At 45.0% G+C, this 57,671-nt stretch carries 43 protein-coding genes (2 of these 43 only partly in view); 9 read left to right on the top strand and 34 right to left on the bottom strand.

Annotated elements, in window-relative coordinates; all coding sequences use genetic code 11:
- The 3 genes from HF312_01425 to cas6 form a co-directional block, all read left to right on the top strand.
- Positions 1-2,327 carry the 3' portion of a PAS domain S-box protein gene (locus HF312_01425; protein MCU7518843.1) on the top strand. It extends 427 nt beyond the left edge of the window, so the window shows 2,327 of its 2,754 coding nt (coding positions 428-2,754); the start codon falls outside the window, past its left edge; the stop codon is at positions 2,325-2,327.
- Between the two features lie 418 nt (positions 2,328-2,745).
- The gene (locus tag HF312_01430) at positions 2,746-3,021 is read left to right on the top strand and encodes a hypothetical protein (GenBank protein MCU7518844.1); all 276 of its coding nucleotides are present in this window, start codon (positions 2,746-2,748) and stop codon (positions 3,019-3,021) included.
- Between the two features lie 211 nt (positions 3,022-3,232).
- The gene (gene cas6 / locus HF312_01435; protein ID MCU7518845.1) at positions 3,233-4,033 is read left to right on the top strand and encodes a CRISPR-associated endoribonuclease Cas6; all 801 of its coding nucleotides are present in this window, start codon (positions 3,233-3,235) and stop codon (positions 4,031-4,033) included.
- 27 nt (positions 4,034-4,060) lie between these two features.
- On the opposite strand, the gene HF312_01440 is transcribed toward cas6, so the two are convergent.
- The 11 genes from HF312_01440 to HF312_01490 form a co-directional block, all read right to left on the bottom strand.
- The gene (locus HF312_01440) at positions 4,061-4,702 is read right to left on the bottom strand and encodes a hypothetical protein (GenBank protein ID MCU7518846.1); all 642 of its coding nucleotides are present in this window, start codon (positions 4,700-4,702) and stop codon (positions 4,061-4,063) included.
- 69 nt (positions 4,703-4,771) lie between these two features.
- Complete coding sequence (locus HF312_01445) at positions 4,772-4,924, bottom strand: lmo0937 family membrane protein (protein MCU7518847.1); 153 nt, start codon at positions 4,922-4,924, stop codon at positions 4,772-4,774.
- A 139-nt stretch (positions 4,925-5,063) separates the two neighbouring features.
- Positions 5,064-6,728 (bottom strand): DNA polymerase III subunit alpha, encoded by a 1,665-nt coding sequence (locus HF312_01450; protein MCU7518848.1) that lies wholly within the window; start codon positions 6,726-6,728, stop codon positions 5,064-5,066.
- Positions 6,729-6,769: 41 nt separating this feature from the next.
- Positions 6,770-7,912 (bottom strand): DNA polymerase IV, encoded by a 1,143-nt coding sequence (dinB, locus tag HF312_01455; GenBank protein MCU7518849.1) that lies wholly within the window; start codon positions 7,910-7,912, stop codon positions 6,770-6,772.
- Between the two features lie 4 nt (positions 7,913-7,916).
- The gene (locus HF312_01460; protein MCU7518850.1) at positions 7,917-8,804 is read right to left on the bottom strand and encodes a DUF72 domain-containing protein; all 888 of its coding nucleotides are present in this window, start codon (positions 8,802-8,804) and stop codon (positions 7,917-7,919) included.
- Positions 8,805-8,823: 19 nt separating this feature from the next.
- Positions 8,824-9,450 carry a repressor LexA gene (lexA, locus tag HF312_01465; GenBank protein MCU7518851.1) on the bottom strand — a complete coding sequence of 209 codons (627 nt, stop codon included), beginning with the start codon at positions 9,448-9,450 and terminating at the stop codon, positions 8,824-8,826.
- Positions 9,451-9,732: 282 nt separating this feature from the next.
- On the bottom strand, positions 9,733-13,056 hold the full coding sequence (locus HF312_01470; protein MCU7518852.1) for a PAS domain S-box protein: 3,324 nt from the start codon (positions 13,054-13,056) through the stop codon (positions 9,733-9,735).
- Between the two features lie 75 nt (positions 13,057-13,131).
- Complete coding sequence (locus HF312_01475; GenBank protein ID MCU7518853.1) at positions 13,132-14,100, bottom strand: fibronectin type III domain-containing protein; 969 nt, start codon at positions 14,098-14,100, stop codon at positions 13,132-13,134.
- A 60-nt stretch (positions 14,101-14,160) separates the two neighbouring features.
- Positions 14,161-16,017 (bottom strand): hypothetical protein, encoded by a 1,857-nt coding sequence (locus tag HF312_01480; GenBank protein MCU7518854.1) that lies wholly within the window; start codon positions 16,015-16,017, stop codon positions 14,161-14,163.
- 32 nt (positions 16,018-16,049) lie between these two features.
- The gene (locus tag HF312_01485; protein MCU7518855.1) at positions 16,050-16,502 is read right to left on the bottom strand and encodes a hypothetical protein; all 453 of its coding nucleotides are present in this window, start codon (positions 16,500-16,502) and stop codon (positions 16,050-16,052) included.
- A gap of 24 nt (positions 16,503-16,526) precedes the next feature.
- Positions 16,527-17,921, bottom strand: coding sequence for a glycosyltransferase (locus tag HF312_01490; GenBank protein MCU7518856.1), 1,395 nt, complete (start codon positions 17,919-17,921; stop codon positions 16,527-16,529).
- 341 nt (positions 17,922-18,262) lie between these two features.
- Here HF312_01490 and HF312_01495 point away from each other — a divergent pair, with 341 nt between their 5' ends.
- From HF312_01495 to HF312_01515, 5 genes are read left to right on the top strand one after another with little or no spacing between them, the layout of a single operon-like run.
- The gene (locus HF312_01495; GenBank protein ID MCU7518857.1) at positions 18,263-18,607 is read left to right on the top strand and encodes a carboxymuconolactone decarboxylase family protein; all 345 of its coding nucleotides are present in this window, start codon (positions 18,263-18,265) and stop codon (positions 18,605-18,607) included.
- 5 nt (positions 18,608-18,612) lie between these two features.
- Positions 18,613-19,137 carry a chromate transporter gene (locus HF312_01500; GenBank protein ID MCU7518858.1) on the top strand — a complete coding sequence of 175 codons (525 nt, stop codon included), beginning with the start codon at positions 18,613-18,615 and terminating at the stop codon, positions 19,135-19,137.
- 40 nt (positions 19,138-19,177) lie between these two features.
- On the top strand, positions 19,178-20,179 hold the full coding sequence (moaA, locus tag HF312_01505) for a GTP 3',8-cyclase MoaA (GenBank protein MCU7518859.1): 1,002 nt from the start codon (positions 19,178-19,180) through the stop codon (positions 20,177-20,179).
- Between the two features lie 8 nt (positions 20,180-20,187).
- Positions 20,188-20,667: a cyclic pyranopterin monophosphate synthase MoaC gene (gene moaC / locus HF312_01510; protein MCU7518860.1), complete on the top strand. Its 480-nt coding sequence runs from the start codon at positions 20,188-20,190 to the stop codon at positions 20,665-20,667.
- Positions 20,657-21,130, top strand: a complete 474-nt coding sequence (locus tag HF312_01515) for an MOSC domain-containing protein (GenBank protein MCU7518861.1) — start codon at positions 20,657-20,659, stop codon at positions 21,128-21,130. Before moaC ends, HF312_01515 begins: the two co-directional genes overlap by 11 nt.
- A gap of 61 nt (positions 21,131-21,191) precedes the next feature.
- On the opposite strand, the gene HF312_01520 is transcribed toward HF312_01515, so the two are convergent.
- From HF312_01520 to HF312_01630, 23 genes are all read right to left on the bottom strand, one after another.
- The gene (locus tag HF312_01520) at positions 21,192-21,833 is read right to left on the bottom strand and encodes a molybdenum cofactor guanylyltransferase (protein MCU7518862.1); all 642 of its coding nucleotides are present in this window, start codon (positions 21,831-21,833) and stop codon (positions 21,192-21,194) included.
- Positions 21,818-23,023 (bottom strand): molybdopterin molybdotransferase MoeA, encoded by a 1,206-nt coding sequence (locus tag HF312_01525; protein ID MCU7518863.1) that lies wholly within the window; start codon positions 23,021-23,023, stop codon positions 21,818-21,820. Before HF312_01525 ends, HF312_01520 begins: the two co-directional genes overlap by 16 nt.
- Before the next feature lie 336 nt (positions 23,024-23,359).
- Positions 23,360-25,315, bottom strand: coding sequence for a 4Fe-4S binding protein (locus HF312_01530; protein MCU7518864.1), 1,956 nt, complete (start codon positions 25,313-25,315; stop codon positions 23,360-23,362).
- Positions 25,316-25,432: 117 nt separating this feature from the next.
- Positions 25,433-28,255 (bottom strand): insulinase family protein, encoded by a 2,823-nt coding sequence (locus HF312_01535; GenBank protein ID MCU7518865.1) that lies wholly within the window; start codon positions 28,253-28,255, stop codon positions 25,433-25,435.
- Positions 28,256-28,299: 44 nt separating this feature from the next.
- A complete protein-coding gene (locus tag HF312_01540) occupies positions 28,300-30,051 on the bottom strand; it encodes a M20/M25/M40 family metallo-hydrolase (GenBank protein ID MCU7518866.1) in 1,752 nt (583 codons plus the stop codon).
- Positions 30,052-30,112: 61 nt separating this feature from the next.
- On the bottom strand, positions 30,113-32,341 hold the full coding sequence (locus HF312_01545) for a T9SS type A sorting domain-containing protein (protein ID MCU7518867.1): 2,229 nt from the start codon (positions 32,339-32,341) through the stop codon (positions 30,113-30,115).
- 21 nt (positions 32,342-32,362) lie between these two features.
- A complete protein-coding gene (locus HF312_01550) occupies positions 32,363-33,829 on the bottom strand; it encodes a hypothetical protein (protein ID MCU7518868.1) in 1,467 nt (488 codons plus the stop codon).
- Positions 33,830-34,022: 193 nt separating this feature from the next.
- Complete coding sequence (locus HF312_01555; protein ID MCU7518869.1) at positions 34,023-35,153, bottom strand: DUF4876 domain-containing protein; 1,131 nt, start codon at positions 35,151-35,153, stop codon at positions 34,023-34,025.
- A complete protein-coding gene (locus tag HF312_01560; protein MCU7518870.1) occupies positions 35,150-38,152 on the bottom strand; it encodes a TonB-dependent receptor in 3,003 nt (1,000 codons plus the stop codon). Before HF312_01560 ends, HF312_01555 begins: the two co-directional genes overlap by 4 nt.
- Before the next feature lie 39 nt (positions 38,153-38,191).
- Positions 38,192-39,328, bottom strand: a complete 1,137-nt coding sequence (locus tag HF312_01565; GenBank protein ID MCU7518871.1) for a DUF4974 domain-containing protein — start codon at positions 39,326-39,328, stop codon at positions 38,192-38,194.
- A 90-nt stretch (positions 39,329-39,418) separates the two neighbouring features.
- A complete protein-coding gene (locus tag HF312_01570) occupies positions 39,419-39,973 on the bottom strand; it encodes an RNA polymerase sigma-70 factor (protein MCU7518872.1) in 555 nt (184 codons plus the stop codon).
- A 319-nt stretch (positions 39,974-40,292) separates the two neighbouring features.
- The gene (locus HF312_01575) at positions 40,293-42,170 is read right to left on the bottom strand and encodes a 2Fe-2S iron-sulfur cluster binding domain-containing protein (protein ID MCU7518873.1); all 1,878 of its coding nucleotides are present in this window, start codon (positions 42,168-42,170) and stop codon (positions 40,293-40,295) included.
- Entirely contained in the window at positions 42,160-43,383 is a 1,224-nt protein-coding gene (locus HF312_01580) for an iron hydrogenase (protein MCU7518874.1), read from the bottom strand. The genes HF312_01575 and HF312_01580 overlap by 11 nt, the downstream gene beginning before the upstream one ends.
- An 8-nt stretch (positions 43,384-43,391) precedes the next feature.
- Positions 43,392-43,865 carry an NADH-quinone oxidoreductase subunit NuoE gene (gene nuoE / locus HF312_01585; protein ID MCU7518875.1) on the bottom strand — a complete coding sequence of 158 codons (474 nt, stop codon included), beginning with the start codon at positions 43,863-43,865 and terminating at the stop codon, positions 43,392-43,394.
- Between the two features lie 4 nt (positions 43,866-43,869).
- Positions 43,870-44,250 (bottom strand): response regulator, encoded by a 381-nt coding sequence (locus tag HF312_01590; protein MCU7518876.1) that lies wholly within the window; start codon positions 44,248-44,250, stop codon positions 43,870-43,872.
- Between the two features lie 184 nt (positions 44,251-44,434).
- On the bottom strand, positions 44,435-45,937 hold the full coding sequence (locus HF312_01595) for a response regulator (GenBank protein ID MCU7518877.1): 1,503 nt from the start codon (positions 45,935-45,937) through the stop codon (positions 44,435-44,437).
- 114 nt (positions 45,938-46,051) lie between these two features.
- A complete protein-coding gene (locus HF312_01600) occupies positions 46,052-46,465 on the bottom strand; it encodes a response regulator (GenBank protein MCU7518878.1) in 414 nt (137 codons plus the stop codon).
- A 12-nt stretch (positions 46,466-46,477) separates the two neighbouring features.
- Positions 46,478-48,469, bottom strand: a complete 1,992-nt coding sequence (locus HF312_01605) for a GHKL domain-containing protein (GenBank protein MCU7518879.1) — start codon at positions 48,467-48,469, stop codon at positions 46,478-46,480.
- A 68-nt stretch (positions 48,470-48,537) separates the two neighbouring features.
- On the bottom strand, positions 48,538-50,280 hold the full coding sequence (locus tag HF312_01610) for a 2Fe-2S iron-sulfur cluster binding domain-containing protein (GenBank protein MCU7518880.1): 1,743 nt from the start codon (positions 50,278-50,280) through the stop codon (positions 48,538-48,540).
- 30 nt (positions 50,281-50,310) lie between these two features.
- Complete coding sequence (locus HF312_01615) at positions 50,311-52,296, bottom strand: NADH-quinone oxidoreductase subunit NuoF (protein ID MCU7518881.1); 1,986 nt, start codon at positions 52,294-52,296, stop codon at positions 50,311-50,313.
- Positions 52,293-52,787, bottom strand: a complete 495-nt coding sequence (gene nuoE, locus HF312_01620) for an NADH-quinone oxidoreductase subunit NuoE (protein MCU7518882.1) — start codon at positions 52,785-52,787, stop codon at positions 52,293-52,295. Before nuoE (HF312_01620) ends, HF312_01615 begins: the two co-directional genes overlap by 4 nt.
- A 306-nt stretch (positions 52,788-53,093) precedes the next feature.
- The gene (gene purE, locus HF312_01625; GenBank protein MCU7518883.1) at positions 53,094-53,585 is read right to left on the bottom strand and encodes a 5-(carboxyamino)imidazole ribonucleotide mutase; all 492 of its coding nucleotides are present in this window, start codon (positions 53,583-53,585) and stop codon (positions 53,094-53,096) included.
- A gap of 155 nt (positions 53,586-53,740) precedes the next feature.
- Positions 53,741-54,409 carry a DUF2807 domain-containing protein gene (locus HF312_01630; GenBank protein MCU7518884.1) on the bottom strand — a complete coding sequence of 223 codons (669 nt, stop codon included), beginning with the start codon at positions 54,407-54,409 and terminating at the stop codon, positions 53,741-53,743.
- Between the two features lie 278 nt (positions 54,410-54,687).
- On the opposite strand from HF312_01630, the gene HF312_01635 reads away from it, so the two are divergent.
- Positions 54,688-57,671: the 5' portion of an AAA family ATPase gene (locus tag HF312_01635; protein ID MCU7518885.1), read on the top strand. Its footprint extends 1,024 nt past the window's final position; 2,984 of the gene's 4,008 nt are visible here — the first part of the coding sequence; its start codon is at positions 54,688-54,690; its stop codon lies off the right edge, out of view.

Raw genomic sequence — 57,671 nt, forward strand, 5'->3', positions numbered from 1 at the left:
TTTTCTCCTGTGAGGCCGCGGCATTCACGGGAAAAAATTATTTTGATTTTGTAAGGTGCGAAGAGGACCGTAAGCTTTTCAATGAGGTAATTAAGGCTAAAAAGCCACTCTATATACATGAACGCCCGTTGTATGCCCCGGGGCTGAACAGAAAAGATTCCAATTTCTGGAACTGGGATCTTATTCCCCTTTTCGGCCACAGAGGGAAAGTAAGCGGAATAATTGTCTGCCTGCTCGACGTTTCCGAACAGATCCGCTCGCAGTCAGAACTCAGACAGTCCAACAGGATACTTAAAAGCGTTTTTTCAAGCCTTAATGAAGCCGTGCTTCTTATCGATCCTGCGACACAGAAAATAATCGACTGCAATAAGGCGGCTGAAAAGATTTTAGGCTATGAAAAGCACGAACTTGACGGACAGGACATGAGAATACTTCATGTAAACGAGGAGATGCATAACCGCTTCACCGATGAATCCAACGAGGCTCTTAAGACAAAAGGCTTTTATGAAACTGTATTTCATCTGAGGAGGAAAAACAGGGAGATCTTTATTTCCGAACATTACGTGAACCCTATTTATGATGAAGCCGGGAAGCTGACTCTCATAATCAGTGTCGTACGCGATATCACGGAAAGGAAAAAGGCCGAGAATCAGATCTACAACCAGAAATACCGCGCAGAGGCACTTGCCGGTATTTCGCAGAGGCTGAACGAAGTCACGCTGGATTATCAGGCGGTGCTTGACGTTGCAGTCAGATATACTGCAGAACTAATAGGCGATGCGGCAATCATACGTCTTACATCGGATGATAACAACTGGATTACACCCGCTGCATTTTATCATTCCGACTATGAGAAGGTCAGGCTCCTGCGGAACATATTTGAGTCGGAAACGCAGGCTATAGACGAAGGCTTTGCCGGTTACGTAATTAATACAGGAAAGCCCGTGCTCATTCCGAACGTTACAAAGGAAAAACTCATTGCAGCGCGCGAGAAAGAATATTTTCCATATTCAGAAGATTACAGAACGTTCAGTTTCTTAATGGTTCCTTTGAGGGTGGAAAGCAAGCTCATTGGAACAATGGATATTTCAAGAGATGAACCGGGGCACCCATATACTCTCGAAGACCAGTTTTTCCTGCAGAACATAGCCGACAGAATTGCGCTCGCCATTTTCAATGCTCAGCTCTACAGCAATAACATGCACGAGATCTCTGTTCGCAAGCAGACTGAAATAACGCTCAGGCAGAAAGAGGAACTGCTGGCCGAAGCACAGAGGCTGACCCACCTGGGAAGCTATCAGTATAATATACCGGAGAACAAGCTTAACTTCTCGGATGAACTCTTCAGGATTTTCGGACTGGAGCCTTCAAATGAAAGCCCCGCGCTTGAAGAAATCGCCGGCAAAGTACAAAGAGAAGACCTGGCGCTTTTCAAAAAGACCCTTGGCTTCCCTATGGACGGCGGCAAATCCTATGAAACAGAATACCGCCTGCAGCTTCCGGACGGGACACAGAAGTATGTCCTCTGCAAGAGCAAGCCTGTAATAAATGAAGCCGGGGGCCTGGAGGAGGTCCTTGGCGCAGTGCTGGATATTACTGAGAGGAAAAAAGCAGAAGAGGAATTAAAGCAGACCTTAACCGAGCTCGAGCGTTCGAACAAGGACCTGGAGCAGTTTGCATATGTTGCAAGCCACGACCTGCAGGAACCGCTCAGGATGGTCTCTAACTTCACGCAGCTATTTGCAAGGCGCTACCGCAACAGGCTCGATTCAAGTGCAGATGAATTTATTGAATTTATTGTCGAAGGCGCCATGCGTATGCAGCACCTGATAAGAGACCTGCTGCTTTATTCAAGGCTTTCGGCCAGGACAAAAAGTTTTGAGCCGGTTGATTTTAAGACGGTTATGGAAAAGGTCCTCTCAAACCTGAGGCTCTTTATTGAAGAAAGCCAGGCAACTGTAAGCTTCGGAAAGATGCCTGTAATTGCTGCTGACCCGGTGCAGATTGAGCAGCTGTTTTCCAACCTCATCATTAATGCAATTAAATTCCACAACCATGAAAATCCTGTTGTAAAAGTCAGCTGTTCGTTCCAGAATAAGGACTGGGTATTTTCTGTCCAGGATAACGGCATCGGCATTGAGCCCGATTATCATGAAAGAATATTTGTCATCTTCCAGCGCCTGCACGAGCGCAGTGAATATCCGGGCACAGGCATAGGCCTTGCAATCTGCAAGAAGGTAGTAGAGCATCACGGGGGCCGGATATGGGTGGATTCCGAACAGGGCAAGGGCTCTACATTCTACTTTTCAATTCCCGAAAGCAACTGAGATTATACATACAGTTCTCCTAAATAAAAGCAATGCCCAGCCTCACAATTATTTGCAAAACTCATGTACCGCACCCACAAAAAAAAGAGCTATTCCGGTGACCATTTTTTTTGCTATTTGATTTGCGTATATGAAATTTAGTTTTATATTATAATTAGATACCGATGTGAACGACCAGACACAGAATAACTTCTTTATCAAGCCCAGGATTGAATGATCACACGCTGAAGAAAATTATTAAAAGGGACATACTCCTTTAACAAGGTTATAATTTTCTTACACCTTTTTTATTTTATACGCCAACAGATTTTTTGTTAAATAATTTTACGTTGTTTTTCAGAGGGCATATTTTTTTTGCTAATATTTTCCAATCAATTAGCCAGAGATAAAGAAATATCATTTGGGAGGGAGGTTACCTATGGAACTGTTTTGGCTGTTTCTCATATGGGTATTCTTACTGTACTTTATCCGGATACACATGGAGTTGTATTCCTATAGAAAGTATTTTAGTCAGCACAACGATATTTATGTTCCTTCATACAATGAGCTGGCTAAGACGGATCACTGGAGCATTCGTACTGCGCAGTACATATTCACCCAGTTCAGAAGAACTAACAAGAACGTAAAAGAGCACCTTTCCACAACGGAAAGCCTTGCTCCGGTATATAAAAAGAAGTTGCTTCCAATGTCCTAAAGCCAGAGGCAAAGAAGATATTAAACAGTTTTACTATACCCGTTTTACTGTTTAGTTTTCTTCTTTGCCTTTATTCTTACCTGGCACGCGTGCGCGTGGGCTTAATTGCCCGGGGACAAATATTTTATATGGGTTGATAATAATTGTAAAATATTTTAGCTTGATATTTTAGTTATTACAATTCTGTTTATTCTGCTAAAATGAGAGGGTTATGCGTTTAGTATTAAAATTGAAGGCCATTAAGGAAAAAGAATTCCCGTATAATTATAATGCGCTTGTTTCAAGGGAAATTTCTAATCTTCTCGGTTTTGAAACTCCGGAATTTAAGAGCTATCTGCAGTCTAAAGGCTACCGGGCAACGGATAAACCGTTCGGGCTTTTTACCTTCAATTTGCATTTTGAGAATGTATTCCATAAAAGAGAGACTCTTTTCCTGCGCAGCAACAATGCGCACCTGAGTATTTCTTTCCCTCTGTTAAACGACTATATAAACAATTACATTATTGACAAGCTGCCGGAGAAGGAAATTATAATTCAGAAGGGGCAGCTGCAGACAACTTTCCTGATAAGCAGAGTTGAAACAGTACAGGAACCTGTGTTCAGGGATGACATAATCTTTGTACCCAAGTCCCCTCTTATGCTGCCCGGTAAAAAGATGATTAAAAACGTCCTGAGGAATGTTTACTATACTTACAGGGACGACATACGCGTGGTAAGCAAACTCATAAAAGAGGACCTCTGCAGAAAGTACGAATCCATTTACAACTCTCTGCCAGCAAACGATTACATATTCTTCCAGTGGGACAGGAACTACATTTACGCCAATGAGAAGACTACAAAGAAGCTAAAACCGAAATTCATGCTCGAATCCAACCAGAAGAATTTTTCTGTCCTTGGCAACATGGTGCCCTTTAGAATAAAGGGTAATCCCGATTTAATTAAAGTAGGCTATCAGTGCGGATTCGGAAAGCTGAATTATCTTGGTTTCGGTTTTAGTGAGTTTCAGGATTAAGAGGAAAGTGCCTGTTTGTTACTGATTTTAATTGTTACTTGTATAGCGGATATTTAAGTAATCCCTGCTGAACTCCGAATAGCTGGTGCTTAAGACCTCAACAAAGCCGTCTATATTTTCCAGAACTTCATCAGCCTGCATAAACAGCTCATCCAGCTTTATGACGGAATAGTTCAGGAAGCAGTGTTTTGCCCAGTTTTCATTTAAGGCATACCTAAATTCCCCCGTCCTGCTTTTCAGGAACTGAAGGCTGTTCCTGCTGATATTGTATTCTTTTAGCTCCCTGCAGTATCTTTCTGCAAGATTGTATATAGACAAAGCCTTTGCAATCAGCAGATCGTCATTCATGCTGAAAAGCTCCTTCCGGCTTATTTTCGAGGCATTCATAAGTTCCGTGTTTTCCGTTTCTTTACCTAATGCCGATAAGGCCATAGCTACAGCCGAGAGGATCATTGTAAGTTCATCTTTCAGCTTTAGTACCCTCTGGTGCCCTGACTGGAGCTGAAGACTGAATTCTTTCTGCTTTCTTCTGATGTCTTCTATAATTTTACATAATTTTGAAGTGGAAAAGGAGAGTTCCCTGCTGTGAGCAACAACAGCCCTGTTCTCAGTCAGAACCCGGGCTATGGAGTCGTATCTGTTTAATCTGTAGCTTTCAAGAGTTTTCATCCCTTTCTCTTTGTGTCTTTCATCTTACATATCTCAACGGTTTCTTAAATACGGCTATTCTGAGGATTTTCAGAAGAGTTTTTCCTTTCTGCCCCTGATAAATTCCCTGCTGGCAGTTATTACGCCAAGTATAAGGAGTAAATGGATTGCACCGCCCAGAGTAAAAGAACTGGTCATCCCGATCAGCCAAAGAAAAAATAGTATAAAGAAATTCCACAACATATTTTGCTCCTTTTTCATAATATCAAAAACTTAAATGCATCAATAACAGATGTAACAAAATAGCCTATTTAGGTCCCCGTGGGTATAGGTATGTTTCTGAAAGTTTTGTAGGAATTTAGCCTACAGGTTAAAAAACGCCTTATTTCTGCGGATTTATGCTGAAAACCCGCGGTGCATTCTGGGGGGTATCTATGCGGCTGCCGTTTATCCTTAAAAGTGTGTCTTTGAGCACGCCAAGTGAGCGCTGGCTTAAGAGGTCAATTTTTACAAGCCCCATCTCATCTATTGAGTACATGTCCGGCTGCGTAATTATGAGTCCCAGCCCCTTGTTCTTTGCATATTCAAGCGCCACATAGTTCGTAATAGGCCGGGCTGTTATAACGATACCGCTCGGGTGGACGCTTAGATGCCGGGGGAAATCCGCCAGGCGCACGGCAATACGGATTATGGAGCGCCATGGTTCAGAGTTGAAATCAAGGGACTTTGTTTCAGGGAACTTCTCTGCAATATTCATGAGGTTCCCGGCGCTTGTCCATGGTATAAACTTGCTATAGCGTGAGATCTCCTCGCCGGAGATGCCGAAGGCCTTGGCTACTTCCCTGAAGGCAGAGCGGGCGCGGAAGGTTACGGTAGTGGAAATCATTGCCACATTGCCGTAGCCGTACTTATCGTATATATATTTTACGATCTGGTCCCTTTCCTGCCAGGAGAAGTCAAGATCCACGTCAGGCGGGCTTTTGCGCCCGCGGTTTAAGAACCTTTCGAAATAAAAGTTGTGATATAATGGGTCCACCTGTGTAAAATCCAGGCAATAGGATACAAGGCTGTTGGCAGCAGAGCCGCGCCCGATGGAAACCATGCCTCTTTTGCGCGCCTCCCTTATTACGTCCCAGATAATGAGGAAGTAATCGGCATAGTTTAACTCCTCAATTACCTCCAGTTCATGCTGAAGTCTCTTTATGGCTTTTTCCGTAATAGGCTTATATTTTTCCTCAAGGCCGCGGAAGGCAACTTTCCAGAGGTATGAGAATGCGGTTTCTCCCGGGGGGAGGGAAAACACCGGAAATTTCTGGGTTCCCAGCTCAAGCTCCACGTTGCAGCCTCTTACAATCTGCTCAACGTTCCACAGGGCCTCGGGCAGAGCCTTCCACAGTTGTTTCATTTCCTCCGGGGACTTTATGCAGTATTCCTCATCGGCCAGGCTTTCAGCGGGGAGATTATGGAGAGTGGAATTTAATCTTATAGCCGTAACCACCCTGTGCAGAAGGTAATCCTCCGGCTTCAGGAAATAAGACGGGTGTGAGGCCACAACCTGAAGGGCGTTAGCCCGTGCAAAATCGTACAACGCCCTTGTCTTTTTCTTATGCCTTTCGGTTACTATGAGTTCAGCAAAGATGTTTTCTTTCCAGCAGCCGCAGCCTTTGATCCTGCTAAGGAGCTTCAGGGAAGACGAGACGACGTATAGATTCCTGAGGTCGGTACTGAATACCTCCTCAAGAGAGAAGTCCTCCTTCAGGTTTCTTGCCGTAATGAGCCTGCAGAGCTGCGAATACCCGTCATTATTCCTTGCAATAAAGAGCGCACTGATGTCCTGATCCTTCGGATCATCAATGAGTGCCCCCAGTATCGGCTTAAGGTTTTCAGCAAGGGCCTTCTTTGCAAACTGTATGAGCCCGTACATATTATTCCTGTCTGCAAGGGCAGCATAGGTGCTTCCTGAAGCCTTTGCGTGCGCAATAAGCTCGTCTAAGGGTATTGTACCCTGAAGAATAGAATAATATGAATGATTATGAAGCGACAACATCAGTTTTTCCGTATCAGTTTTTCCGTATCAGTTTTTCCGTATCAGTTTTTTCCGATGGCAAGGGCCGTATAGCCATATTTATCCCTGAGCTCATTAACAGCACAGAGCATTCTTTTTCTTCTTGATATATCGGCATCAAAAAGGCTTTCCTGTTCGGCAGATTCGCAGAAGTTGCTTAAGTGAATGCCTATCAGGCGCACTGCAACTCTTCTCTGGCAGGCTTTTATAAAAAGGTCCAGCGCCGTCTTAAAGATCACCTGGTCGTCATCGGTCGGAATGATTGTTTTGGATCTTACGACTGTATTAAAGTCTGAGTAGCGGAGCTTAATGCTCACGGTAGACGTCTGCCACTGCTTATTGCGGAGCGACTGGCAGATCTGCCCGTTGAGGTCAAAGAGAACCTTCTCCACCCTTTTCTTATCCGAGACGTCCTCACTGAATGTATTTTCCTTTGATATGCTTTTTCTTTCAGATGCAACCGTAAGGCAGTCGTTCCCCCCTCCGTTGGCCTTATTCCACAGGTCAAGCCCGTGCTTGCCGAAGGCTGTCGTCAGGTAGTCCGCCGAAAGATTTGCAATATCCCCCACTTTATAAAATCCCTTGCTGTTAAGCTCTCTGAGCGTGACCTTTCCGACCCCGGGCAGAGCCTCGACGGGCATTCGTCTTAAGAATTCCTTCTCCATTCCGGGTACGACGAAGGTAATTCCGCGGGGCTTCATAAAGTCCGAGGCAACCTTGGCAATTGTTTTATTGGTTCCTATTCCAATTGAGCACGGGAGCGAAAGCTCACTTAAGACCTTCTCCTGAAGCATACGGGCAAGCACGAGGGGAGGCCCGAAAGTCCCGCTGCATCCGGTAAAATCCATATAGAACTCGTCTACTGAAGCCTGCTCGATAAGGGGCGCATAACCTTCCAGAAGCCGTTTTACGGCCCTGGAATAATTTGTATACTCCTGGTGATGCCCGTGGAGGTAAATTCCCTGGGGGCAGAGCCTGAATGCATCGCGTATAGGCATGGCCGAATGCAGGCCGTAGCGCCTTGCCTCATAGGAGCAGGCGGCAACGACTCCCCTTCCGTGCGGATCGCCGCCAACGATAACGGGCTTTGCCTCCAAAGAGGGGTCGAGTATGCGCTCAACCGATATGAAGAATGCATCTAAGTCCAGGTGAAATATTGTACGCATTTTCTCAGCCTGCCAGAGCTATTGGAGTAAGCCTCGGAAACGCCTTTAAGGCATTCAGAGGCACCGTAATCTTATTCCTTCCTCTAAGCATATGCATCATTTCAAAAGCATTCACAATCCCATAGGTACTGGGATGGTTATTCATTACAACGTAAACATCCTTCACACTGTCGTAGATTTCTTTTATCTTATTTTCAATTTCCACCAGCTCGCCCGGCGAATAAAGATACTTGTACCTTTCACTTGCCTGCTCATAGGTCTGACTTTTCCCGTAGTTATTCACAGACTGTTTCCATGCTTCCGTATTGCGCCCGTGGAAACGGAAGTAAGCACGGCTGTTTGTAATAACCGGTTCAAAAGCAACTGAGCGCCCGAGCTGCGGCTGGTCAATCGTGCAAAGCGAGATATCCAGCTCATGCAGAAAGTGATATGCCTCCTCGTTATTCCATGAGGAATGCCTTACTTCCAGAAAGCGGTTACAGCCTCCGAAGATGTCGTTTAAGAGCCTTACGTGCTCAAGTGCCGCAGAGTTAAAGGCAAATGAATAAGGAAACTGTATGAGAAGTCCTCCCAGGCGCCCGGCAGCGGCAAGAATGTCCAGATTCGCCTGAACGGCTTTTATGTTTGCCCCTTCAAACTTCCTTGCGTGTGTAAAATCCTGGTGCAGCTTTACGGTAAAAAGAAAGTTATCGGCCTTCTCAACCTTCTCCACCCAGCCTGCAGCCGCTTTGGGGCTCAGGTAAGCGTAGTAGGTTGCATTGACCTCAACCATGTTGAAGTACCGGCTGTAGAATTCAAGCCAGTCGAAGCCTGCCGACTGTCCTTTCGGATAGAAGTTCGGGACCCAATCTTTGTATGACCATCCGGCTGTTCCGATATAGGTATTTGGCATCAGAGGTTCTCCTTCTTCTTCATGCTGTCTTCTTTTCCATGCTTCTGTAAACCCCCACTACAACGCCCGAGATCTTAAAGACGTGGCTTTTCTTTTGGACGATTATAGGAGCATATTCAGGGTTTTCCGAATGCAGCTCAATCCGGTCACTTTTCCTGTAAAACCTTTTTACCACGGCGGCGCCGTCCAGAATGGCAACCACGAAGTGCCCGTCGGCAGGAGTTATATTGGGGTTAACTATAACATAGTCTCCGCTGAAGATATAGGCATCCTTAAGGCTGTCCCCTTTTACGCGCAGAAGGAATGAGTCCCTGGGCATCCTTGCAATTGTAGGAAGCTCCACCGTATCTATGGCATCGGGATATATTGTAAGCGGGTTGCCCGCTGCAACTTCTCCCAGCACGGGCCTGGGTACAAAGTACTTATCCTCAAGTGTTATTTCTATTGAACGCGAGAGCCTGGGGTTTCTTTTTATATACCCTTTTTTTTCAAGGGCTCCGAGATGCTGCTGAACTGTAGCCCGGTTTTTATAGCCGAACTTTCCTGCAATTTCCGCCAGCGTAGGCACTATCCCCCTGGTGGTTCTTTCCTCTATAAGGAAATCGAGTATCCTCTTCTGAATTTCTGTCAGACTATTATGCGGCATGACGCTCCTCCTGCAAACTGTATTTCTTGAATATAGAAGGATAATGTATGTCTATTTCTATTTATACAACATTACCATACATCTGTATGGTAATTTTAAAAAAGAAAATGTTATTTGTCAATATTGACACGTTTATTTCTAAAAGAAAAATGAAATGATTGGTGTCAATAGAAAGGCAAAAGCCGGGAAATACTGCATGGGGCAACCCCGCCATAAAGATCTAAAAGGCGGGGTTTATGAAATATCAGGATTTATGAAGTCTCTTTCCGATGAAGTTTTATTTCAGATGATCTTCTCCAGCGTCTCCATAACCTTGTCGCGCATGACCGGTTTGGAGATAAAGCCGTTAAACCCGGCCGCAATAAACTTCTCCTTGTCGCCGGCAAGAATATATGCCGTAACGGCAATAACCGGGACGTTACGGTATCCGGGCAGGCGGCGGATTATCCTCAAGGCATCCAGGCCGTTATATTCCCCCTGAAGGTTGATATCCATAACAATAAAATCGTATTTATTCTCTTCAAGCAATGGCAGGGCAGCCTCAAAGCTGGCCACTGCATCCACGTGTTTAAGGTCTTTCATCTGCACCCTGAAGAGTATCTGTGAATCGACCTGATCCTCGACATAGAGGCACTGCAGGCCTGCAAGGTCAATCTTTGTATGCGGCTTTTCTTCTGCTTTTGCCCTGGGCAAAGTAACAGAGCCTGCAAAGCCATCCTTTATATCGGGGTCAAATACCTTAACCGGTTCATCCTGGTTAAGAGCCTCTTCAAGGCCGCCTGTAATCTCACCCTCTTCAATTATATCCATATCCTCTTCGTTAACCGAAGAAGCCTGTGGGGCATAATCTCTTCTTTGAGCCTCATCCTGCCTGGAACTCTCCTCTGTATGTGCACTTTGAAAGGCCTGCGGCTCATCCCCCTTCTCATCCGGCTTTTTATAAACAAGCGGGAACAGGAACCCGAATTCCGAAGGCTCGCCGGACCTTTTTACTACTTCAACTTTTCCCAAAAGCAGTTCAAGCAGGCGGCGCGCCAGGCGTATGGTAAGTTTGGAGACTCCGAAATCCTTCTTTATATTTTGTTCCTCAGCCGTAAAGAGCTCAGCTATGTTTTCAAGAAGATACGGAGAAATGGATCCTCTTCTGTCTTTTAAGCTTATGAGGCAACAGCGGTCGTCGTACTGGTAGGCCGAAATAAAAACACTCCCTTCCTTTGTAATACGCATGGCCATTTTCATAAACATTGCCAGGAAAGATTCCATGCGGTGCCTGTCGGTCTCAAAGTTCAGGGAAGTAGAGATTTTCCCGTAGTTGAACATGATTTTGTTTTCTGACATAACCCGGCTCAAGTCTTTCTGTAGCTCGTCCACGATCTCGGTAAAGAATACCCTCTGCGGAATGATATCTACCCTGTTCTGTTCAATATGCGAATACTCCAGAACGGAATCCATGGTCTGCATAAGAAGCGTTCTGTTCTGGTTAATAATATCTATCGACTCCTTCTGTTCCTGTGTCGGCGACTCAATGTTTTCAGTAAGCTCCTGAATAAAGCCAAGTATCACGTTCATCGGCGTCAGGATCTCATGGAACATGCTCGACAAAAATCCTGGATCGATGCTGCTATGGGGCTTTTTAGCTAAAGCATCCTCCGTCTGCTTTTTATTTCCCGTATAGGAGACTTCGGCTTCCCTGCTGTTTCCGGCAGATTTTTTTGCTCTTACAACAACGCTAAATGAGCTCACCTGCTCATTGTAGTCAAATACAGGAATTGCAGAAAGGCTTACATCCAGAAGCGAGCCGTCGGACTTTTTTAGTTCAGCATCCAGGTTAACCGGCTTTTGTGACTTTGAATAGAAAATTGAAGTATTTATCTCAGCCCTGTATCTGTCAGAGGCCAGCGTAAGGAATGGGCGCATATCCAGTTCGGCCCTGGAGTATCCCAGAACGCTGGTAACAGAATCATTAACTTTGGTTATAAAGCCTTCCGGGTCGGTAATAAATATAAGGTCGCTTATGGTATTAAATGCAGCATTAAAGAACTGGGAATTTTTCTCAAGCTCTGCTTTCTGCGTTACATCCCTTACGATATTGAAGTGTGCTTTTTTCCCCTGGTAATCGAATGTGGTTCTGCTGATTTCAACCAGGAGAGAAGATCCGTCTTTTTTTCTGTGCCTCCAGGGGCCGGTAAAAACACCCTCTTTATTGCGGGAACTGGAAGTATCCAAAAGTGTCTGAATGTCTTCCGGGGCATACAAATCCGTCAGATCCATCTGCAGGAATTCATGTCTGGAATAACCGTATACCTGCAGTGCAGCCTGATTCACATCTAAAAAACGCAGGTTTTCGATGTCATAAACGAACATTGGTTCAGGACTTGTTTGCATTAAGATTTCGTACATCTTTTCCTTATTCCCTATTGTATTACTGTTAGCTGATAGACTCTTGTCCTCTTCAATAAAAAGCAAAAACCCTTCCGGTTTACCCCTGTAATTATAAATTTTTCTAAAGTTAAAAACAAAAGGAATTACTTTTGTGCCGGTTGTAATTTCCTTCTTCAGTTCCAGCTTATCCGGGCCCCCGCCTTTAAGAAACCTCTCAGCCTCAGGACCCAGGCCTGCCGGCATATACTGTACGAGGGGCATTCCGGGATCGAGCCCCGGGGTTTTTAAGTCTAAGAGCTCTCCGCTTTTACTTTTAACTATTCCGTCTTTGTCCGCAATTATTACCATTTTCGGCAGGCACCTGAGCGCATTTTCAAGAAGCTCAGAATTATTATCTTTCAGCACGCCTGCGGAAAAATTTTTCTGTGAAACGCACAAGGTAGCAATAACCTTGTTATCCAGGTCGCACAATGGAAGCTCAATTATTCGTGCGGCCTCGCCATTTAACTGGTAAAGAGGAAATCCGTTTCTTATTACAGTATTGGCAGTTTCCTTTATATACTTATCTACCGAAAGAAGCATTTCGCTGAAGTGCCTGGGCACAAAATCTTTTTCGTACTTTCCTTCTAGCTGCCCGGGCTTAAGGCCCAGGAACTGCGCAAAGAGAAGGTTGACAAGTATATATCTGCCTTCCGGGTCCTTCAGCCAGAAAAACTCATCCAGCCTGTTAATTTCATTTTGAATTCTGCTTTTGCCCAGAAAAGTAAAAGGAAAAGAAGATTTAATTTCATCAAAAACTTTTCTAAGGGCTTCATCTTTAATTATCTCCTTAAATTCCTTTGAGGAGAAATTAAATTCAAATTTTTCAGAATTTCTTTCAGCTTCCAGTACTTGGAAAGTGCATACGGCATAAGCGCTGCGGGTTTCATCCTCAAATGAAGAAATGGAGACTCCGGCTTCATTTCTTCCTCTTATGCCAAGAGAAAGAACCAGCCCCCCTGTTGTAATAGTCTTTAAGGATTCTATGCTCTCCGAGATCTTTTGCTTAATTATCGCGGAGCTCTCAGCGTTAAAAAGTTCTGAAATATTCTGCAGGCTCTGGTATTCCTGCCTGATGAATTCGCCTTCAGAATTCGAGTGAAGAATTCTTCCGTCTTTATCCACGATAAAAGAAGGAACCTTCAGTCCGTTTAAAATTCTTAATATGTCTGTTTTTAATGTCATAAATTAGTCTGCCGGGGCAACTCACACCTGGAGTGAACAAGTACTGAATTAAACCGGCACTTTCCCAAAAATCCGTTATTCCTTTGGTATTGTAACAGATATCTCATCTGACCAGTCAGATTTTCCCTCTCCTGTAAAAGCCCTGATCCTGTAGGTATAAATCTGATATGCATTCATCTGTTTTGTGTCCTCGTAATGACTGATGCTGGGAAGCAGGATGGCAAGCTGGGAATAATCGCCCCAGCCCTTGCGTTCAATTTCAAATCCCAGAATGCTTTCAGCAGCAGCAGGAAAGACCCAGTCGATTTTTACTCCGGTTTTCGAAGCCGAAGCAGTAAGGTTTACCGGGTGCGGGATCAGGCTGTTTGAGCCTGTTGTACCGATAATATTGCTGAACTCGGATTTGATCGTGTCTCTGTAAGCCCTGACTTTGTAATAATAAGTCACGCTTTCAGAAGGCACCTGGTCGTTGGCTGTAGTATTATTGCGCGGAATAGCCGTATATACTATATGGAACTGCCCGTCCTGTCCGTCTTTCCGCCATAATTCAAAACCGTCCTCATTATTCGAATTATCAGTCCATGCAAGATTAAAAACAGTATTACTGTTTTCAAACTTTCTTAATGAAAGGTTCGACGGTGCACTTGGAGGCTCATGGCTCTCGGAGATGAACACGCCTGTTATCTCCTTGCTTTTTGTCGAGTTTCCGCCGTCATCGTAGGCTACTATATAGTAGCTTACTTTTGTGTTTGTAAGTGTCGAATCCACATTCCAGTAGATTACAGGATTTGTCCCGTCGGAGTTAGGATCGACGTGGCTGACAAATTTCCCGTTTACGTAAAGCTCAAAGTAAGCTATCCTCTGGTCATCTGAAGCGGCATAGCTTATGGCCTGTTTACCGACTGTCACTGTGTCGTTAACGCCCGGCTTGTAGACTTCCAGAATCGGAGCCAGTTTATCGGGTGAATTCGTCGAATCGGCGCAGCCTCCAAGCATAAAAGCCAGGAAGATTATACCTGTAATATGTAAATAAATATTTTTCATTTGAGCCTCACTTACGCCTGGCGTGCTTTTCATTTATTTTTTGTTTTGGCAGCCCAGGAATTAAATTGAAGGACTGTCAAAATCAACAAAATATGAAAAAGCCTCACCGGCATCGATTTTTTCAATTTTTAATCTCAGCACCTGGTTTTTTCTGTCAAAACTGTATCTGGGTATTTTTGTTCCAAATATATCAGATGAGAGCTGAATGTTAGCCATATCCCGGTTCAGGTTAACCTGAACGATCACGTTTTTCACCTGAATATTGCCGGGGTTTGAGATTTCAACGGCAATCCTTCTTGCACTCCTCATTTCTGCATTTACTTCAAGATTGCTCTTTGAAAGCCACCAGTCCCTGACCTGTGGAGCGGTTGTTATCCATATATTCTTTTGCCTCATATACCTTATGAGCTCTCTTACAACATCCACGTACTGGGGCTGGCACTGAAAATCAGTATGCATCTTGAAGATGTAAAGCCCCCCTTCAAAAAGGAGCCTGTCTACGTCCTCTTCATACGTATAGACCTGAAATTCCTTTTCAGTAAGCCCGTAGTTCCTTATGACCTCGTAGTCGTCCCTTGCAGTCTTGGTAAAGGCAACAATTCTTTTGTCCCCTTTAATAATTGTTTTGGGCACCGACCTGTCAGTCAGTGAATCTGTCATTATATAGCTGTAACCCGCGTCAATCAGGGCTCTTACGGAATTATCGTCATAAAGGCCGTAGAGCGGAACGGCACCCTTTCCGGCGTGACCCGGCAGCCTTGATAAGCTGAGTTTGGACTGGTTAAAATGGTTCAGCTGCGTATTGTAATCGTAGAGCTTATTAACCGTGTCGTTTACAGAAGCCAGGTATCCCAGGTCGATAATAGAACCCAGCTCGCCGTAATTGTGCAAATTACTCAGAATATCCCTGTGTTCGTCTACAGCCGAGGGATCGGCAAAAAACGTCATGGGCACTTTTTCGGAATTTATAATGCCATAAAGGTTCTGCACATTGTATGCATTTGCACCGATAAAAGGCATAATAACGGCTGCCGATTCATGGTTGTCGGGCCAGTCGCGTACAAAAGCCGTCGGCTCATAGGTCAGCCAGTTAATTGAATTCTGGAACAGTCTGCCGAAGTTGATGTAATCTTCCTTCTGGCCGATTACGGAGTTCAGTTCAAAACCCATCCACACGAATCTGCCGCGCCCGTAGGTGCCATAGGCAATTCCGGCACTTTTACTTACTTCCTCTCTTACAAGTCCCAGTTCAGTTCTGAAGTTATACCAGAAACTTACCTGTACGGTCCTCGGGTCCAGGATCTCGCACTCCATGGGACGGTCCCAGGTTGCAATCTTGAGCGTATAGCCTGTAGGTATGCCGGCCGTAAGCGGAAGGCCGCCTCTCAAGGTATGGATCTTTGTATATTCCTCAGGCGTAATCTCCTTGGTGAATTTAAGGCCGAAAACCTCGCTGAAGAAATCCCAGCCTCTCCACTTGCCGTTATCTGAAAACGAGGAGGTTCCGCTGGTGGCAAAGACGCTGCCCCCTTTTTCTATAAATCTTTTGATCTGTGAAACTTCCCTGTCGCTCAAGGATTTTGCCCCCGGCAGTATGAGGAGCTTGTACTTAAAGTGTTCTCCAAGTTCAATAGCCTGGTCGCTTATTACTTCGCCTTTAATCTTCGAGGCCTTGAGGAAATTTTTCCATGTATTGATGTTGTCGTTGAGCCAGGTACTTCCCTGGGGCAAAAGGTTTTCGGTATACCTGGAATACAAGATGGCGGCCGTAGGCTCACCCTCTGAGCTTAAGAAGCTGAGATTAGCCCTCGTAGGCAGGATCTCTGAGATGTTATAGTTACCGTAAACACCTTTTATAATAAATAGGAATATGAGCACTGCCGCGGTCAGTATAACAAGGCCTGTCAGCAGTATCATAAGCTGATTTACTTTAATCCTATTTACAGTTTTTATCGCCACTTTAGGTTTTCCCCTGTTTTGTTCTTATTAACAGGCACGTAGCCTTCGGAGGTATATTTCATGAATTTCTTATTTGTCGGATTTTCTTCGTACTCAGCCTCAGGCTGCGCCTGATAGTTCTGACCTGAGCGCGCCTGCTGTGCAGATGTACGGCTCTGGGGCGTCTGCTGGGCTGCAGCCGGCCTGAATTCAGGAGTTGGCCTCTGGTACTGTTCCTGCTGCTGCGGGTAGGCCGGGGCAGCCTGCATTGCAGGAGTGCCCTGAGGCACCATGGCCTGGTTTGGCGTAAAGAGCTCGGCTTCTATATACCGCGGGGCAGGTGCGCCCGAGGTGCGCCCTTTCCTTTCACGCATTTTATACAGTATATAAGCTCCAATAGCGAGTATAAAGGTGCTTATAGTAGCGACCAAAATAATAAATGACAGTATCGGAATCAGTTCCATTTTGTACCTCTCTGTTTTTCAAAATTATCCATTTCCTATTCTTTCCAGTTTTCCCCAATTCATCTCAATGCCCAAAAACTCTTCAACTGTAGCCATAGCTTTCGTAATATCGATCATCAGAATAAAAATCAGCCTGTAGACAAAAGCATAAGGGACCAGACGGATGTCCTCCTTTTCAACTGCCACGCAGTAAAGCGCTGTCATAAGGTCCAGCAGTGCAATGCCGGCCCACCAGAATGCCAGAAGGTTACTCATTCCGTAAACGAGTGCAACCACAATAAAGAACAGGTTTGCAAATATATTCATAACCGGCCATATCAGGGCCTCGTAGAACATGGACCACAAGACCAGTGAATTGCCGAAATTAAGCGTCGGATTAAACAGGTGCCTTTTATGTTTCAGTATCGACTGAAGAATGCCTCTTGTCCATCTGTATCTCTGTTTCAGAAGCTGATTTAAGGTTTCAGGAGCTTCTGTATAGGAGACGGCATTCTGCTCATAATAGATCTTCCATCCGGCAGCCATTATATTCAGCGTCAGATCCGCATCTTCGGCAAACGTATCGCTTGAGTACCATCCCGCGTCCTGTATGGCTTTCTTCCTGAAAATGCCCACGGGACCCGGTATTATGTTTACAAGCTTTATCAGGCTCTGAGCACTTCTGGGCATATTGAGGCCTTCAACGTATTCCAGTGCCTGAAGGTCCGTTAAGATCTTCTTTCTGTTCAGGACTTTAACGTTTCCTGCTACGGCGCCGATTGAAGGATCCGTGAAGTGTTTTATGCCGTACTTCAGAGTATTTGTTGAAAGCTGCGAATCCCCGTCCATGCAAAGCACAAAGTCAGCCTTTGAATACTGTATTCCTGCATTCAAAGCCTTTGATTTACCCCCGTTGGGTTTATTTATGACAGACACCCTGACACTTTCAACCCTGCCTTTATGAACTCCAACCAGTTCCTCAGCAACTTCCTTTGTATTGTCTGTCGAGCCGTCGTTTACAATTATAATTTCATAGTTCGGATAATCCAGCTCCAGGAGCGATTTAACTGAATTTTCAAGCACCTTCCCCTCGTTGTAGACAGGAACAATAATGGAAACAAAAGGAAAGAAGTCGCTTTTATTCTCCACGGTGTATTTGGTGATATAGAGGTATGCCATTATCAGGGTTGAAAAATACCTAAACAAGAGGACAAAGAGGAAAATCACCAGTGAAACGATGGAAGAAAACACAAACAGGTTGCTGTATGAAAGGCCGGTTATCGGCAGAGTAATTATTATGGTTACAATCAGTAAAAAGGATACAATTCCCGTGGAAACTATTGTAGCCATCAGCTTATTACCCGTGCCGCTGTCTTGACGCGGTTTTTCAAAATTATCCAGGATAATTTTTCCGCGCAGTATTTCTTTGTTTTTTCTCATGTTATTTGTCTTTCTGTTAACAAAGTGTCAGTTGACTTTTCATAATTTCCAGAATGGGTAGAATATTCCCTTAAACTTTATCCAGATTAAATATTCAATTTTGATGCCAACCAAATTGATTGTTTTTAATATAAATACTTTATAAAAGAAGGGCGCTCTGTTTCGATTTGAGACAATCCGAAGAGCACTGCTTCATTTTGGACAAGGAAAATTAAATGAAAAAAATTTGAAATACATATGTAATTTACATCATTAGACAATATTATCCTTAGGAAAAGATCACAATCTTGCACTTAGAGGATTTATATTTTATTTTAACAAAAGACAAACCAGAGGTTAGAGTGGCAGGAATACCAAAAAGATACCAGAAGTTTACGGAGGATTACCCCCAGGTTGCCGAAGCATACGAAAAGCTGGGAGAGGCTGTCCACCAGGCAGGCCCGCTTGACGAAAAGACACGGGCGCTCATTAAGCTTTCTATTTCCCTGGGTGCTGGTATGGAAGGGGCGGTTCACTCACATACCAGGAAAGCCCTTAAAGCCGGGGCTACTTGTGAAGAAATCAGGCATGCTGTAATGCTGGCACTGCCAACTTTGGGACTCCCTTCCACAATGGCCGGTATGAGCTGGGTGGATGAGGTGCTGGAATCAAAGGATAAACCTGAGGCCGCAAAGGTACAGCCCTAAAAAAGATGCTTAATAATTTACTCGAGCTTTTTATATCTTTTCTGAAGGTGGGCGGTTTTTCCTTCGGGGGCGCTTATTCACTTATCCCCCTCATTGAGGCCGAAGTTGTTCAGAAACACCAGTGGCTCAGCCATAACGAGTTCATTAAGGTCCTCGGCATGGTGGAAGTGGTTCCGGGAGCTATCTCTGTTAAATACGCAACCTATACGGGCTACAAAGTTGCGGGTGTCTGGGGAATAGTTGCAGCCAACCTGGGGAATATGTTCATGCCGGTTGCCCTTATCAGCCTGGCGGCTTATTTCTACGCCCTCTTTGAAAAAAATAAGTACGTGTTTAAGAGCTTTGAAGGTGTAAAGTTTGCCGTCATCGGAATGATTATGGCAATCATGGTCCGTTATATCTTTTCCAGCTTTACAAACTGGAAGGGAGTTCTTTTCATCATGCTCGGATTTGCCCTTACCTACTGGCTGAAACTGCATCCTATTGTAATTGTGATCGGTGCGGCTTTAGCTGCTTTGCTGGTTCTTTAATTATATAAAGTTTCTGGATGTAAGATATTTTGGGAATAATATGTCACTGGTGCTTAAAGACAGATACGGCAGGATTCATGATTATTTAAGAATTTCTCTTACCGACAGGTGTAATTTTAACTGCATCTACTGCACCCCTCAGATGGAAGAGGCAAAAAAACTGGATAAAAAAGAGATCCTGGCCTTCGATGAGCTTTTAAGACTAGTCAGAATATTTACTACGGAATTTGGAATAAGGAAGATCCGCTTTACGGGCGGTGAACCGATGGTAAGAAAGGATATTATAAAATTTTTCGAAGCGCTCTCCCCCATTCAAAAACAGACCGGGTTCGAATTTGCAATTACAACTAACGGGGCACTCCTTCATGGCAACCTCCCTGCATTGAAAAAAGCAGGACTTAACAGGGTTAACGTAAGCCTCGACTCACTCCGCCCTGAAGTTTTTCGTTATATTACGGGTTCGGACAAGCTTGACCAGGTGATCAGAAATATACTCTCCCTTGAAGAAGAAGGCTTTAAGAACACTAAGATCAATACCGTAGTAATAAGAAACCTCAACGATACCGAGGCCGCAGATTTTATAGATTTTTTCAAACGCCGCGAGATAACTGTAAGATTTATTGAGTTCATGCCTTTCCAAAATAACGGCTGGAAGAAGGAATCATTTGTAAGCGCTGAAGAGATAAAAAACAGTATAGAGAGGCGCTTCCACCTGGATAAAACTGAGGACAGGCATCAGATAGCCGAGCTCTACCAGGTAAGAGGCTTTAAGGCAAAGGCAGGCTTCATAAGGCCCATTTCACGGCATTTCTGCTCTGAGTGCAACAGGCTCAGGCTGAAGGCAAACGGAAAGATGAAGCTGTGCCTGTTTGATCCCGCGCAAAATGAAATTGACCTGAAAGAACTCCTGCGTAAGGGCAGCAGTGATGGTGAAATTATTAAATTAGTTTCAGAATCCCTGAGCAATAAAGCAAAAGAGCACCCCGGCATTTACTCCCTCGCTCTGGGAAATAAAAATTCGATGAAGAATATCGGAGGCTAGCAAAATATATGGGTAACTTTTCACACCTTGACGAATCGGGCAGGGCTAAGATGGTAGACGTTACAGAAAAGCCCGATACTGAGCGCACGGCACTGGCCTCGGCAGAAGTGCTTTTGACAGACGGGATATTTGAGAAAATAAAGAACAATGAAATTGGAAAAGGAGACGTACTTACTGTAGCCAAAATTGCCGGAATTCAGGCCGCAAAAAAAACTTACGAGCTTATCCCCTTATGCCACAATATATTCATTTCAAATGTTACACTCTCTCTGGAATTAAACGAGGCAAAGAAATCTGTAAGTATTACTGCAGAAACAAAAACCGTCTCCAAAACAGGCGTTGAAATGGAGGCCCTCACGGCAGTCAGCGTTGCGGCACTTACGGTTTTTGACATGTGCAAGGCAATAAGCAAATCTATGGTAATAACAGACATCAAGGTACTCTCCAAAAGCGGGGGCAAAAGCGGGAACTATACGCATGGAAAATGAAAAAGGCAGAATAAGCGCAATTTCCATCAGCACAAAAAAAGGAATTCCAAAGACGAATGTCCCTTCAGCCAGGCTTATTGAAAACTTCGGCCTTGAAGGGGATGCCCATGCCGGTAACTGGCACAGGCAGGTAAGCCTCCTTGCCCTTGAAAGCATTGAAAAAATGAGGGCTAAAGGACTCCCCAGTCTCCGCGCCGGCGCATTTGCTGAAAACCTGACTACAGAGTTCTTGAACCTCCCTGAAATAGGGATAGGGACCAGGATCAGGCTGGGGCGTGAGGCTGAAATTGAGGTTACACAGATTGGAAAAGAATGCCACACGCACTGCGCCATTTATCAAAAAACTGGCGACTGCATAATGCCCAGAGAAGGTATTTTTGCCAGGGTAATTAAGCCGGGTGAAATTTTTATAGGTGATGATATTCTGGTCTTTGCTGAAATGGAAAAAGAGAGCCTGAAATAAGGGACTTCAGCCTGCCGGGGCCTCCCGCAGCTTAAAGGATAAATATAATACTAAAAACAAACTAACTCACGCCAGCATCACCTGTCAGTTTTGACTTCACGTATTCAAACTCTTCCCTGCGGTTCATGTTGTAGTACATATCATCTGTAGAAAAAGGCAGGCCCGAGGCATCTATTACTTCAGCGCCCAGGCTGTCTGCAAGCTCAAGAACGCTGCACCTTCTTTTTTTCTGTTCAGGGAACCTTTCTTCATTAAGGTCTTTCCTTAATAAAATCTTTTCAGCCTCAGGTATGCAGCTTTTATGGTAAAGGCCGCAGAGCTGCTGAATAAAGCCGCCCGCGCGGGCAATGGTAATCATCTTACCTGTCCTGTAGTTAACCAGATATTCAATCATTTCCCTTTTCATCAGCGGAATATCTGAGGCTATTATAAAACACTTGTCTGTTCCGGAATTTTTCAGGGCTGAATGTATGCCGGAGAGAGGACCCCTGCCGGGATAAATATCCCTGAATGTCTGAAGCTTTAGAAAGCCGTACTCTTCAGGCTCATTGGTAATGAGTATTACTTTGCTGAATAAAGAATCCAGCAGATCCTTAACCCTTTCAATTACGGTCCTATCCCCAATCTTCATGAGAGATTTATTTTCCCCCATGCGGGTACTTTTTCCGCCGGACAAAATTGCGGCAGTTATATCATTATACATTCCACTTCCTCGCCCTTTAAGGGGTTTGTTCTTCCCTCTTCAATCGTAATAAGACAGTTTGACATGCTCATCTGCACCAGGTTGCCGGAGGACTGAAGTCCAACGGAACTTACAGAGAGTGTACCGTTTTCGTCCTTACTGACATATCCCCTTATAAAGTGCCTCTTTGAATCGGTTTTCTTTATGTCGTTTTTAAGGCTGGCCTTAATTAAGGGAATCTCCCTGCTTCCAAAACATTTCATGACGTTTGTTTTAACAAGCAGGTAAAAAGTAACCAAAGAAGAAACAGGGTTGCCGGGAAGCCCGAAAACAGGCTGGACAGCCGGGCCATTTTCCCTTAAGCCGAAAAGGACCGGTTTACCGGGCTTTATATTAATCTTATGAAAAAGCGTCTTAATACCCAGTTGGCTTAAAACTTCCCCTACAAAGTCATATTTTCCGACCGAGACTCCCCCGGTTGTAACCAGCACGTCGCAGTTATCAAGGGCATTACTGACTATGGACTTAATCTCATCTTTTTGATCCTTTGCAATGCCGAAGTTAACCGGGATCATGCCCATCTCTTTTACTGCGCTCAGGATTGAATAGAGGTTTGAGGCCCTGATTTTATCTCCCGCGGGCACATGAGCAGCGTCAATAAGTTCATCCCCTGTTGCAAGAACCCCTATTTTAAGCCTTTCCAGGACCTTAACTTCCACTTTTCCGCAGGAAGCAAGTGCCGCAATCTGTGGGGCTTTAAGGAAGGAATTTTTACTTACAGCAACCTGCCCCTTCAGGAGGTCCTGCCCCCTTTTTGAAACATTCATCCCTAAGGTAAGCCTGGCATTGGTATTCAGGATTACATTCTGTTCTCTTATAAATACGTCTTCAACAGGTATTACAGTATCAAATCCCCCGGGAAGCCTGGCTCCGGTCATAACTGCAAGAGCCGAGACCCGGTCAGCGCTTATTTGGCTGAAATTTCCAGCCGCAATCTCTCCTTTTATGCTCCAGTTTCTGATGCCGGGATCAAATTTCACGGCAAAACCGTCCATGGCTGAGCTGTTAAATGGCGGAAGATCCACATCTGAAATTACGTCTTCTGCAAGTGTCCTTCCTTGTGCATCAGAAAGGCTGACATACTCGGTCCTTAGCTGAAGAGTTTTCAGTGTATTATAAATTATTTCATTTGCCTGGCTGAAGCTTATCATAATCCTATGTAATGTTAAGATACAAACACTATTAAATTAACAAGAAATGACTAAACAAGAAAGCTTATGATGTTTAGAGTGGGCCGGCAACAGGAAATAAAAAAAATGCCGCCCACATTTACGGGACGGCATTTTCAGGACTCCCTTTGGAGGAATAGCTGACAGGAGTCATCTTTATTTCAGCGATTTAATCGGTCGTGATTTCCGGGGAAGCCTTTCTACAAGGCTTTTCCTGAAAATATTTTAATAAAACCTGAATGATAAATCAATAAAGTTTCACTCTTATTTCTTTTATCATTCAGGATTGTGATCTATATCAAGCTCAGTTCTGCAGCATCAGATCTTTTCATCTTCATCTGCAGCAAGATCCGCAGCTTTTACTACCTTGCCCTCAGGCTTAATATGGAAAGGATTTGGAATATCCTTCGTCTGAGTATCGCTTGTAAATATGGTCAGTACAGGCTTTACAAGAGCTTTTTTAATCTTTTCCACATTCGTTTTCGAAGGGTCAAAATAAACTATTGCACTTGGCGCATCCAGGTAGCGGGTTGAGAAACGTACGATTCCCTGATCAGCCGACAGGTGGCTTGTCAGAGAGCTGAAGCGCTGTCTAAGGGCAGGACTTGCCGCCTCAGGCATAGTGAAGACAAGGGCTGAAAGCTGTGATTTATCGTAAGTCTCATAATCATTGAATACCCTGTCGTACAATCTGAATATGCGCTTTTTGTAGTCCGGAATTGAAAGGCTTCCGAGCTGTTTTCCGTCATCCTGAACTTCAAAATCTATCTTGACATTCTGAATGAGCTTTCCAAGCTGAACCTCAACTTCCTTCAATTCCACTTTCTGTTTTATTTTTACAGGGTTGGTCTTTGAGGCGTCATAGAATACGGTAAGCATAATCGGCTCGCCGTAGCGTGTTTCAAAGCCATAGACATTAGGATCCTGCTTGAGGGCACTGGCAAGATAAATAAAGTCGTAAAGGTCAAAAAGGTGGTTAACCCCAACCTGCCACATGGCAAGGTTTGTTATTGAAGGATCCTTTATCGGGCGGACTTCCTGCTTTGTCGGTGTGAACAGGGAAGCCTTTACCTTCTGTTCCGAAATTTTTGACGGATCATAGTAAATCTTGACCGCATGTGCGCTTGCCCAGGTATCCAGTCCCACAATGCCTTCAACGGTTTCAAGTTTGCCTTTTAAGGCCATGGAGCTGCTGAAGCATTTAACATTCTTTAATCCCGAGCGCTCATATGTAGCAATATTTGAAACCGAGGCAAAATTTCCCCAGCGCTCGGCTATAGTGGTAAAGTTGAGCTGGCTTGCTGCTCCAAGGCTTAAGAAAAGGATAACAACAAAAGCCACAGGAGCCAGATGCTTTAATGATTTCTTGTTGTTAATTGAAAGAGTATTCTTGACCGGGCATGTATTGACACAGTCAGTGCAGAGCGTGCAGTCAATATGGTTTACCTTTTCAAACGTTGAAATCTTAATTCCCTGCGGGCATTTCTTGTCGCACAGACCGCATGAAGTACACCTGTCCATGTTTCTTGTTACCTTTGGCATCGGGCTCAGGAAGCTTCTCATGAAACCAAGTTCTGTAATTAAACCCGAGGCTGCCAGGCCGCCAATGAGCCACGTGTAGCTCAGGCCGGGAATGCTGTACTTAGCTATGATGAAGGCAATAATAACGATGCCCGAGCCGATTACATTCATAAATATGTTGCTCATTGCGCCAAGCGGGCAGAGGTATTTGCACCAGAAGAGCCTGAAGAATACTGCACCCAGAACTGCAAGAATAAATGCAGGAATTGACAAATAAAGAACTGTGTCCGGATTGCCGAACAGGTTTGCCGATGCAAAATAGGGGTCAAACTCCTTGCAGAAAAGTTCGCTTGAAGTCATTGTAAAATACATTGCCAGGAATAAAATAACGTATTTGAGCGCCCGGAAAGGCCTGTCCAAAAATTTCGGCATTTCGCGGCGTATTTTCAGTTTATCGCCCAGCCTTCCAAGCCATTCCGTCACAGTACCTATCGGGCAGGCAAAGCTGCAGAAGAGTTTGCCAACCAGAAGGACGCCTATTATAAGTCCTATACCCAGGGCCACCTGCACCTCGCCCATTGTACAGGCCATAGTACCCTGGCTTAACTTGCTCATGAAAGATTCGACTCCGCCATAGGGGCAATATTTTTCAAAGTCGGCCGCATACCCCCTGTCAAAAGCCGGTCTTACAGCTACATATCCAACTAATCCCAGAAAGATAAACTGGAAGATGAGCCTGATTTTGTTTTTCATATGAAATTTCTTCATCTGAAACTGTCTCCCGAAAAATTTACTTTTCAAATAATTAATAATTCAAAGCCGGAAAATCCATCCCCGGGGTTTTATTCCCCGGGGATAAGAGATTATCACTTATAATTTGTCGACCAGATGATCCAGTGAGTGTTCCTCAATTGGGCCATCAACTACAAGAATAAATTTATCAAGTGTGAAGTATTTTTTAGCCACACGCAGCACATCATCCTTTGTAATTGCAAGAATTCTCTGTCCTTTCTTGTCGAAGCTGTCCAGAGGTCTCTTGTCGAGAATGAGGTCCCAAGTAATGCTTGCAACGTCATCCGGTGTCTCTATCATTAAAGGAAGCAGGCCTAACTGGCGGTTTTTGGCAGCAGTGAGTTCCGCATCGGTAATTCCGCTTTCGAGGAGCTTTCTGATTTCCTTAAAAATACCTGTTATTACCTTCTCAACATTCTTAGGTCCTGTTTTAGTGTTGAATTTCCAGTATCCAATGTGGTCTGTAGGAGCCCAGAATTCGCTCTTGAGGCCGTAAATTAAGCCCTGCTTGTCGCGGAGCTCAATACCCATTCTGGAAGTAAGCGCGCTTGAAGCAAGTATATAGTTAAGAACTGAGATTGTTTCCTTTTCATCCGGGTCAACGTTATTAAAAGGACTGAAGCCGAGGTTGATAGTGCATTCGGTGTAATCCTTTTCAGGGAACACTTTAATTTCCTTGTCTGAGAGTCCCTTAGCCTCGGGAATTTTAACTGTTTCCGGAGTCTTGGTCGGGTTCTTCCACTGGCCGAAGTGCCTGTTGACGAGCGCCTTCATTTCTTCAGGTTTCATGTCGCCAACCATGAGGATGATCATGTCCTCGGGGCGGAAATATTTTGAATGCAGGTTTTTAATGTCATCAAGAGTAATGCTCTTTACCGTCTCTTCTGTAGGCTTTACCTTTGAGTACGGGTGGCCGTCATAAAGTTTATTGTACATATAGTAAAATGCCTGCATGCTGGTCTGCTTCATCTGGTTGCGGGCAGATATTTCATATCTGGGTTTTACCTTTGCTAGGTCTTCCTGCCTGAGTCCCGGATTGGCTACAATGTCGAATGAAGTCTGCATCATTTCATCAGCATTTTCCTTCAGAGAGTATCCCTGGAAGGTAAATCCCCTGTAGCTGCCGCCGATCTGGAAACTGAATGGAACAAAAGCCATCCTCTCTGAAAGAGAGTCATAGGACATAGTCTGTGTACCTCTTGACATAACATCGCCCAGGACGTTGCATATGCCGGGCTTCTGGCCTTCATTCGCTTCAAGAATGTTGCCGCTTTCAAAGCGTCCGACTATAGTAAGAGTTGGAGTCATATGGTTTTCAATTGCGTAGAGTGTTACGCCGTTATCCAGCTTCATTACGTTAATTGAAGGCATTATTGCCTTGGGCTTAATAAGTTCATCAAGACTGTTGCCGCTGACTATATTATAGAGGTCGAGAGGCGACTTATAATAGAACTCATTTTCAGGAAGCAGGTTGTTTATATCCTGCTGATCTGTATCAGTTTTCTGTTCATCGATATCTTCTTTTGCAGCGGCAACTTTTTTGTTTTTGCCGTCCTTGGATTTTGGAATCAGGTAACCGACGGTAACTTTTTCCTGTCCGAAATACTTATTCATAACCCTGATGATATCATCCTTTGTTACGCTAAGCACTCTTTTGGAAAACTCGCCCAGGTACTCATGGCCGAAAAATGCTTCATAGCGGCTTATTCTTGAGCCAATGTCTGTATTCTTTGTATATGAGGTAACTTCACCAAACTTAAACCTGTTCTTCACCTTCTGGAGTTCATGGTCCGAAACAGGTTCTGTCTGCATGCGTGTAATTTCCTCCCATACCATCTCTTCGGCACGGTCCATGCTGCTGTCGGGTTTCATTCCGACACCAATTGAGAAGAGCCCCGGGTCCTTGGTCATTCCGAATCCGCCTGAGGCCATGGAAGCTATCTGAGCTTTTTCGACTAATCTTTTATAGAGTCTTGCATCCCTGCTTTTTTCGCAAAGTATCATACCTGCAACCCTGAGAGCAGCAGCATCTGAATCAGCATAAAGAGGAGCATGGAATGACATCCTGAAAGAGCAATCGGAAATATCGCTGTGCTTAACCGTAAATGACTTGCGTACTCTCTGCGGCTGTTCAACCGCATAGATATCCTGTACTTCCGGTCCCTTAGGAATTTTTTCATAATACTTCTTTACAAGGCCGAGCATTTTGTCTGTTTCAAAATCACCGACCAGCACAAGAAAAGCATTGTTTGGAGTATAGTAAGTTTTATAATATTTGTATGCATCGTCTCTTGAGATGTGGGCCAGGTCACTCGGCCATCCGATAATAGGGTCACGGTTTGGATGACTGTCGTAAGCAACAGAGTTCATGGTCTCTGAAAATATACCGTTAGGGGTACTTTCAGATCTCATTCTTCTTTCCTGCTTTATTACTTCCACTTCCGGCTTGAATTCATCAGGTGCAAACGTGCTGTTAAGCATTCTGTCTGATTCGATATCAAGGGCAAGTTCAATTTTGTTCTTTGGAAGATACTCATAGTAGCTCGTCATATCGTTTGCTGTAAAAGCATTAAAGACGCCTGAATTTTCGCTTATCTTCTTGGATACGGCACCCTTGCCGTACTTCTTTGTTCCCTTGAACATCATATGTTCAACAATGTGGGAAATGCCTGTTATGCCTAGCCTTTCATTCCTGGAACCAACCTTGTAAGTCAGCTGGTGATAAATTAAAGGGGCGGTATGCCTTTCCATTGTAAGCACCACAAGGCCGTTTTTCAGGGAATGCTTGTAGAGCTTGCCTTCCTCGTAGGTGGCCTTCTGCGCCATACTTACCTGGGATACCAGGATAAGAGCCAAAACAATTACTGAGAATTTTACCTTACAGGTAATGTTTTTCCTCATTTACTACTCCATACAATAAATTGATAATTAATAGAATTACTGCTTTACTTACTTTTCCTGCCCTTTCCCATACGGCTCTGTGACTCGCGCACAATTTCAATTCTCTCATCCATCGATACTTCTTTAAATGCAGGCTTTACGGTTTCATTTCCGGTAATCCACGCGGTCAAATATGCCAGTTTCGTAACATTCACTGCTTTTTCAACATCAACTTTCTCCAGATCATCTGTCGGCATATGACAATCCTCATGCATACCGCAAAAGAAAAACAACGACGGGATTCCTTTCCTCAGAAAGGGACCCTGGTCACTGGCCATTGTATAAAGGCCAGTGTTATAGAACAAATTCATTGACAGTTTCCCGTTGGCCCTTTCAGCAATCCTGATGAGCTCCCGGCTGTAGAACGCCCCGCCAAGGAACAGGTCATTCCTTCCATTACGGCTGATCATATCCAGGTTAAGCATTGCCACGGTTTTATCCAGGGGCTTTAATGGCTGCTCATTCACATAATATTTGGAACCAAGCATGCCGCGTTCCTCGCCCGAAAAGGCCACAAAAAGGATGCTCCTTTTGGAGGGGTATTTTGAAAATGCTTCTGCAATCTCCAGCATTCCCGAGACCCCGGATGCATTGTCATCTGCCCCGTTGTGGATTTTCCCTACGTTTTCACTAATCCCGGATCCGTATTGCCCCAGGCCAATATGATCGTAGTGGGCGCCAACGACTACAAATTCATCCTTCAGGACGGGGTCGCTTCCTTCAATTATTCCTGCAACGTTCTGCGCATTTAAGATCTCTTCATCAAAAGAGATATCGAAGCTCACGTTCCTATTTGCAAACTCAAAGGACCCCGGACTCAGGCCTTTGTCTATGTCTTCAAGCACTCCTTGCAGATTTCGCTCATTCCCGTCAAAAAGCTCATTCAGGATCTTCCCGGAGGCATAAATTACCGGGATCTTCTTCTTCTCCTGTCCCGGCAGTGAGAATATGTCCCTCTGTAATGTGTGCAGAAACTTTTCATACTTAATGCTTAGAGGAGGCTCATTTTTAAAAGGTGAGCTCACAATAATTACGGCCAGGGCTCCTTTTTCTTCTGCCAGATCGGCTTTCCTCAACGGGTTACGGTAGAGTACATTCCTGGATTTTGAAAACAGGCTGGCTGTATCACGTTCCTGCGGGAATCCGTCTACTATCAGTACAATTTTATCCTTCACGTCCAGGCTTTTTCCATTTTTGTCCACGTAATCGCTGTAGCCGTTTTCACCCTTATCTATTCCATAGCCTGCAAAGACAACAGGAGCCGAGATGCTGATGTTTTCAGGAATAGAGAACTGGACGAGAAAGTCGTTCAGATACTTAAATGACTGCCTAAAACTGCCTTGTGGAAAATTCCGTGTAACAGAAAGGCTGTTTTTGTCCGAAATTTTGGACCTCTTTATCACGAACTTTTGAAAATAAGGGTCATTTACAGAAGCATCTTCAAAAGGCACTAAGTTGTTTTCATCCTCACCTTCAGCACTTTTATGCACCACCTTTTTAGGTGTTGTAAATAAAGGCTTAAGCCCGAGAAGCCTGAATTTTTCAGCTATATAATCTGCCGCCTCAAGATTCTCCCTGCTTCCCGAGGGCCTTCCCTTCATGCTGTCTGCGGCAAGAACAGAAATGGTCTTATAAATTTCCTTTTTGTTTATTGTTGAGAGCCCCTTTTCATATCCCTCAGGGATCTGTGCAAGAGTTCCTCCGTGCATTAAAATAAAGCAGATAAAACCGGCAGATATCATTTTTAGAGGCTGCATTTTTTCCTTAGTTCATATTGTTCGGTTGTTAAAGGCAGAAAAGTAATTTCCTGCCTATAAATTATTTTATAACGGACATTTTCCGGGTTAGGATGTTTCCGTTTACGTTCAGAGAGTAGAAATAAATTCCGCTTGAAAGTCCCGCGGCATTAAAAGTCATCTTATATGTACCGGCATTCTGGGTTTCATTTACAAGGCGGCCTATAAGCCTTCCAAGCATATCATATACATCAAGCCTGACAGAGCTTAATTCCGGTATCCTGTACTCAATTACAGTTGAAGGGTTGAATGGATTCGGATAATTCTGCATCAGGCTGTATTTTGAGGGAGAAATATCCATTGAACTTTTAACGTCCACTGTCGCATTGTTTGTGAACACTGCCCCTCTGGAGCCGCAGATCCACAGCTTTCCCCCTTTATCCAGTGTGACACCGGTTACAGATTCACTTGAAGTAAAAACTGTAGTATCTGTAACCCACGTCCAGCTCTGTCCACCATCGTTTGTCTGATAAATTCCTAATTTCTTCGGGGTGCTTATGTAAGATCCAACGGCCCAGCCTTTTAACTGATCCTGGAATGTGAGCCCTGTAAGGTTTTCAGTCAGGCCGTCTGCCGCAACATAATTCCAGTTTGCGCCGCCGTCAGAAGACTTGAACATGCACTGATTGCCCACAGCAACGGCATCAGTCGGATTCAGGAAACTTATTTTAAGAACGTGAGGTGTTTTCCCTGAGGGTACTCCGTTAAACTTTGAGGCAGTCCACGTCTTTCCGCCGTCAGCGGTATAAAGGCCTTTAAGCCCCTCGGCAACAATGGCTCCCCTGTTCTCATCCCCGAAGGCAACGTCCTTTAAGTTGGCAAGCAGAATATTTGTTTTTATATCCCAGCTCTGGCCCCCGTCGGTAGTTTTATAGATTGCATCTACTTTGGTCCCGGCTTTCCCTACAACGTATCCCTGGAGTTCGTTAAAGAAATAGATGCCGTAAGAAATCGTGGTGGCGTCCGCAGTGTCAGAAACAACGGCTTTCCACGTATTTCCGCCGTCAGTGGTCTTTGCAATCATCCTGTAACTAAAGGATGCATAGCCGACGTTGTCATTCAAAAAAAAGATGTCCTGTATGTCAGGGGAAATATGATTTATCCTCAAGTATTTTGCATTCCACGAGTTACCGCCGTCGGTGGACTTAAAGAAAGCGCCGTCACTTCCGGCGGCATAAGCCGTTTTATCAGAAGTAAACTGAATTGCACTTAGTGAGGCACCGGGAATTTTCATCTGATGCTGCCAGGTCGTCCCGAAGTCCGGCGAGTACAATATAAGGCCGCCGCTTCCGCATACCCAAACGTTATCCCCAACTCCTGAAACCGCATTCAGAGTAGTGCCGCATGGAATTTCCACGGGGATCCAGGTTTTGCCGCCGTCGCTGGTTCTGATTATGACGCTTCCTCTTGTACCTCCCCCGGCAGCAATTCCGTTATTTGCATCCTTAAAGTAGAGGCCGTTCATATTTTCATAAGTCCTGTTTGACGCGTCCTGAACCGAAAACTGCCATGTCGCGCCTGCATCAGTAGATTTAATAAGTATGCTCGGCTGCATGCCTATGATGCTTCCCCAACCCGCGGCGTATATATTCTTTTCATCCACCGCATATACGTCCTTTACGTCATATTTCGTATAGCTGAAGCCTCCGAACGGGGCGGGAGAAGACTTAGCCCAGGTTATTCCGTCTGCCGTGTAATAAATATCCGTTGCAGCAGCTCCTGTGGCAACGGCGTGAGTGTTATTCCAGAAGGAAAACTTATTCATCTTTATTCCGGTAAGTGGAAGAACAGTATTCCACGTCAGGCCGCCATCCGTTGTCCTCAGTATGCCGTATTCACTTATGAGTATCCAGCCCGTCATTTCATCCTGGAAATAAACCGACTTTATTTCATTAGTCGTATTGCTGATGGCCACGGGATTAAAGCTCGCCCCCCCGTCGGTTGTCTTAAGGAGCCTGGCACCCGTCCCTGCAATAAAGCCTGTATTGCTGTTTACAAAAAATATTTCCTTCAGGTCTCCTGCCCTCTGGTCCCTGTAAATTTCTTTCCACTCCTTTCCGCCATCGGTCGTTTTATAAACGGTGCCGTTGGCGCCCGAGGCAAAGCCGGTTGACTGATTTAAGAAATAAATTCCCTGCAGGCTCTCCATCGGGGAGGGCGTTATTTTTCTCCAGTCCCCTGAGAACAGTGTTGTAAAAGGCACGGCAAAAAGAATTGTGCACAGTAATACCGAACGGATAAAATTCTTCATTTATTTACCGGATCCAAATTGTTAAAAACTGTTTAATCTGATTGTTGCAGCTGCACTTAAGCGGTCCCTTGTAAGGTCCGTGTAGCCCGAAGGGGACATGTTGCCATACTGCATTATGAAATCCACATTTGCTGCTCCAAAGGCCTTGAAGCCCAGGCCCAAAGAGGCAGAATTAAGAACAACGTCCTTTCCCCCGGTTATGAGGTCAACCTGGTCTTTACCGTAATTGTATCCAGCTCTTAAGTATATGTCGCCATAAACTTTTTTCTCAGCACCCAGGCGGACTACGCTGTTTGTACTTGAAACGTTAAGGAACTTTGTATCAATATATTTTGAGGAGTCGGCCTTTATGAGTTCAACTTCATAGTCAAAGCCCAACAGAAGGTCCAGAGGCTGAACGTTATACGTGGCGCCGAAGCCTGCGGCAGTTCTTTTAAGGTTCCACTTCCAGAGCAGAAGATTAAGCTCCGAATTTTTGGACCACGAGTCGTCCTTGGAATGCATTAAGTCGGCTCCCAGAGTAAGACCAGGCGAGACGTGGTATCTGGCCTCAAACTGGAGGCTGTAGTTTTCAAAGCTGGAGTAGCCTTCTTCAAACTCCTTGATACTCTGTCCGCGAGGCATAATTGCCCTTGTTCCTGAAACGGTATAATCCCCCTTCAATGCAGTTTCCAGGTCCTCAGCAGGCCTGAAATAGATTTGTGTGCCGAAACCATTTCCCTGGTCGCGGATCTTCTCCTCAACGGATGATTTTCTTATTGAAGTTGAATAAGTCTCGCCCCTGAAGTTAAAAATTTCAACCTCAGTCTGAGCTATCACGTTTCTCATTTCGAGCGATTCCTGGCTGTCGAAGATCCTGTAGTCAGCGCCTAGAACAAGGTTATCCGAAACTGAATATGCCAGTCCCACTTTTCCGCCGACATTCCTGTAAATGGTCTTTGCAAGGGAGTATATATTTTTTAATCCGTCGAGCACCTGGTAATTTGCCTCAGCACCCAATAGCAGCCCGGGCATGAGTTCAAAGCTATAGGCAAAACCTACAGAAGGCCCGTCGTACCTGAAATTCCCGGTCGTGGAATCGGTCGGTAAAAAAGCCGAACCATCATAAGGATTGCGCTTTATTGACCTGTAGATGTCGCGTCTTTCCTCGTAGCTGTAGGAAGCTGTGCCGAGGAATGTGCCATTTTTGCCAAGAGGTTTTAAGCCCGTAAATGACATTCCGCCTTCATTGGATTCTTTAGAATCATACGTCCTTTTATAATCACCCCACTGCCTGTCATATGAAGGAGTAATCTTCAGCCATACTTCTTTCTCGTCATTTATAAGCCAGGCAGGATTCTTTCCGAAGTCATAAAGGTTCAGCGAGTTATCCTGGTCTATTAGCCCGTACTTAATTCCGCCTAATGAATTCATTCTGACATTCTGTGCTTTTGAAACAGAGACAAGCACGCTGAATGTAACAGCTATTAGAAGTAAACTTTTCTTCATCTATTTTTACGCTCCTGCACTTTTCGCTTTTCTTAACTTTCAGTTTTTCTTATATGATGCAAGGATCATATTTATTAATTCCGGCCCAGATAAAAGGCAGAGTAGAACTTTATATTCAATATTTGCAAGAGGACTTAATAAAAAGCCTACTCATGCCTTTATCTTAGGAGAGCAGCAATCTTTTATTTCGTAATTATTTCTGGTATCCCGGTGTCGGGTAGGGTATAATTTCCCAGTCCAGCGACGCGTCGTTTGTATCCACCCCCGGCTCCCTCCTCTGCATGGATCTGCCGCTGTACATCGGGGGGCAGAGAATGGATCCCCTGTCAATTCTGTAGTCCAGTGTTTTGTCGGAATTAGTTGTCCTTTGATATTCCATACCGTCCAGGACTGTTGAAATATCCACACCGTCCTGCCAGTTCTCGTCTTTACCATTGGCTATTACCACGATGTCACCCGTAAGCCCAATCATAAAGTCAGTTGGCCTATCCGGGCGCATGTTAATAAGATTAGGAACGTTAGGGTTGTCAATATCCGTAGCAGAATACTGGCTGTAGAACTCCCAGTCGGCATGCGACAGGTCCACACTCGTGCTGTAATTTTTCTTATGGTTCATGGCGTTTTGTGCAATGACAAGAAACTTTCCGGGAGGGAAAGGATAATTCTTTTCGCCGTATTTGCCAGGGAATTTGAACATAAATGTCGGACCGTCAATGTCCCCGTCATTGCCTTCATCGGCACCGGGGCCCTTGTGGCCCTCGCTGATGCTGTTGCTTGCAAAGCGCATTACCATCATTCCGTCCAGGTATTTGACGCTGTCGCTCGAGTTATAAAGTTCAATAAACTGGTCATAAAAGTAAAGGTTGCTTACAGGGCCCACGGCATAGACCTCATTTATGGCTATACCGGAATTGGAAACAGATTTGGCAATGATGGTATCAACAGCAACTTTTTCCATTGATGTGGCAACTGAAAGCTTTGTTCCCACCAGAGTTATTGATTTGTCCGACGGGTGCTGCATTCTTACCGACACGTTGTAAACCGCGCAGGGAAGGTCGTTTAATTCCATGATGCCGTTGGCATCTGTACTTTTTACCAGTACACCGTATTCGCACTGCAGAATCACCTTTGCATTGGCCATAGGAATATAGTGCGGCACAGAGTCGGTTGAACTATTATAGAAGGCTTTCAGAATCATTTTTGATTCCCCGTCAGCCATCAGCGGAGCCTTTTCAGCACATCCCTGCATCAGCGCAATCAGGAGAAAGGCTATAGGCAGTAAAATTCTTTTCATCATTGTTCTAATTCTTAAAATATTTTTCATTTGCGGCCTCCGTTAAACAGGTCATCCAAAATACAGCTGAATTCTATTCCATAGAACAGATCGGGATTCCTTGGGGATTCCGATACGGTAGTCAGCGAAGTACGCGTTCTGAAGATTGCCGGATCATCCAGGAAATTATTCACATAAAACGATATTTCCGCATCCCTGGAAAGAGACTTGCTTATGCTCAGGTTAAAGAGCCACTTTGGAGTCTTGTGCTTCATTGAACGCTGAAAGTCATAGGTCCACTTGTCGGTTTCAGAGAGCAGGTTATAATCTTCATACTCCCAATCGAAGGACTGTGAATTCTCAAATACCGTCTCCTCGGCTCTCAGCGTGACCCAAAGACCAAGAGGCGGAAGTGTGTATTTCATGTAATAGTTAATCTGCAGCCTGTCTCGCCAGCTGTCACCCGGTGAGAATGTAAATGCCATCATAGAATCTGTTCCCAGGCCTGAAGGCATATAGTTAGGGATTTGTCCCTTGGTTATGTCGGGAGTAAAGTCGTACTTAATTATGCTCCTTCCTGTATTACTGCGGTTATAGGAGCCTGTAACTTCAAAGTTCATGTTAAGAGGTTTAATCTTGTTCGTCCTCAGTGCAAACTCCACTCCCTTTGAAATTGTCCAGCCCATATTCTGCGGCTGGTCATATGAGGTAATATAGTATGCTTTTTTTACCCCGTTGTCATCAAGCACTTTAATGAAAGGGACCGACTGGCTTTCGCTTTCATTTCTTCTTTCCTTGTAGTAAGCTGAAACAGTGGTTCCAAGGAAATTGAAAAACTTGTGGTCGTAGGCGGCTTCAAACTGGACCTCTCTGTAGCCTTTCAGCTCAGGAGCGCGCAAGTCGAATCTGTAAGCGTAATTCTTTCCGTCCACGGGATTTCTCCATGCATAGTATGAAGGCCGCTTGTAAATAGTACTCATTGCAGGGGACTTGGAGGTTGTACCCGCGCTCAGCCTCAGCTGATTGTACTTTGAAAAATACACCATGAAGTTCGCTCTGGGATTCAGGAAGGACCCCTGGTGGCTTTTTACCAGGTCCCCGTCTCCCCAGAGTCCTTTAGCATTGAACTGGAACGGGCGGTACATTTCATACCTCATGCCAAGGACCAGGTTGTAATCGAAGATGAAGTGCCAGGTCATTTTATCCTGTGCATAGAGGCTTGTAAGAAACTCTCCCGGTATGTCACTAAAGCTGTAGGACCTTTCACCCGATTCGGGCCCGTAGTAGTTCAGCACGGAATCAAGCTTTACACCTTCGCCTGTATTGGCGTCGTACTGGATTTCAGTTCCCAAAAGGAGGTTGTGTACAACGTCACCCGTAAAGAGCACCTTATTGTATTCAAGTCTTCCCCCGATATTCCATTCGTTGCCGCGGGTCTCCTGTTTGCCGATGTATGAAGAAATTGTATCTCCGCTTGCCAGAATCAGAAGGGCGGAAACAAGCTTTGACCTCATGGTATTTACTTTCTTGAAATCAATATTGGCATTGTATTCAAGAGATGAAGTACCGTTATCGAATGTGTATTTGCCCCAGCTCGAATATCCGAGCGAGAATCCGCGGTTGTAATTCTTTGTCTGATAAACGTCACCCTTCGGCTGCTCTTCGTCGAAGATCATCTGGCCGTTTATCTTGTGGTTAAGGGTAAACTGGTTGTCAAACAATGAGGTTGTGTAAATGCTCTGTGCGGTTATACGCGTATATTCGTCACCCTTGAGCCTCAGATCCCTTTCACTTCTTGCAACGTTTAAATTGTAGCTTAAGCCGCCCTCACCCAGGTTAAAGCCGCCTCCCAGGTTGGCTTCACGGGTGTCAGGGTTATTTTTCAGCTTCAGGCGGTTGGGCTGGTATCCGCTCTTTGTCTTAATATTAATGACGCCTTCGGTAACATCTCCATACCTTACTGAAGGCAGGCCTGTAATAATTTCAATTGATTCGATGTTATCTGCAGGTATTGTTCTTAAGTCAACTCCCCCGCCCACGTTGGGAGTTCCTGTACTTTCATTGTGCATCATGTCGAACTGCATGTTTGCATTATTTGAAACAGGAGATCCATCTATAACAACCAGAGTTCCAAGCGCCGAGAGCTGGTCCGTGTCGTCGCCGCGGACAGCCACCTGGCCGGTTTTTCCGATTCCCGGGTTTTCAGTTTTCTGCACGCCGGGCACCAGGTCGAGCACATCCTTAATACTGGATGCCTGATAGTGCTCAATCTCGCCGCTGCTGATTGTGGTCTTTGTTGAAACATCCGTTGGCAGCAGCTCGGTTTTTCCAACCACTTCAATGCCGCCGATCTGGAAAGCCGAGGGTTTGAGTGTAAAATCCACCTCAACGGTTTTTCCATCACCGATTGTAACATTCTTTACGGAGGATTCGTAGCTGACAAAGGAAGCCTTGATTGTATACTGGCCCGGCTTTACGCCTTTTATGATATAGTTCCCGTTGAAATCAGTTGAGCATCCGGCACCGTTTTCAAGGAGGACCACGTTGGCCCCGAGCAGGCCCTCGCCTTTTTCATCCCTTACAACACCTTTAACCGCGCCGCTTTTCAGCGCTGCGGTTTTCTTCCTCATGAGCACTACCTGGCCTTTGCCAAATTCCTTAAAATCTATATTGCGCCCCGAGAGGACCATATTAAGGACATCCTTCAGGGGCTCATCCACCACATCCACGTCCATGCGCTCTTTATCCAGCAGGGCGTCATTATAAACCAGCTTTACGCCTGCCTTTTTGGCAATAGTCTGCAGGCAATCGCATAGTTCCCTGTTTTTAAGAGAAACAGAAACCGGCACCGTAAGGCAGGAACCGGGCATGCTCATTTCCTGAGGTATGGCCTGATCATTTAACGAAGACTGGTCGTCCAGGTTCAGAGATCCCACCCTGAGGCCTTCGGTATCCTCAGAGTCTTCAAACCTTTGCGCTAATGCCGCATCCTGAAACAGGATCAGGACCAGAAAAATGACATAATAAAAGAAGATCTTCATAATCTTCATAAAGTGTCCCCAAATTGCTTTTCACTTCTCAATTAATGTTTAACGAACAACTATCAGCTTTCCTTCCCTTTTAACATCCATATCCATAGTAAGCGAAATCATTGAAAGAATATTATCCAGCGAATCTGATTCAAAAATTCCCGTAAGAGTTTTATTTTTTATGAACTTATTTTTGTATACGACTTGCACGTTATAAAAGTTTTCAATTTCATTCATGACCTCTGTAAGCGGGGCATGAACAAATGAAAGCTTGTTATTGCGCCAGGCGGTATATCTGCGTATATCCACTTTAACCGGGGTGCTGAAGCCGCTTGCCGGACTGTAAGCCACCATTTCCCCTTTCGGGACGCTTACAGGCTCGTCGAGGTTCTTGTAGGCTTTTACTTTCCCCTGTGTAACAACAAGGTTCAGCTTATTCCTGCGGTATTTCAGGTCGAATTCCGTTCCCACCACTTCTGTATAAGTCTCACCGGTCTTTACAATAAAAGGCTGCAGCCTGTTATGGGCCACATCGAAATAGGCCTCTCCCAGAAGCTCCACTTCCCTTTTGGGGCCTGAAAATGTTTTGGGATAAACCAGCCTGCTGTTGGAATTCAGATAGACGATGCTGCCGTCAGGCAGAAGAACCGTACTTCTTTCTCCTTTCAGGTTGACCTTTTCAATCAGCCGGGGAGATAAAACCGCCTGCTTTACAGGCTCTTTGACGCCCTGGCTGTTTACCCTTGCAAAAAGGTAGTAAACACAAAAGACCACGGCTATTGAAGCTGCAATCCTGAGCGAAGAGTACAATATGCTGCTCCAGCTCTCTTTCCAGGCGCCGCACTTTTCTTCCTCAGCAATTTTTTCTTCAATTTTTATTTCTTTTTCAGCATTTTTGATGCTTTTTTCGCCCTGTGAAGGGACTATCAACGGGTATTCAGATTTCCTGTTTTCTACAGATTCTAAAGAGGCAATTCTGCTTTTTATTTTCATGAACTGCTCTTCAGCCGGCGGGGGTACAGGAAGCTTTACGTTGCCGATATTGTCCCAAAGGAGAATGAAATTTCCAAATTCCTCCTTATGGTCCTCTGATTCCTGCAGCCAGCTTTCGAAGAATTCTCTTTCTTCCAGGCTGACCTCATTTTTGATGACCCTTACCAGAAACTGCGAATCAACTGTTTTTGGGAAAAACTTCATTTATATTATCTTTCTATTTTGTACTTATATTACACCCTGAGAAGGAAAAAGTACTATGCAGGAAAGCTTTTTCGGGATGAAATAATCCGGCTAATCCAGGTGGGCGCTAAGCCTTTTTTTCAGTATGGAAATGGCCTTATTCATCTGGTTCTTTACGGTCTGAAGTGAAATCTGAAGGCTTTCGGCTATTTCTGAATATCCAAGGTCCTCATAGCGGCTTAAGATAAAAATAGCACGGCAGCGCTCGGGCAGTGTATTGATTGCCTTCTGGAAATCATCCATGAGGAATGCCTGGTCGTATTCCTTTTCCGGGTCGCGGCAGATTGTCACTAAAAGTTCTTCCTGGTTATAAATGGGCTGCAGGGGCGGTTTGCGTGTTGCATGGTTAATTCCAAGATTGCGGGCAATCCTGAAAAGCAGTGCAGTAGGTGAAAACGAAGTATCCAGCTTTTCCCTTACCTGCCAGAATTTGATGAAGGTATCCTGCGTCAGGTCCTCGGCTGCCTGTCTTTCACTGGTATAGTGATAAAGGAAACGGAATACGGAATGCTGGTAAAGGCAAAAGAATTCTTCAAATGCCTCTTCGTCGCCGCATTTAATCTGGTAGAGTAATTTTACCCGCTCTTCCTCTAACTGCTGTTCCATTATCCGTTTTAAGCCTTAATAAGGAAAATTTTTTGGCAACATACGGCAATTCCAACTTTCGCACAACAAATTTTTTTATTTATTTTAAAATTCTTCTCCCGGATGAAAAATTTTGCAGGTTTATTTAAAGAATATAATACTATAGGATACGCAGTCCGGTTTTGCTGATTTTGACAGATAAGAATTAATGCCGGAAATTACCACCCGGGACTGCGTGAAAGGTGCTGCGGTTTGGATTTCAAATTCCTGCAAATAAAAATAAAGCCGGACATATGTCCGGCCTTCATTTGCAATTGAGGCTCTAGCAGTTTACTTCACGTCACGCGATTGATTTACCGCGTTTTACGTAGTGAGTATGAAGCAGGTGATGTGAAAGCTCGCTGCAGGGACCTTCTGTCAGGAAGTTCTCATAAATATATTTCACGTAAGGGTTCTCATGCGACTTTCTGAGCGTGAGCCCTTCATCCTCGGCGTAGATTGCCTCTGCACGTTTTTTCCTGATCTCTTCTGAAGTCGGTATTGGCTGCCCTCCTCCGCCAAGACATCCGCCGGGGCATGCCATGATCTCTACAAAATGAACGTCGCTAAGTTCACCCTTCTTCAGCATTTCCATGACTTTCTTTGCATTTGCAGTGCCGTGGGCAACAACAAACTTCAGTTCCACGCCTTCCAGGAAGCTGTATTCAGCCTTTAGATCTTCAAGTTTAACCGAAGCCTGCTTTATACCTTCAAAGCCGCGGCATGGGGTTATATTCAGGTTCTTAAAGGGAACTTCCCTTCCGGTTACGAGTTCATAGACAGTTCTTAAGGCAGCTTCCATAACGCCGCCCGTTGCTCCAAAGATGAGTCCTGCTCCCGAGGCATCTCCAAAAGGTTCATCGAAATGGCTCTTCGGCATTTCAGGCAGGTAAATGCCTGCTTCCTTGATCATCTGTGCAAGTTCACGCGTCGTAAGGCCGTAGTCGACGTCCTTGAAGCCTGAGGCTCTCATTTCCGGGCGGTTGCATTCAAACTTCTTTGCCGAGCAGGGCATCAGTGCAACCGAAACTATGTCCTTGGGGTCTATGCCCGTTTCCTGTGCGTAGAAAGTTTTTATGACGGCTCCGAACATCTGCTGGGGTGACTTTGCGGTTGAAAGGTAATCCAGGTATTCTGGATAGAAGTGTTCTATAAACTTTACCCAGCCCGGTGAGCATGAAGTAAACTGAGGCAGCCTGACCGACTCATCGCCAAGAACGATTGCTTTTTTAAGGCGGTTTAAGAGCTCCGTGCCCTCTTCCATTATTGTGAGGTCGGCTGTAAAGTTTGTATCGAAAACTCTGTCGAAACCTATTCTGCGCAGAGCCGAATTAAGCTCCCCGGTCAGTGAATGCCCGGGTTCCAGGCCGAATTCCTCTCCTATTCCTGCCCTTGGCGAAGGAGCCGTCTGAATTACCACGTGCTTTTTCGGGTCATCAATTGCCGCCCAAAGCTCATCCGAAGGGTCATTTGCACGCAGGGCTGCCGTAGGACAGCGGTTGATGCACTGCCCGCAGTTTATGCAGATTACATCGGCAAGAGGCTTATCGAAGAATGTGCCTATGTGTGTTTCGTGCCCCCTGTCAATTGCTTCAAGAACACCTACTTCCTGGAGGTCGATACAGGTTCTTACGCATCTTTTGCAGAGCACGCACTTATTCATGTCCCTTATTACCGAGGCTGAAGAACGGTCAACTTCATATCTGGGTTTGTCCAGATGTCCGAAGTTGTACTGATCCACACCGTACTCCTTGGCAAGCTTTTGGAGCTCGCAGTTCTGGTTTCTGAAGCATGAATAGCATTCGCCGTAATGCTCGCTTAAGAGCAGGTCAATTATATTGCGCCTTGCCTTTCTTACCATTGGAGTGGAAGTGTGGATTTTAATCGGAGCAGTTATCGGGAACGTGCAGGAAGCCTGCAAAGTACGAATGCCCTCTACCTCAACAACACACACCCGGCAGACGCCGGCAACGCAAAGGTCATCGTGATGGCACAGTGTAGGAATGTGGATCTGGTTCTGCCTGCAGGCCTCAAGTATAGTTGTTCCAAGGGGAACGGAAACCTTCTTCTCATTTATCTCAATTGAGACCGTGCCGCCTATGGTATTGATATCCTTGGGTTTTTCAACAATATGAGGCTTCTGGCTGACGGGTACCCTGCTTGTATCTTTACTTTCCATTACGACCTCCGTAACCATTTTTATTGAATATTTCCTCTTTAAAGTTTTCAAGAATGGATAAGAATGCGTTCGGGCTCGACTGTCCCAGACCGCACTTAGAGGCTACCTGCATGGTTTTGCCGAGTTCTTTAAGTTTATTCAGCTGGCTGAAGGTGTAAGTTCCCTTTTCCAGCTTTTCGATACCCTCAAGCAGCTTCACGTTTCCAATCCTGCACGGAGTACACTGCCCGCAGGATTCTTCGACAAAGAATTCCATGAAGTTCCTTAGTACCTTCAGCATGTTGCGGCTCTCGTTAAAGATCATTATTGAACCGCCGGTTGCCGCGTCCTCATAGGCCAGGCTCCTGTCGAACTGGCTTTTGGGCACGCATATGCCCGAGGCGCCGCCGACCTGTACGGCTTTTGTATTCTTTGCGCCAACAATTTCCAGGAGGTCTTTTATTTTTGTCCCCCACAGGAGTTCATAGACTCCTGGGCGTTCGCAGTCGCCCGAGACAGAAAAAAGCTTTGACCCGGTGGATTTATCGGTCCCGAACTTTTTAAACCACTCTCCCCCTTTTACCACAATGTGCGGCACACTGGCCAGTGTCTCAACATTGTTTACCACAGTAGGCCTTCCCATGTAACCGGTATTAACCGGGTAGGGCGGTCTGTTTCTGGCTTCGCCGCGGTTTCCTTCGAGGGATTCAATTAAGGCTGTTTCCTCGCCGCAGACGTAAGCGCCTGAGCCAAGGCGGATTGTGATGTCAAAGCTGAAATCCGGGTTTCCAAGTATATTATCACCAAGGAGGTTATCCAGCCTCATCTGTTCAAGATAGTCCTCGAGCGCTTTAAGCATATATTCATACTCGCCCCTGAGGTAAATTATTCCCTGCTTTGCTCCAAGCGTAAAGCCTGCAACAACAATGCCGTCAAAGACAAGTTCGGGGTATTCAAGAAGTAGCACCCTGTCTTTGAAGGTCCCCGGTTCACCCTCATCGGCATTACAGACGATAAATTTTTCTTCCGATTTTGATGCTGCCACGAGCATCCATTTTGTAGCTGTCGGGAACCCGGCGCCTCCGCGTCCTTTTAGTTTGGATTCCCTGAGTTCAAGGAGTACGTTCTCCCGGCCAATCTCCAGAGCTTTTCTGATGCCGTAACCGCGCGTATAGCTGGAAAACAAAACAGCCCCTTCGCGCTCTGCGGCGGGTTTATTTCCGTTCAGTTTCATATTGGCTCCTATTTGATTTCATTTAGAATATTAATGGCTTTTTCGGGTGTCAGGTGAGTATAAACCTTGTCGTTTACGATCATTGCGGGGCCCTGATCACACATTCCAAGACAGTTAGCATATTCTAAAGTTATCCTCTTATCCCTTGTAGTTTGGCCGAAAGTAATTCCCAGTTCCCTTTCAACAGCCCTGGCAACCGCCTCTTTGCCCGACATGTCGCAGGCAATTGTCTGACACAGACGTACAATGTTTCTGCCCTGAGGTTCTGAATGAAGAAATGAATAGAAAGAAACTACGCTGTATACTTCAACAGGATGAATATCCAAAAGCCGGGCAATTTCCTGCTGAACAAAGTCACTTATATACTTGTGTTTTCTTTGCACTGCCTGGAGTATCGGGAGGAGGGCTGAACGTTCGGTCCCGTATTGATCCACAAGGCTTTCAACTTCTTCTGTCAACGAGTTTTTTTCCAGTACCAGCATTTTTTTACTCCTTAACCTGGTTGACCAAAAGTTTTTCTACTTTTTTAATTAGTTCATCCGGAGTGATCGGCTTTTCTACAAAGTCATCCACAGGAACCATTTCACCTACGCCATAATCCATTCCTATAGTCTTGGAAACCGATGAATACATGATTATGGGAGTGTGGATGTTTTCCCTTCTGAACTTCTGTGCAAGGAAGAACCCGTCATCAGGCTCATCCATCATTACGTCCAGGATGATAAGGTCCGGGTTGTGCTTCAGTACAATTCCATAGCCGTCGTTGGGATTTGTAGCTGTAATTACCTCATATCCTTTCGATTCCAGAACCAGCGTACTGGCATCAAGAATATCCGGATCATCATCAATGATTGCGATCAGTGCCATAGGCATTCTCCAATTAAAGTTATTAGAAGTTATTATTTAGGACGAGTGAGATTTATAATTACGGTCAATTATCCGGAAATAAAGAATCTTCTTCAGACAATCAGTTTTCAGACAATTATGCTTCGGGAAATAATATTACAGGAGTAAAGCTTCAGGAAAAAAATACCGGCTGAAACCTTTCGGGCTAAGACGCAATTCCGCTCTGCTTGTTGATGCTGAGCGGCAAGTAGACCGAAAAGGTTGTGCCCTCACCGGATTTACTTTCAACCTCAATCTTCCCTGCATATGAGTCAACTATGCGTTTTACAATTGACAGCCCCAGCCCGGTGCCGCTGATACCACGGGTTTTATCGTTTTTCACCCTGTAGAATTCCTGGAAGAGTCTGGACTTTTCTTCTTTTGTCATGCCTATACCGGTATCAGAAATCCTGGTAATAATATAATTGCCCGAGCTGCTGATGCTTATGTCAATTGAACCGTTGTCTTTATTATATTTTACAGCATTGCTTAGTATGTTTGTAAAGAGCCTGTTAATTTCATTCTGGTCAGCCTTGAGTTTGGTTCCCGGAGAATCGATGTGAAAGTTGACGGTAATTTTTTTCTTGTGGAGTTCAAGTTCGAGGAATTCGATAATGGATCTGACAGTCTGACTGATTTCAAGCTCTTTAATTTCGCGCTGTGTTTTCTTGAGTTCCATTCTGGAAATATCCAGCAGGTCGTTTACCATTACAACCAGGTTCTGCAGCCTTGTGTAGGATCTTTCAAGGAAGTCCTTCTGCTGCTCTGGTGAAACGTTAACTTCGTTGTCCAGAATTATCTTAAGAAAACCAATTACGGCTGCAATGGGCGTTTTCAGCTCATGCGCCACCATGGAAACGAACTGTGACTTTATGGCTTCAACCTTAACGGATTCCGTTATATTTCTTATTACTGTAACAACGCCTGCCAGCGATCCGTCCGCATGCGGAACAGGTGAGCAGGTGGCCTCAATAACCAGCTCTTTGTTAGGTTTGAGCTCAATCTGTGTAGAATATGAATTCGGGATGTAGGTTTCGGAATCAATGAATTTTTTGATGATCTGTGTAATTTCATCAGGAAGGATTTCGAGGATTACATCCCCGATAAATATTTCATGAAGATCCAGGTACTTCAGGGCACTGGAATTATAGAGTACCAGTTCACCGGTCTTGTTTACTACCAGCGCTCCCTCGGTAATTGAATCAATTATGGTTTTTAATCTTGTCTTCTCATAGGCTATCTCCAGGAGCCTCTCCTCCCTCTCTTTTCTCAGCCTTTCGGCCTCCAGTATTAAGAGGCGCTTCTCATAGCCTTTCCTGAGCTGGAGAAGGAGTTCGTCCGGAGTAAACGGTTTGGGAATGTAGCTGTAAGCACCCAGCTTTGTGGACTCAATTGCAGTGTCATAACTTGCATATGCAGTTGCAATAAAGCATACAGTATTCGGATTTGCCTTACGGATCTCCTTGAGCACCTGGATGCCGTCAATATCAGGCATCCTGAGGTCAATGATAGCCAGATCAAACTCGTTCATCTTGGCCAGGCGGATCCCTTCGGTTCCGTTTTCCGCAGCCTCGGCATAAAAGCCTTCGCTTTCCAAAAGACGCTTTGTGCCGAGCCTGAGTCCCCTTTCATCATCCACAATCAGGACATGTGGTTTATGGTTTTCCACTTGTTTTCCCTTTTTTTATTTTAGGAACATATTTCAGAACAGATGATGAATTTAAAGCCAGATACTTATCCCGGATAAATTTACGAATAATAATTGATATACATTATATAAAAATCAGGCCACAGTTTCAAAGAAATGCTCCAGTTTTTTAAGGAGCTCTTCAAAAACTATAGGCTTGTTGAGCACTGCATCGCACTTTATCCATTCCTTCTCCTCGCTTGTAGAGGAGCCGAATTTATAGCCCGTAAGGTACGTTGCGCTTGTAAGAAGAAATACGGGAATATTTTTTCCGTAGGGATCTCTTTTTATCCTATGGCAAAGAATGAAACCCGAATCGTGCTCTTCCATGATAAGGTCTAAAATTGCGGCATCAGGCTTTTCTTTCTTAAACTCGTTCCAGCCATCTTCCACGTTTTCAGCTGTAATAATTTCATAGCCTTTGGATTTCAGCAAGATCGTATGCTGTTCAAGAAGATCAATATCGTCATCAACCAGAAGAATTTTTTTTACTTTTTCGTGAACTGACATTTATTCAACTCCTTAGTTCATAATAGTTTGATTGTTAAGATGAGAAGGAAGCTTCAGCGTGAATGTAGTCCCCTCACCCAGTTTACTTTGAACCCCAATGTCTCCTCTGTGCATTTTTATGATGCCATAGGTTATTGCCAGGCCGAGGCCTGTGCCCTTTCCCATTTTCTTTGTAGTAAAGAAAGGGGTAAACAGCTTACTTAAATTTTCTTTTGGTATGCCGCAGCCCGTATCCTTAAATTCCACGACGAGATATTCCTCCTGCCTCAATACCCTTACAGATACATTCTTATCTTTCTTGTCCTCAAAAGATTCAAATGCGTTGTTCAGGACGTTAAGGAACACTTCCTTAATCTGGTCGGCATCGGCTTCAATAACCGGTTCTTCAGCCGTATTTTCCAGGACTATCTTTACGTCCTTATAGACCGGATTAATGGAAAAAGCCTTCATGATCTTGGATAAAAGCTCCCAGATATTGATTTTCGAAAGTTTCAGCTTCCCCTGACGCGCAAAGTTCAGAAGATTAGCTACAATATACTTGCAGCGGTTGGTCTCATCGATTATCATGTTGAGATCTTCCGTGTACTGATTGCAGCCCGAGACCTTCGACCATTCATTCCTGAGCATGGATGAATAGAGTAAAATTGTGCCCAGAGGGTTATTTATCTCGTGCGCCACACCCGCGGCAAGCTGCCCGATTGAGGCCAGCTTTTCTGCCGAGTGGAGCTGCTCCTGCGTATTTTTCAGCTCATCATAGGCTTTTTCAAGCTTGTCAATTAAATACGGCAGGCACATTTCATCCTCAGCCAGACCCTTTGCAATTGCAACGGCATACTCACGGCATGAAACATAGCCGCAAGCCGTGCAGTTGAGCTCATCCTGCTTTTCAAATTTATTAGAACGGGCCAGTATTTCCTTTATCTTCTCTTCAGAAGGCATCGGCTTTCTCTGGTTTTTCGAAGAGAAATTCCTCCTGAAACTGATATTCCGGCTGTTGAAAATGTTGCTTTTCCACAAATGCTTGTCAACGTTGTTGATCTTTTCTTCGCAATACTTAATGACCTTTTCCCTTTTTGAGTAGTAATTAAGGTCACTGTCAATAGCCGGGCCGCTGATGCACCCCTCGCAGAAAAGTATGTCAACAAATTTCGAATTAATGTTTCCCTGCGCTATCTCGTTGAGTATTTCAAGCACTTTGTCCTTGCCTTCAACAACAATGGTCTCTTTGGCAAGAATGTCGTTCGAAATAGAAGCCGTCTTCAGGAGTCCGCCCGCAAGAGGGAAAACCTTTCCCATATGTGAGTGCGGCGGGTCAAAATCGTCATCCGGAAGGCCGGAAAGCTCAATTTTCTTGTTCCTGAAGATTTCCTTCAGCTCTGTAAAGGTAAGAACGGCATCAATTGCGCCTGACACCTCGTCGTCTATATACTCGCTTTTTTTTGCAACACAGGGCCCTATAAAGACAACCTTAATGTCTTTTCCCAGGTTGGCCTTCAGGTATCTTCCCATTGCTATCATGGGAGAGACGATTGTAGCCAGGTTCGGCACCAGCTCTTCACGATATTTTTCAATATAGTTATAAACAGCCGGGCACGACGAACTGATTATCGTCTTGCCATTAAAGGATTCCATTTCCCGGGAATAAAGCTGCCCTATCAGATCAGCCCCGAATGCGGTCTCTGCAACCGTCTTAAAACCCAGAAGACGAAGTGCAGCAGGCAGCTTTGTATAGCTTTCGGGAAAAGAGGCGGCAAACGACGGAGCAATTATGGCGACGGCCTTACCTGTGGTAAGTATATCCTCAAGTATAACCTCAATGTCGCTTTTTATCTGCTTTGCCTGCTGTGAGCAGACTTTCAGACAATGCCCGCAGCTGATGCACCTGTCCCCGATGACCACAGCCTGACCATTGACAACCCGGATAGCAATAGCAGGGCATTCTCTGATACAAGAGTAACATCTTTTGCATTTCTGCCCTATTGTGCTTACAATACTTTTGCCCATTGCTCTCGGATTCTACCTGGTTATGCAAACAATATAAAGCTGAACTTAAAAACTACCTGCTGTACCTTTTAACCGACACTGTTCTTTAGGAGTTCTTTTCTGTCGGTATACGTAGTATGCAGAATTTCATGCGATTTATGGCTGTTCGGCTCCTTGAAAAACTCCTTATAGATGGTTTTTACCGCCTCGTTATCATGGCTCCTGCGGCAGGCCATCTCTGCATCTATTTCATAGAGAGCTTTAATTCTCTTTTGTACCTTTTCAGGCTTGTTGTGTATCGGCTGTCCCCCGCCGTTTATGCAGCCGCCGGGGCAGGCCATAACTTCAATGAAATCGTATTTTGACGTGCCATTCTGAATTTCGTCCAGAACAGGACCGACGTTTCCGATTCCATTGACAACAGCAATATGTAATTCCATACTATCGATCTTTACGGAAGTTTCTTTAATGCCCTTGAGTCCGCGTATGTCTTCAAACTCAAGCTTTTCAAGCTCGTTTCCGGTAAGTATGTGGTATGCTGTTCTAAGGGCCGCTTCCATTACGCCGCCTGAGGTTCCGAAGATTACGGCAGCGCCGGTTGACTCCCCTAGCGGGTTGTCGAATTTGTCTTCGGGAAGATCGCTGAAATCGATTCCGGCCATTTTGAAATACCTGACTAGTTCGCGTGTTGTCAGAACTGCATCTACGTCCTGCATCAGGACTTCAGAGAGTTCCGGGCGGTCAGATTCAAATTTCTTAACCGTGCAGGGCATGATGGAAACAACAAATATATCCTTCGGGTCAAGCCCCATCTTCTTTGCATAATAGGTCTTTGTTATGGCGCCAAGCATTTCATGAGGCGACTTGCAGGTTGAAATGTGTTCAAGCATTTCAGGCCTGTTCTGCTCAATGTATTTAATCCAGCCCGGGCAGCAGCTTGTAAACATCGGGAGCTTCTTATTATTCTTGATCCTGTTGACCAGCTCCGTCCCCTCTTCCATAATTGTAAGGTCTGCGGCAAAGTTTGTGTCAAAGACCTTGTCGAAGCCGAGGCGTTTTAAGCCCGTAACCAGCTGTCCGGTAACGTTTGTGCCCATAGGGAGGTTGTATTCCTCACCCAGTGAAGCACGCACTGCAGGAGCAACCTGAGCGATGGTAAATTTTTTCTTGTCGTTCAGAGCGTATGCCACTTCTTTAAGAGCGCTTCTTTCCCTCAATGCTGCCGTAGGGCAGACGAGTATGCATTGCCCGCAGAGTATGCATTCGCTGACATTGATCCCTTTGTTGTACGGGGTCGTAACTATGCTTGAAAATCCCCTGTTTGTAAAGTCAATTGCACCTACTTTCTGAATCTCATTGCACACACGGACGCACCTGCCGCAGAGTATGCACTTGGCAGGATCCCTTTCAATTGAAGGGCTTGAAACGTCGATAGCATGTTTTTTGGTTTCTCCTGCGTAGCGGTGTTCTCTTACGCCGTACTGTTCGGAGAGGTCCTGCAGCTCGCAGTTCTTGTTGCGGACGCAGACGAGGCAATCCTGCGGATGATTTTCAACGAGCAGTTCCACAATGGTTTTTCTTGCGCGCCTTACCCTCGGGGAATTTGTTTCAACCACCATTCCCTCATAGACCGGATAAGCACAGCTTGGGATGAGTCCCCTCTGCCCTTCGACTTCCACAACGCACATACGGCAGGCTCCTGTGGGAGTCAGATTCTTCAGATGGCATAAAGTAGGCACATGTATTCCCACAGATTTTGCAGCATCAAGAATTGTCATTCCTTCTTCTGCATTAACTTTAATACTATTTATGGTTAACTGAACCATTAGAATCTCCTACTATTTCGATTTAATCGGAAAAAATTAGTTTATCTCAATAGCCTTAAAACGGCAGCTTTCGAAACACATGCCGCACTGAATGCATTTATCCTGAATAATGTAGTGTGCCTGCCCCTTCTCTCCGGCAATGGCTTCATTTGGACATTTCTTCAGGCAAAGCCCGCAGCCCGAGCAGATGCTGTTGTCTATGGTAAATGTCAAAAGCTCCTTGCAGACTCCTGCAGGGCATTTCCTGTCGTAGAGATGAGCTTCGTATTCTTCCTTAAAGTACCTTAAGCCTGAAAGGACCGGGTTTGGAGCCGTCTGCCCGAGGCCGCAAAGAGAGGTATCTTTTATCACGTCGGCCAGGCGCTGCAGGTGAACAACCCCCTTGAACCTTTGCAGCTGGTCCAGTTTGTCCTTTGTATTCTTGTAGCTCCTTGGAATTCTTTCAATTATTTCGAGCATGCGCTTTGTTCCTTCGCGGCACGGCACGCATTTTCCGCAGGATTCGTTCTGTATAAATGAGAGGAAGAATCTTGCTATGTCAACCATACAGGTATCTTCATCCATTACTACAAATCCGCCTGAACCCATCATGGCACCTACGGTTTTGAGAGATTCATAGTCAACCTGTGTCTTAATGACGCTGTCAGGAAGGCATCCGCCCGAAGGGCCTCCTATCTGAACAGCCTTAAAGAGCTTGTTGTTTGGAATTCCGCCCCCGATCTTGAAGACCACGTCTTCAAGCGTAACTCCCATAGGCACTTCAACGAGGCCCGAGTTCTTGATTTTGCCGGAAAGCGCAAATACTTTTGTTCCCTTGCTCGATTGCGTACCGATTGAGGAGAACCAGCCTGAGCCTCTGGCTATTACGGCAGGCACGTTGGCAAAGGTTTCAACGTTATTTATGATGGTCGGCTTACCCCAGAGCCCTGAATTAGCCGGGTAAGGGGGTCTGGGCTTCGGCATTCCGCGCTTGCCTTCAATTGAGGCAATAAGTGCCGTTTCCTCGCCGCAGACAAAAGCTCCGGCACCTTTTTTAACTTTCAGGTCAAAGCTGAAATTGCTGCCAAGTATGTTCTTACCAAGCAGTCCGTATTTCCTGCACTCTTTAATTGAGTTTTCCAGCCTTTCAATTGCAAGCGGATATTCTGCACGGCAGTATATATAGCCGTTGGTGGCTTCAATTGCATAGGCAGCAATGAGCATTCCTTCAATTATCCTGTAGGGATCGCTTTCCAGGACTGAGCGGTCCATGAATGCACCCGGATCGCCTTCATCAGCGTTGCAGATGATGTACTTTACGTCGCTCTTATTCTTAAGGGCGAGTTCCCACTTCTTTCCTGTAGGAAATCCGCCGCCGCCGCGTCCCCTTAGTCCACTGGCCAGGACTTCCTTTACAACGCCTTCTGGTTTCATGAGGCGCAGGACTTTGTCAAATCCTTTGAAGCCTCCTACACTTAAGTAGGCGTCAATTGATACAGGATCGATAATTCCGCAGTTTTCAAGTACAACTTTAAGCTGATGCTTGAAAAACGGGTCTTCGTTGATGTTTGGGACTTCAGGAGTGGATTTTCCGTGGGTTCCTAAGAGTTTTTCCTTGAAAACTCCTTTTTCCACTATTGTCCTTTGTATGAGCTTTGGGACAATTTTAGGGACAATTTCGCAGTACGAAATTCTGTCCTGTCCGGGGAGTTTAATGTCTACAATTACTTCTTTCGCACAGTAGCCTATACAGCCTGTAGCTACGATGCGGGCATTGATATTAAGTCTTTTTAATTCATTTACGATAGCCTCTTCAACTTTTTTCGCCCCTGATGCCAGTCCGCAGGTACCCATTCCAATAAAAATTACAGGAAGGTCGTGCTCCTTAAAGGTCAATTGTTTGTTCAGGCTGATGAACTTTTCCTGACATTCGGAATTATGGTGGCAAAGGGGGCCTTCGGTGCAGCATGTAACAAATTGGCTGCACGGTTTTTCTAAGCTGTGCCAGCATTCATCACAGCATTTATCCAGAAAGGTTTTCATTGTTCGCTCGTAATTTGTTCTTCAATTTTTTCTGATGAGACTTCTGAAGCAGTATATTTTTTCAGGATTCTCGGGATGTCCTTTACGGTTGCTCTGCCGTAATAGTCATCATTTACAACAATAACAGGAGCAATACTGCATGCTCCGATACAAGCTACAACTTCCAAAGTAAAATTCTTATCTCTTGTGGTCTCCCCTGCCTTGCAGTTCAAGGCTGTTTCCAAAGCAAATAACAGGTTTGCTGAACCTTTCACGTGGCATGCTGTTCCCCTGCATACTCTTATGATGTTTTTCCCAAGGGGTTTTAATCTGAACTGGTTGTAAAAGGTAGCAACTCCATAGATCCTGCTCAGGGGCATATCAAGAAATTCGCTAATATCCATCAGAGCTGATTCGGGTAGGTAACCATATATATTCTGCACCTCTTGCAGCAAGGATATTAAATTGCTTTTATCTTTGGGAGGATAATTGGAGAAAATGTTTGAATGCATCTTAATACCTATGTTTGGTTTGCTATGACTTTTGCAATTAATGTGCCATTTTTCGCCCCCTCATTTTTAGCTCAAAATGGGCACATATGAGTTTTTATGACGGATACTTATTGTGAATTTTTCTAACAATAACTATTATTTTCCTAACAATAAGAAAAGGAAAAAGTACAATAAAATTGGACCTCTGGTGCAATTTGGGCGGATAATCTTGATTTTATGTGGAAAAAGAAATGAGAAGCCCTGAATGCCGCCAATGGGGCATTCAGGGCCCTTTATTTTAGAATTGCTCAGGACCGGAGAAGGTTACTAGCCGATCGCATTGTTTTTTGCCGCAGATTCTTCTGCAAGTTTCTTCTTGTAATTCTTTACTTTCTCAAGCAGGCCCTTGTCCTCCACTGCCAGGATCTGTATGGCAAGAAGAGCCGCGTTTTTCGCTCCCCCGATAGCTACCGTAGCTACAGGAATGCCTGAAGGCATCTGAACGATGGACAGCAGTGAGTCCAACCCGTTTAAGGATTTACTTAAAATAGGAACTCCTATTACCGGCAGCGGAGTGTATGCCGCGGTTACACCCGGAAGATGTGCTGCCCCTCCGGCGCCTGCAATAATTACCTTAATACCCCTGTTTATGGCCTCTGTAGCATATTCTGCCAGCATGTGAGGTGTACGGTGTGCCGATATGATCTTAAGCTCGAACATGACGCCGAACTGATCGCAGACACTGGCGGCTTCTTTCATTACGGGCAGATCGGAATCGCTTCCCATTATTATAGCTATTTGCGGACTGAAATTTTCCATGTTTTTTCCTGAAATTGTTGCTTTCAAAAGATACATTCAATTTAAGAAAGATTCAATTTTCTCCTATTGCACTTTAGCCAGCAAAAGAAAAAAACAGGACAAAAAAAAAGGAATACCCGGCAGGGGGTATTCCATTTTATTAAAAATTATGCGCCTTATTTTTCAGTAATTGAACCGATGCCTGAAACGCTTCTTCTCACATTCTTGGGGTTTCCGTAGTAATCCAGGCTTCCCACACCCGATATGTCGGCTCTTAATTCCTTAGAGGCGTAAACCTCGGCCTTTGAAGCGCCGCTGATTTCCACATTGGCGTTATCTGCAAGAAGGTCACGGGCTTCCACTTTCACGGCACCCGAGAGGCTTAGCCTCAGCATGCCGGTTTTGCCCGAAAGATACATTTTCCCGGCACCGCTTGCATCGAGCTTAATCCTGTCGTTATTTACGTTTTCAACCGTTATGTTGCTTGCCCCGGAAGTTTCCACTTCATCAATATTAGAAGCCGTAATATTTACCTTTATCTTTTTCTTCGGGTTTATGCTCTTTGTATTATAAATATGCAAAGTATTTCCGCTGATTTCCGATTTTATTAGCGGCAGAATATTACTTTCAGCACTTATCGTCACACCCGGAGTAGAGCCGCAGGTGATATTTACCTCATATGCTCCACCAATATCAACCGCGTTAAAATCGCTCAAAGAGCGTGTTTCTTCCCTGCTTATGCCGCTTCCTCTTACACCGCCAAAGCCGTGGCAGTTGAATCCGAAACCGTGGCAGCCGGCAAAAACGAGAAATAATAATGCTGAAGCCAGTAAAACTCTTTTCATATGTCCTCCATGCTTAAAATCTTGACCCTTCTGGAAATTTAGACGCAGGAAGTTTCAGGAAGTTCTAAATTAAACATTTTTTTTTCATTTAGCCATGAATGGAGCCTGAGGAACAGTTCAATAACTTTTGGACTTCTTTCGATAGTAAAGTCCCGGTAAACCCGGTTTTTTTAAAGAAAAATATTATATATTTGCTGAACCATTTCAAGCAGCAGGCTTAAAGCCCGGCTCAGATCGCAAAAGGTCCAAAACGAAGTAATTCTTGAATTTAAGATAATATGAAAATTAAAGATATAAACGGCACAGGTTCCATTGACTTAAGAGAGCTCATAGCAACGGCATACGGGCACTTAAGGAACGGAAGATTTCAGGCGGCGCTTGAGACTTCAAGACAGGCCTACGAGGCAATGCCAAATGACAGCAGCGCAATTATCTGCCACGCCTGGGCGCTTCTGGAGAACGGCAGCCCCGCCAAGGCTCTTGAACTGGCAAACCTGGCTGTGGAATCTGACGAACACAGTTTTAATTCGCACCTCTACAGGGGCCTTTTCCTCAGCCGTATGAGTATTTACGAAGGAGCCTTAAGCGATCTTGACGTTGCAGTTAAAAACGAGGAATATCTCTTATCGATGGCTTACTTAAGCCGGGCAAGGAGCCTTGCCGGACTGGGAAGGTACTTTGAAGCCCTGGAGGAGATGGAAAAAGCCATACTGGTCTCGGGGGAGAATGTCCCGGATTTTAAGGAGCGCAAAAGATGGTACAGAATTGCAGCCGGATATAACGACCTCTTTGAAGAAAAGGCAGATGCCGGAATAGAGCAGCTTGAAGAGGCTGAAAAGGCGCTCAGCTTTGGCGAGAACTGGTTTACGCTTCTTATTGCAGGAAAGATCATTTCCAATAAATTATCAGGAAATGTTTCTGAAGAGATGCTCCAAAAGGCACAGATACTGGAACTGCGCGCGATGACTGCTCTTTTTCAATACCTCCCCGCCCTGCAGAAAGCAGAAAAATTAAAAGAAGGCCTCCGGGGAAATGTGGAATTTAAGGCCATTTATGTTGAGCTTTTAAGGCTCTGCAGTAAAAAGAATAATGATGATCCGGAAAGCCCTCTTCCGGCAGAAAAAGAGCGTGAGGATTCTCAAAACGCCAAAGAAAAGCCTTCTCCTGAAATTGAAGACAAAAATAACGGGGTTATAAGCCTCCGTAAAAGAATAGATTTTAAGAGCCACTCAAACCCCTTCGCGGAGTTCCTGGATGCTAAAATGTTCCCGTTCAGCTCCAACACAAGCGGAGAAATTAAAAGATACCTCGTACAGTTCAGCGCCCGGAATACATCCTTTATCGGAACGGAGCTTCTCCTAAGTAACCCGTTTTACCAGACGAGGGATTTCAGCCTTTCCGGCGAGGCTCTCTGGTACCTGAACGGAGAGGAAATAGGCCGGAACAGCTTCAGCGTCTTTATTGATAAGTCTTGGGAGGAGGCAACTTTCGTCCAGTACTGGGGGGCTGAGGTTCCGGGATACTGGGAAAAAGGACAGGCTAGAGTTGAAATCCTTATTGATGAACATAAGGTATGTGAACGCTGGTTTTTAATTTCCACAACTGAAATTGAGCAGTCGGCTGAAGCAAGATATCTGCCCGATGAAACTGAAACCCTGCCCGGGGAGCCTGATCCCGTCCCGGAGATAAGTCCCGTTAAAGTTAACCGGAACTACTCTTACCTTCCGCTTCCACAGGAGGAGGAGCCGCTTGAGGTTCTGCTCCAGAATCTTGATAGCCTTACGGGGTTAAATAAAGTTAAAGAAGCTCTGAGGGATTTTATCAGCTATCTTGAATTTCAGAATGAAAGGCAAAGGCTGGGCCTTAGCAGCAGCTCAAACTTTACGCTGCACTGTGTTTTTCAGGGAAACCCCGGTACAGGTAAAACAACTGTAGCCCGTATGCTGGGAAAGATTCTTAAGGCGATGGGTTTTCTTGAAAAAGGACACATCGTTGAAGTGGACAGGGCCGGCCTCGTGGGACAGTATATAGGCGAGACCGCCATAAAAACAGACAAGCTTGTATCGGAAGCCATGGGCGGCGTGCTTTTTATTGACGAGGCCTACAGCCTGGTTAAAAAGTCAGGCGGCGGGCAGGATTTCGGCCAGGAGGCAATTGACACACTCTTAAAAAGGATGGAGGACCATAAGGGTGAATTTGTGGTCATTGCAGCAGGTTATCCCGAGGAAATGCAGGCTTTCCTTAATTCCAACCCGGGACTAAAAAGCCGCTTTACACACAGCTTTGACTTTGAGGATTATTCACCCGAAGAACTTCTGGAGATATTTAAGGCAACAGCTTCTGCCGAGGAGTATACTCCAAGCGAAGAAGCCCTTGAAATGATAAAAAAAGAATTTACGCGCCTTTACAGGAAGCGCGACAAATCTTTCGGCAACGCCCGTTTGTCCGGCAGGTTCTTTAACGAATCCAAGCTTCAGCTGAGCAGAAGATTTACCAGGCTAAGCGACCAGGAAAAGTCAAAACAGGCTATGATGACGATTACTGAAGAAGACATAAAAGCGATCCTTTCAACAGAAAAGGAGAAAAATGTTTCAATCCCGATTGATGAAGAAGCTCTCAGCCGTGCTCTGGAAAAAATAAACAGCCTTTCAGGAATTGAATCCGTTAAAAAGGAGATCTCCGAGACCGTAAAGCTAGCCAGGTATCTGGCAAGCCAGGGAGAGGATCTGAATAAAAAGTTCTTATCGCACCTTGTTTTCCTTGGCAATCCCGGAACCGGAAAAACAACAGTAGCCCGTATATACAGTGAAATTATTTCAGCCCTGGGGATCCTGCCCCGCGGGCATTTAGTTGAGGCCGACAGGCAAAGGCTGGTTTCAGGCTATACAGGGCAGACGGCCATTCAGACCTCGGAAGTTATTGACCAGGCTCTTGGCGGCACACTTTTTATTGACGAGGCCTACAGCCTGGTTAAAAAGTCGGGCGGCGGGCAGGATTTCGGCCAGGAGGCAATTGACACACTCTTAAAGAGGATGGAAGACGACCGCGACAAGTTTATTGTTATTGCCGCCGGGTACACCGATGAAATGAAAAATTTTCTGGAGAGTAATCCCGGACTCAGGTCGCGCTTTACAAAAACCATTACATTTGAGGATTATAACCCCGACGACCTGCTTGAGATAACGCTTTCCATGGTCTCCCAAAAAGGCTTCTCACTTGAAAGTGATGCAAGGGAGCCTTTAAGAAAATACTACAACACGCT

It is taken from the genome of Ignavibacteria bacterium (assembly GCA_025612375.1).
GTDB lineage: Bacteria > Bacteroidota > Ignavibacteria > Ignavibacteriales > SURF-24 > JAAXKN01.

Excerpts from the sequence above, each read along its gene's own strand:
- HF312_01515 (MCU7518861.1), top strand. The coding sequence starts at position 20,657 with ATGGAAAATGAAAAAGGCAGAATAAGCGCAATTTCCATCAGCACAAAA.
- HF312_01520 (MCU7518862.1), bottom strand. The coding sequence starts at position 21,833 with ATGTATAATGATATAACTGCCGCAATTTTGTCCGGCGGAAAAAGTACC.
- HF312_01460 (MCU7518850.1), bottom strand. The coding sequence starts at position 8,804 with ATGCCAAATACCTATATCGGAACAGCCGGATGGTCATACAAAGATTGG.
- HF312_01600 (MCU7518878.1), bottom strand. The coding sequence starts at position 46,465 with ATGTCAGTTCACGAAAAAGTAAAAAAAATTCTTCTGGTTGATGACGAT.
- HF312_01430 (MCU7518844.1), top strand. The coding sequence starts at position 2,746 with ATGGAACTGTTTTGGCTGTTTCTCATATGGGTATTCTTACTGTACTTT.
- moaC (MCU7518860.1), top strand. The coding sequence starts at position 20,188 with ATGGGTAACTTTTCACACCTTGACGAATCGGGCAGGGCTAAGATGGTA.
- HF312_01590 (MCU7518876.1), bottom strand. The coding sequence starts at position 44,250 with ATGGCACTGATCGCAATCATTGATGATGATCCGGATATTCTTGATGCC.
- nuoE (MCU7518875.1), bottom strand. The coding sequence starts at position 43,865 with ATGCTGGTACTGGAAAAAAACTCGTTGACAGAAGAAGTTGAAAGCCTT.
- HF312_01470 (MCU7518852.1), bottom strand. The coding sequence starts at position 13,056 with ATGACATTAAAAACAGACATATTAAGAATTTTAAACGGACTGAAGGTT.
- moaA (MCU7518859.1), top strand. The coding sequence starts at position 19,178 with ATGTCACTGGTGCTTAAAGACAGATACGGCAGGATTCATGATTATTTA.
- lexA (MCU7518851.1), bottom strand. The coding sequence starts at position 9,450 with ATGCCGCATAATAGTCTGACAGAAATTCAGAAGAGGATACTCGATTTC.
- HF312_01570 (MCU7518872.1), bottom strand. The coding sequence starts at position 39,973 with ATGGAACAGCAGTTAGAGGAAGAGCGGGTAAAATTACTCTACCAGATT.
- HF312_01445 (MCU7518847.1), bottom strand. The coding sequence starts at position 4,924 with ATGTTGTGGAATTTCTTTATACTATTTTTTCTTTGGCTGATCGGGATG.
- cas6 (MCU7518845.1), top strand. The coding sequence starts at position 3,233 with ATGCGTTTAGTATTAAAATTGAAGGCCATTAAGGAAAAAGAATTCCCG.
- HF312_01560 (MCU7518870.1), bottom strand. The coding sequence starts at position 38,152 with ATGAAGATTATGAAGATCTTCTTTTATTATGTCATTTTTCTGGTCCTG.
- HF312_01500 (MCU7518858.1), top strand. The coding sequence starts at position 18,613 with ATGCTTAATAATTTACTCGAGCTTTTTATATCTTTTCTGAAGGTGGGC.
- HF312_01615 (MCU7518881.1), bottom strand. The coding sequence starts at position 52,296 with ATGAAAACCTTTCTGGATAAATGCTGTGATGAATGCTGGCACAGCTTA.
- HF312_01490 (MCU7518856.1), bottom strand. The coding sequence starts at position 17,921 with ATGAGAAAAAACAAAGAAATACTGCGCGGAAAAATTATCCTGGATAAT.
- HF312_01475 (MCU7518853.1), bottom strand. The coding sequence starts at position 14,100 with ATGAAAAATATTTATTTACATATTACAGGTATAATCTTCCTGGCTTTT.
- HF312_01540 (MCU7518866.1), bottom strand. The coding sequence starts at position 30,051 with ATGCAGCCTCTAAAAATGATATCTGCCGGTTTTATCTGCTTTATTTTA.
- HF312_01450 (MCU7518848.1), bottom strand. The coding sequence starts at position 6,728 with ATGTTGTCGCTTCATAATCATTCATATTATTCTATTCTTCAGGGTACA.
- HF312_01525 (MCU7518863.1), bottom strand. The coding sequence starts at position 23,023 with ATGATAAGCTTCAGCCAGGCAAATGAAATAATTTATAATACACTGAAA.
- nuoE (MCU7518882.1), bottom strand. The coding sequence starts at position 52,787 with ATGCATTCAAACATTTTCTCCAATTATCCTCCCAAAGATAAAAGCAAT.
- HF312_01480 (MCU7518854.1), bottom strand. The coding sequence starts at position 16,017 with ATGATACTGCTGACAGGCCTTGTTATACTGACCGCGGCAGTGCTCATA.
- HF312_01440 (MCU7518846.1), bottom strand. The coding sequence starts at position 4,702 with ATGAAAACTCTTGAAAGCTACAGATTAAACAGATACGACTCCATAGCC.
- HF312_01555 (MCU7518869.1), bottom strand. The coding sequence starts at position 35,153 with ATGAAAAATATTTTAAGAATTAGAACAATGATGAAAAGAATTTTACTG.
- HF312_01630 (MCU7518884.1), bottom strand. The coding sequence starts at position 54,409 with ATGAAAAGAGTTTTACTGGCTTCAGCATTATTATTTCTCGTTTTTGCC.
- HF312_01605 (MCU7518879.1), bottom strand. The coding sequence starts at position 48,469 with ATGGGCAAAAGTATTGTAAGCACAATAGGGCAGAAATGCAAAAGATGT.
- HF312_01565 (MCU7518871.1), bottom strand. The coding sequence starts at position 39,328 with ATGAAGTTTTTCCCAAAAACAGTTGATTCGCAGTTTCTGGTAAGGGTC.
- purE (MCU7518883.1), bottom strand. The coding sequence starts at position 53,585 with ATGGAAAATTTCAGTCCGCAAATAGCTATAATAATGGGAAGCGATTCC.
- HF312_01575 (MCU7518873.1), bottom strand. The coding sequence starts at position 42,170 with ATGGAAAGTAAAGATACAAGCAGGGTACCCGTCAGCCAGAAGCCTCAT.
- HF312_01485 (MCU7518855.1), bottom strand. The coding sequence starts at position 16,502 with ATGGAACTGATTCCGATACTGTCATTTATTATTTTGGTCGCTACTATA.
- HF312_01530 (MCU7518864.1), bottom strand. The coding sequence starts at position 25,315 with ATGAAAAACAAAATCAGGCTCATCTTCCAGTTTATCTTTCTGGGATTA.
- HF312_01545 (MCU7518867.1), bottom strand. The coding sequence starts at position 32,341 with ATGAAGAATTTTATCCGTTCGGTATTACTGTGCACAATTCTTTTTGCC.
- HF312_01580 (MCU7518874.1), bottom strand. The coding sequence starts at position 43,383 with ATGAAACTGAACGGAAATAAACCCGCCGCAGAGCGCGAAGGGGCTGTT.
- HF312_01550 (MCU7518868.1), bottom strand. The coding sequence starts at position 33,829 with ATGAAGAAAAGTTTACTTCTAATAGCTGTTACATTCAGCGTGCTTGTC.
- dinB (MCU7518849.1), bottom strand. The coding sequence starts at position 7,912 with ATGCGTACAATATTTCACCTGGACTTAGATGCATTCTTCATATCGGTT.
- HF312_01535 (MCU7518865.1), bottom strand. The coding sequence starts at position 28,255 with ATGAGGAAAAACATTACCTGTAAGGTAAAATTCTCAGTAATTGTTTTG.